Source organism: Pseudoxanthomonas broegbernensis, from assembly GCF_014202435.1.
Taxonomy (GTDB): Bacteria; Pseudomonadota; Gammaproteobacteria; order Xanthomonadales; family Xanthomonadaceae; genus Pseudoxanthomonas; species Pseudoxanthomonas broegbernensis.
Window position 1 is genome coordinate 1 of the sequence record NZ_JACHGU010000008.1, and the last position, 57,335, is coordinate 57,335.

General features: G+C 71.3%; 47 protein-coding genes and 3 pseudogenes (1 of these 50 running past the window's edge). 30 read left to right on the plus strand and 20 right to left on the minus strand.

The genetic code is table 11. From position 1 onward, the window contains the following. The 12 genes and pseudogenes from HNR76_RS15490 to HNR76_RS13350 form a co-directional block, all read right to left on the minus strand. Positions 1-596, minus strand: a pseudogene (locus HNR76_RS15490) (RHS repeat protein); the annotation flags it as partial. 993 nt (positions 597-1,589) lie between these two features. Next, a pseudogene (locus HNR76_RS15775) lies at positions 1,590-2,309 on the minus strand (DUF6531 domain-containing protein); the annotation flags it as partial. Positions 2,310-2,346: 37 nt separating this feature from the next. Further along, positions 2,347-2,826, minus strand: coding sequence for a transposase (locus tag HNR76_RS15695; protein ID WP_343059330.1), 480 nt, complete (start codon positions 2,824-2,826; stop codon positions 2,347-2,349). Positions 2,827-3,181: 355 nt separating this feature from the next. Further along, complete coding sequence (locus HNR76_RS15700) at positions 3,182-3,454, minus strand: transposase (protein ID WP_484573180.1); 273 nt, start codon at positions 3,452-3,454, stop codon at positions 3,182-3,184. A 125-nt stretch (positions 3,455-3,579) separates the two neighbouring features. Beyond that, positions 3,580-4,470 carry a hypothetical protein gene (locus tag HNR76_RS13315; RefSeq protein WP_249065694.1) on the minus strand — a complete coding sequence of 297 codons (891 nt, stop codon included), beginning with the start codon at positions 4,468-4,470 and terminating at the stop codon, positions 3,580-3,582. A 73-nt stretch (positions 4,471-4,543) separates the two neighbouring features. After that, positions 4,544-5,107: an L-threonylcarbamoyladenylate synthase type 1 TsaC gene (gene tsaC / locus HNR76_RS13320; RefSeq protein WP_162311866.1), complete on the minus strand. Its 564-nt coding sequence runs from the start codon at positions 5,105-5,107 to the stop codon at positions 4,544-4,546. A 62-nt stretch (positions 5,108-5,169) separates the two neighbouring features. Beyond that, a complete protein-coding gene (locus tag HNR76_RS13325) occupies positions 5,170-7,650 on the minus strand; it encodes a DNA topoisomerase I (RefSeq protein WP_162311867.1) in 2,481 nt (826 codons plus the stop codon). A 197-nt stretch (positions 7,651-7,847) separates the two neighbouring features. Further along, positions 7,848-8,774 (minus strand): RDD family protein, encoded by a 927-nt coding sequence (locus tag HNR76_RS13330; RefSeq protein ID WP_162311868.1) that lies wholly within the window; start codon positions 8,772-8,774, stop codon positions 7,848-7,850. Between the two features lie 76 nt (positions 8,775-8,850). After that, positions 8,851-9,516, minus strand: a complete 666-nt coding sequence (locus tag HNR76_RS13335; RefSeq protein ID WP_162311869.1) for a GYF domain-containing protein — start codon at positions 9,514-9,516, stop codon at positions 8,851-8,853. Positions 9,517-9,621: 105 nt separating this feature from the next. Further along, on the minus strand, positions 9,622-10,095 hold the full coding sequence (locus tag HNR76_RS13340; RefSeq protein ID WP_162311870.1) for a DUF494 family protein: 474 nt from the start codon (positions 10,093-10,095) through the stop codon (positions 9,622-9,624). A gap of 76 nt (positions 10,096-10,171) precedes the next feature. Next, entirely contained in the window at positions 10,172-11,299 is a 1,128-nt protein-coding gene (dprA, locus tag HNR76_RS13345; RefSeq protein WP_162311871.1) for a DNA-processing protein DprA, read from the minus strand. 75 nt (positions 11,300-11,374) lie between these two features. Further along, entirely contained in the window at positions 11,375-12,487 is a 1,113-nt protein-coding gene (locus tag HNR76_RS13350; protein WP_162311872.1) for a LysM peptidoglycan-binding domain-containing protein, read from the minus strand. 128 nt (positions 12,488-12,615) lie between these two features. Between HNR76_RS13350 and def the strand changes: the two genes are divergently transcribed. The 5 genes from def to HNR76_RS13375 all read left to right on the plus strand — a co-directional run bounded on the left by def (position 12,616) and on the right by HNR76_RS13375 (position 18,641). Beyond that, a complete protein-coding gene (gene def, locus HNR76_RS13355; protein WP_162311873.1) occupies positions 12,616-13,128 on the plus strand; it encodes a peptide deformylase in 513 nt (170 codons plus the stop codon). A gap of 119 nt (positions 13,129-13,247) precedes the next feature. Next, positions 13,248-14,168: a methionyl-tRNA formyltransferase gene (fmt, locus tag HNR76_RS13360; RefSeq protein WP_162311874.1), complete on the plus strand. Its 921-nt coding sequence runs from the start codon at positions 13,248-13,250 to the stop codon at positions 14,166-14,168. 3 nt (positions 14,169-14,171) lie between these two features. Then, on the plus strand, positions 14,172-15,539 hold the full coding sequence (rsmB, locus tag HNR76_RS13365; protein ID WP_162311875.1) for a 16S rRNA (cytosine(967)-C(5))-methyltransferase RsmB: 1,368 nt from the start codon (positions 14,172-14,174) through the stop codon (positions 15,537-15,539). Positions 15,540-15,562: 23 nt separating this feature from the next. Next, on the plus strand, positions 15,563-17,290 hold the full coding sequence (locus tag HNR76_RS13370; RefSeq protein ID WP_162311876.1) for an ArnT family glycosyltransferase: 1,728 nt from the start codon (positions 15,563-15,565) through the stop codon (positions 17,288-17,290). 115 nt (positions 17,291-17,405) lie between these two features. Continuing rightward, a complete protein-coding gene (locus HNR76_RS13375; RefSeq protein WP_183982300.1) occupies positions 17,406-18,641 on the plus strand; it encodes an O-antigen ligase family protein in 1,236 nt (411 codons plus the stop codon). A gap of 322 nt (positions 18,642-18,963) precedes the next feature. On the opposite strand, the gene HNR76_RS13380 is transcribed toward HNR76_RS13375, so the two are convergent. Beyond that, a complete protein-coding gene (locus tag HNR76_RS13380; RefSeq protein WP_246429148.1) occupies positions 18,964-20,625 on the minus strand; it encodes an MFS transporter in 1,662 nt (553 codons plus the stop codon). A gap of 16 nt (positions 20,626-20,641) precedes the next feature. Further along, positions 20,642-22,009 carry a DcaP family trimeric outer membrane transporter gene (locus tag HNR76_RS13385; protein WP_162311878.1) on the minus strand — a complete coding sequence of 456 codons (1,368 nt, stop codon included), beginning with the start codon at positions 22,007-22,009 and terminating at the stop codon, positions 20,642-20,644. 318 nt (positions 22,010-22,327) lie between these two features. On the opposite strand from HNR76_RS13385, the gene acs reads away from it, so the two are divergent. The 7 genes from acs to hemC all read left to right on the plus strand — a co-directional run bounded on the left by acs (position 22,328) and on the right by hemC (position 30,746). Further along, the gene (gene acs / locus HNR76_RS13390; RefSeq protein ID WP_162311879.1) at positions 22,328-24,271 is read left to right on the plus strand and encodes an acetate--CoA ligase; all 1,944 of its coding nucleotides are present in this window, start codon (positions 22,328-22,330) and stop codon (positions 24,269-24,271) included. A gap of 24 nt (positions 24,272-24,295) precedes the next feature. Then, entirely contained in the window at positions 24,296-24,964 is a 669-nt protein-coding gene (locus HNR76_RS13395; RefSeq protein ID WP_162311880.1) for a response regulator transcription factor, read from the plus strand. A 207-nt stretch (positions 24,965-25,171) separates the two neighbouring features. Further along, positions 25,172-27,061, plus strand: a complete 1,890-nt coding sequence (gene mdoH / locus HNR76_RS13400; protein ID WP_162311922.1) for a glucans biosynthesis glucosyltransferase MdoH — start codon at positions 25,172-25,174, stop codon at positions 27,059-27,061. Positions 27,062-27,192: 131 nt separating this feature from the next. Beyond that, the gene (locus tag HNR76_RS13405; protein WP_162311881.1) at positions 27,193-27,858 is read left to right on the plus strand and encodes an alpha/beta hydrolase; all 666 of its coding nucleotides are present in this window, start codon (positions 27,193-27,195) and stop codon (positions 27,856-27,858) included. A gap of 1 nt (position 27,859) precedes the next feature. Beyond that, positions 27,860-28,903 (plus strand): sensor histidine kinase, encoded by a 1,044-nt coding sequence (locus tag HNR76_RS13410; protein WP_162311882.1) that lies wholly within the window; start codon positions 27,860-27,862, stop codon positions 28,901-28,903. Further along, complete coding sequence (locus HNR76_RS13415; protein ID WP_183982306.1) at positions 28,903-29,631, plus strand: LytR/AlgR family response regulator transcription factor; 729 nt, start codon at positions 28,903-28,905, stop codon at positions 29,629-29,631. Before HNR76_RS13410 ends, HNR76_RS13415 begins: the two co-directional genes overlap by 1 nt. Before the next feature lie 209 nt (positions 29,632-29,840). Next, entirely contained in the window at positions 29,841-30,746 is a 906-nt protein-coding gene (hemC, locus tag HNR76_RS13420) for a hydroxymethylbilane synthase (RefSeq protein ID WP_162311883.1), read from the plus strand. A 284-nt stretch (positions 30,747-31,030) separates the two neighbouring features. Here hemC and HNR76_RS13425 read toward each other — a convergent pair whose 3' ends face one another. Beyond that, positions 31,031-31,834: a hypothetical protein gene (locus HNR76_RS13425; protein WP_162311884.1), complete on the minus strand. Its 804-nt coding sequence runs from the start codon at positions 31,832-31,834 to the stop codon at positions 31,031-31,033. 146 nt (positions 31,835-31,980) lie between these two features. Here HNR76_RS13425 and HNR76_RS13430 point away from each other — a divergent pair, with 146 nt between their 5' ends. The 11 genes from HNR76_RS13430 (at position 31,981) to hslU (ending at position 44,573) form a co-directional block, all read left to right on the plus strand. Continuing rightward, entirely contained in the window at positions 31,981-32,949 is a 969-nt protein-coding gene (locus HNR76_RS13430) for a helix-turn-helix transcriptional regulator (protein WP_162311885.1), read from the plus strand. A 634-nt stretch (positions 32,950-33,583) separates the two neighbouring features. Further along, positions 33,584-33,934 carry a hypothetical protein gene (locus tag HNR76_RS13435; protein WP_246429149.1) on the plus strand — a complete coding sequence of 117 codons (351 nt, stop codon included), beginning with the start codon at positions 33,584-33,586 and terminating at the stop codon, positions 33,932-33,934. A 129-nt stretch (positions 33,935-34,063) separates the two neighbouring features. Then, positions 34,064-36,190: a prolyl oligopeptidase family serine peptidase gene (locus HNR76_RS13440; RefSeq protein WP_162311886.1), complete on the plus strand. Its 2,127-nt coding sequence runs from the start codon at positions 34,064-34,066 to the stop codon at positions 36,188-36,190. A 111-nt stretch (positions 36,191-36,301) separates the two neighbouring features. Next, entirely contained in the window at positions 36,302-38,491 is a 2,190-nt protein-coding gene (locus tag HNR76_RS13445; protein WP_425501821.1) for a S9 family peptidase, read from the plus strand. A 289-nt stretch (positions 38,492-38,780) separates the two neighbouring features. Beyond that, complete coding sequence (locus HNR76_RS13450; protein ID WP_162311887.1) at positions 38,781-39,197, plus strand: YbaN family protein; 417 nt, start codon at positions 38,781-38,783, stop codon at positions 39,195-39,197. Between the two features lie 160 nt (positions 39,198-39,357). Then, a complete protein-coding gene (gene lptM / locus HNR76_RS13455; protein WP_162311888.1) occupies positions 39,358-39,543 on the plus strand; it encodes an LPS translocon maturation chaperone LptM in 186 nt (61 codons plus the stop codon). Beyond that, entirely contained in the window at positions 39,536-40,372 is an 837-nt protein-coding gene (dapF, locus tag HNR76_RS13460) for a diaminopimelate epimerase (protein WP_162311889.1), read from the plus strand. Before lptM ends, dapF begins: the two co-directional genes overlap by 8 nt. Further along, positions 40,369-41,043 (plus strand): DUF484 family protein, encoded by a 675-nt coding sequence (locus HNR76_RS13465; protein ID WP_162311890.1) that lies wholly within the window; start codon positions 40,369-40,371, stop codon positions 41,041-41,043. The genes dapF and HNR76_RS13465 overlap by 4 nt, the downstream gene beginning before the upstream one ends. Before the next feature lie 220 nt (positions 41,044-41,263). Beyond that, positions 41,264-42,151 carry a tyrosine recombinase XerC gene (gene xerC / locus HNR76_RS13470; RefSeq protein WP_162311891.1) on the plus strand — a complete coding sequence of 296 codons (888 nt, stop codon included), beginning with the start codon at positions 41,264-41,266 and terminating at the stop codon, positions 42,149-42,151. Between the two features lie 426 nt (positions 42,152-42,577). After that, positions 42,578-43,129 (plus strand): ATP-dependent protease subunit HslV, encoded by a 552-nt coding sequence (gene hslV / locus HNR76_RS13475; RefSeq protein WP_162311892.1) that lies wholly within the window; start codon positions 42,578-42,580, stop codon positions 43,127-43,129. Between the two features lie 79 nt (positions 43,130-43,208). Then, positions 43,209-44,573: an ATP-dependent protease ATPase subunit HslU gene (hslU, locus tag HNR76_RS13480; protein ID WP_162311893.1), complete on the plus strand. Its 1,365-nt coding sequence runs from the start codon at positions 43,209-43,211 to the stop codon at positions 44,571-44,573. Between the two features lie 57 nt (positions 44,574-44,630). Here hslU and HNR76_RS13485 read toward each other — a convergent pair whose 3' ends face one another. The 4 genes from HNR76_RS13485 to HNR76_RS13500 all read right to left on the minus strand — a co-directional run bounded on the left by HNR76_RS13485 (position 44,631) and on the right by HNR76_RS13500 (position 48,746). Next, positions 44,631-45,422, minus strand: coding sequence for a hypothetical protein (locus HNR76_RS13485; protein ID WP_162311894.1), 792 nt, complete (start codon positions 45,420-45,422; stop codon positions 44,631-44,633). A 35-nt stretch (positions 45,423-45,457) separates the two neighbouring features. Further along, positions 45,458-45,910, minus strand: coding sequence for a nucleoside deaminase (locus HNR76_RS13490; RefSeq protein WP_162311895.1), 453 nt, complete (start codon positions 45,908-45,910; stop codon positions 45,458-45,460). A gap of 113 nt (positions 45,911-46,023) precedes the next feature. Continuing rightward, entirely contained in the window at positions 46,024-46,920 is an 897-nt protein-coding gene (locus tag HNR76_RS13495; RefSeq protein WP_162311896.1) for an alpha/beta hydrolase family protein, read from the minus strand. Continuing rightward, a complete protein-coding gene (locus tag HNR76_RS13500) occupies positions 46,920-48,746 on the minus strand; it encodes a hypothetical protein (protein ID WP_162311897.1) in 1,827 nt (608 codons plus the stop codon). The genes HNR76_RS13495 and HNR76_RS13500 overlap by 1 nt, the downstream gene beginning before the upstream one ends. 234 nt (positions 48,747-48,980) lie before the next feature. Here HNR76_RS13500 and ubiE point away from each other — a divergent pair, with 234 nt between their 5' ends. The 3 genes from ubiE (at position 48,981) to HNR76_RS13515 (ending at position 52,541) form a co-directional block, all read left to right on the plus strand. Continuing rightward, positions 48,981-49,742 (plus strand): bifunctional demethylmenaquinone methyltransferase/2-methoxy-6-polyprenyl-1,4-benzoquinol methylase UbiE, encoded by a 762-nt coding sequence (ubiE, locus tag HNR76_RS13505; RefSeq protein ID WP_162311898.1) that lies wholly within the window; start codon positions 48,981-48,983, stop codon positions 49,740-49,742. Between the two features lie 62 nt (positions 49,743-49,804). Further along, the gene (locus HNR76_RS13510; protein ID WP_162311899.1) at positions 49,805-51,748 is read left to right on the plus strand and encodes a M1 family metallopeptidase; all 1,944 of its coding nucleotides are present in this window, start codon (positions 49,805-49,807) and stop codon (positions 51,746-51,748) included. A gap of 49 nt (positions 51,749-51,797) precedes the next feature. Continuing rightward, entirely contained in the window at positions 51,798-52,541 is a 744-nt protein-coding gene (locus HNR76_RS13515; protein WP_162311900.1) for a hypothetical protein, read from the plus strand. Positions 52,542-52,580: 39 nt separating this feature from the next. Here the strand turns inward: HNR76_RS13515 and HNR76_RS13520 are convergent, their stop codons facing one another. Next, complete coding sequence (locus HNR76_RS13520; protein WP_162311901.1) at positions 52,581-53,513, minus strand: carbohydrate kinase family protein; 933 nt, start codon at positions 53,511-53,513, stop codon at positions 52,581-52,583. A gap of 325 nt (positions 53,514-53,838) precedes the next feature. On the opposite strand from HNR76_RS13520, the gene HNR76_RS13525 reads away from it, so the two are divergent. The 4 genes and pseudogenes from HNR76_RS13525 to mrdA all read left to right on the plus strand — a co-directional run. Beyond that, entirely contained in the window at positions 53,839-54,885 is a 1,047-nt protein-coding gene (locus HNR76_RS13525; RefSeq protein WP_162311902.1) for a rod shape-determining protein, read from the plus strand. A gap of 126 nt (positions 54,886-55,011) precedes the next feature. After that, a pseudogene (gene mreC, locus HNR76_RS13530) lies at positions 55,012-56,062 on the plus strand (rod shape-determining protein MreC); the annotation flags it as partial. Then, entirely contained in the window at positions 55,965-56,447 is a 483-nt protein-coding gene (gene mreD, locus HNR76_RS13535; RefSeq protein WP_162311904.1) for a rod shape-determining protein MreD, read from the plus strand. The pseudogene mreC and the gene mreD, both read left to right, overlap by 98 nt. 1 nt (position 56,448) lies before the next feature. Then, a protein-coding gene (mrdA, locus tag HNR76_RS13540) for a penicillin-binding protein 2 (protein ID WP_162311905.1) crosses the window boundary here: on the plus strand, positions 56,449-57,335 show its 5' portion. Its footprint extends 1,129 nt past the window's final position; 887 of the gene's 2,016 nt are visible here — the first part of the coding sequence; its start codon is at positions 56,449-56,451; the stop codon falls past the right edge of the window.

Consider the following 57,335-nt stretch of genomic DNA (forward strand, 5'->3'; position numbering starts at 1 on the left):
ATCACCCGGCTGAGCTCGTCGTAGTCGAAGTAGGACCTGCCGGTCAGCCCCTCCGTGGTCCCGAGCGTCGGGACGGTGGACGATGCGCCGATGCGCTCCACGGTGATGTTCGAGGCCAGGTCCCGGGTCAGCAGGCGATAGGGATACAGGCCGGAGCCATTGACCTCGTACTCGGCCATCAGCCTGCGCGCGGCATCGTAGATGTACTTGTGCTGCACGCCATCGGGAAGGGTGACGGAGTCCAGCAGCCCCGAGGCGGCATACGCATACGTCGTGTCCGCCGCTGAACTTCCATTCGGGAAGGTCCGCACCCGCGTCACGCGCCCACGGGCATCGTAGAGATACTCCGTCACCTCGCCGTTGGCGCCGGTCACCTGGCCCGGCTGGCCCAGGCCATTGAAGTCCTGGTAGGTGGTGGTATGCCCCAGGCGATTGCTGACCGACTGCAGCTCGCCCTTTGCGGTGTAGGTATAGGTCAGCTTGTCGACCGGCCCCTCCACGACCATGGTCTTGACCAGGCCGTTGCCGTGCAGGGTGTAGCTGTAGGTGGTGGTCCTGGTCTGGTTTGTAACACCATTTCCATTGAGGTTCTTCATGGAAACGGATGCGACTCGACCATTTATCGTATACGTATAAGTTCGCTCCCAATAATTTGGAAGAACTTGTTTAACCAGGCGGCCGCCGCTCCAAGTGTTAGTTGTGACACGAAGCATCGGAGTTCCGATACCCTCCGTGATACTTACAACTCGCCTCTCCGAGTTGTAGTTAGTTACCGTGACCTTACCGCGGTTATTCCCTATGCTTAGGTTTTGTCGCGCGGGATCAAGGAAAGACCGAGTGCTCACTGTGGCGTCACAATGAGTGCTGGCGTGACCCTCTATTCGCGTGATCATCCCTGATGCTACGGTGTAGGTCGTTTGCTTTCCCAAAGGATTCGTCTCGACGACCTTAGTGATGTTATTGGATGGACCTGTTTGCGTACGGGTATAAACGTACTCGTACTTGTCGACCCCGCCCGCATGGACCCCACTGAGTGCGTCTCCCCAACCGTTGTAGGTGAAGTTTGAGTATCGAACTCCATTATATGAGATACCGTAAAGTACATGAACCCCTGGCGATTGATCCCCGACGTGATAAGTAACGACCATTGAAGGTGAACCTGGATAAGTCAGGTTGAGTGCTCCTACCGTTTCTGACAGCGCGTACACACTACCCGCAGGATCAGTGACAGATGACAACCGCCCAGACGCCCATGCGAACTGAATCATCCTTCCATTAGTGTGACTCACATTCTGCAAGAATGTCCCGGTGTTATCGTAAGTGTAAGTCCAACGAATTCCTTGAGGATTCGTCTCTTCTGTTATGAACCCATTCCCGGAATACCGTTCCACTGATTCGTTAATCGTTAGCACCCAGCCTGAACTGAAGCTGCCCTGCAAGGTCGCTATGGGTGCTGCTGGATACACCACCCATGCGGCACCATCCGGGCGGAATGCCACCACCTCGGATAGCGTCTTGGCGGTGTTCTGACACACAGCTCCCGGCTGCGTTACACACTCCGAACCGTCTGTAAACCTGAACAGTAGCTTCTTATCGAAGTTGCTTACGAAGTTCTGACCGAAAATGCCGCGCTGTCTGGATTTACCATTCCATGCAAGACGAGCATACAGCCCCATCTCTTCTGGCGTCTCGAACAGGTTGGCAGATTCAATCTTGTTTCCTGTAGAAACCCTTACCGGGTTACCCGTACTCTCTTCACAATTCTCGGCAGATCCTCGAGAGTCCATGCTTGGTACCGGATATTGGCCATAATCTGCCGGATATGTCGGACCATTCTGAGGGGCGCCCGTACTAGGGCGGTACGTGAAGTAGCCGTTGACACCCTCGAAAGTAGGAGGTTTGAAACCTCTAACTTGGACGGTGTTGAGATCGGTGACGTCGGACGCGGCTGCAACGCTGGCACATGTCATGCTAAGTGCCAGAACAACAAGGAAAATCTGTTTTAGCTTGGGCCCCGTTACGGCATAGGAGATTCGCACTTGGGCAGCCCTTACGTTGGATCTGCACGCGCAGGTGCCCGTTGGAAGCAGGCCACTCCTTGCACCGTGAGTGATTGTTGAGCAGTAACAGGGCTCGATCTGCATGCCTAATCCCCCATGGACGGCAGTTCCATTGCTGACGACTTCAAATGCCGACGTTACGTGCTTTGGCCCCAATGAAATGCAGGTACACGACTCAAAGCGTTGTAGGGGAATTCTTACACTCTCTTTTCTAATGCGCTGTGTGGACGCCCAGCATTTCGTAGACATTCGGGAGCCATAATTGGTCGTCCCTGAAGAATTCGTATCAGGGCACCGTCACAAGCTGTTGTGACTGTCGACCTGAACTGGTTCGGATTGCCATCGCCAGCATCCAGGCCCACAAAAACACGATCCACCGCAGCGACCAGCGGAGGTTGTAGCCCGCCGCACAGGCGATCACGTGCAGTGCATCGCCATTTGTACCCTTGAGGTGGCAGTGGTGCAGCCGGCAGTCATCCTTCAGGTGCCCGATCACCGGCTCGATCGCCTGCCGCCGTTTCACCCAGGCCCACTGCCGTGGCGTCAATCGCTTGGGCTTGCCCCGATGCAGGACCTGTACGCCATCGACCTCACGACCGCGGTAGCCCAGGTCGACGATCGCGGTCGTCGGCTTCCGCCCGCCGATGATCGCCACCTGTTCCAGTTGCTCTTCCAGCGTATCGCCATCGTACGGATTGCCCGGGAAGCTGCGTGCGCTGGCGGCGCAGCACTCGACGCATGCGCTTGAACTGCCGCGCGTGCGCATGACGGCCCGCCTTGCGCGCCAGTCCCGGCGCTTCGCACTTGTAGGTCTGCCGAAGCTTGATGCCGTTGCGCCGACTCAGCAGCACCAGCTTCCTCCGGGCCACCTCCAGCAACCGACTGTCGGTCGGGTGCACGGTCGCCTTCTCCTGCGTCGTCGTGTCCACGATCACCCGCGACAGCTCACGCGCATCCACCGCCTTCATCGACCGGGCCGCTGCAATCGTCTGCGCCAGCAGTTCCTCCATGCCTGCCTCGCCCAGCCGCTGCCGCCAGCGCGTCAGCGAGCTGGCGTTGCACGGAAGCTTGGTCTGGAACACCACCTCGCCGGTGAAGAACTGCCAGTACGGGTTCTCCAGTCAACGCACGCACACCTCTTCGTCCGATAGGTCGTAAGCGTGCTTGAGGTACAGCAACCCCGCCATCAGCCGGACTGGCAGCGCAGGTCGACCACCGCGCTCCGGATCTGAGGGCAGCGTCGGCGCCAAGGCATCTTCCAGTTCCGCCCAGGGCATCCGCCGGGCCAGTTGTGCCAGCGGATGGCGCAGATCGATCTGATTCTCCAGGCGGGAACGGAACAGGTCGTCGGCATGGACAGCCGCGCTGTCGGCGGCAACGGGTCGCTGGCGCATCGGATGGCCTGAAACTGCAAGGAAACCGCGGCTAGCTAGCGTAGCGAAATCCTGCAGTCTCAGCACGCCCCTGAAGCACAAAAAACGCTAGAAATCCTGCTTCAAATGAGTTCTTCAGGGACGACTCAGTAGCCGGGGCAGTCGTTGCCCATGCGCGCGTCGATCTGGCGTTGCTCGCGATCCAGCGCATGACGCTGGCTGGGCATGGCGGCGTGGTAGAGGCGCAGGATCTCGTAGCGGCGATCGGACAGGTGCGTGCAGATCTCGTCCTGCGACAGCCGCACGCAGGCATCGCGGATCCAGGCGCCGCCGGCGGGCGCGACCACGGCATGTCCCGGATGCGGCGGTCCTCCCGGACGATGGCCCCCGGGCGCAACGCCGGGAGGGGGTCCGGGAGGGTGGACGCCCGGCCCGGTGTCCGGCGGTCGCGGCCCGGGTCTGGCGGGGTAGCCGTAGCCCAGGGTCCAGAACGGCACCCAGCGCGGGTGTCCCTGGCCGTCTTCGCTGGTGTAGCGCTCGCCCTCGGGCGTGGTGCATTCGTACATCGGCTGCGGCGGCTGCACCGCGATCACGCGGACCTCGCGCGGCGGCGGCAATGGCGACGCGGCGGCCGGTTCCGGGGGGGCAGGCCGCGGCGGCGGATCCTGCGGCCGCTGCATCTGCAGCACTTCCTGGCGTTCGCCGGGCAGGCACGGCGAATCGCGCAGCGCGACCAGTTGGCCGCGGCTGTCGGCGCAGCGGTAGATGGTGACGCCGGTGGGCGCTGCCGGTTCCGCGGCCCGGGCATGGCTCGGCAGCGACGACAGCGCCGGCAGGAGCAGCAATACCGGCAGGAGCCGCGGCAGCACGCCGCTGGCGGCATGGACGAAGGACGCCGGCAGGCCCGTGGGGCGGGCGCGACCGTGCGCTGGTGCGTGGGACGGGCGCACGGTGGTGGCCGCCCCGAGGGTTCGGGCGACCGGATGCGGCGTCCCCGCGATGGTGCCGCCGGGGCGGGAGGACAGTGCGTTCGTCACGGCGGACTCCTCAGGCCATGCGGCCATCCTAGCGCGCCGGCACGGGCGCCATGCCGCGCCGCCGAGGAGAGGTTCAGTCGCGCAGCACGCGTCCGTCCAGCGCCACCCGGATCGGCGTGGGCTGGTCCAGCCCGCCGGTTTCGCCCGGGAGCAGGCCGTCCACGTCGGCCACCAGGCCCGGGTCCAGTGCCGCCCGGGACCTGGCCGGAGGCATGCCGGCGCGGTTGGCGCTGGTGGAAACCAGCGGGCCGCCGAAGGCGCGGCACAGGGCGGCCACGTCCGGATGCGCGCTGACGCGCACGGCGATGCCGTCGTGGCGGCCGGTGATCCAGCGCGGTGCGCGTGCAGAGGCGGGCATCACCCAGGTGTGGGGCCCGGGCCAGTCGCGCCGGACCGCGGCCAGCCGTTCCGGCGGCAGCGCGGACAGGTCCAGCCAGGGACGCAGGGCATCGAAGTGCGCGGCCACCAGGATCAGTCCCTTGTCCACCGGCCGCTGCTTGGCCGCCAGCAGGCGCATCACCGCGGCCTCGTCGTCGGGGTCGCAGCCCAGGCCCCAGACCGCCTCGGTCGGGTAGGCGACCACGCCGCCATGCCTGAGCAGCACGGCGGCGGCGGCGGGCGTGAGCGGGGCGGGCATGGCCGCCATGGTAGCCGCAACCGGCCGCCCCGGCACGGGGCGCCGATGATGCACCGGGCCTCTCAGAACGGCGGTGCGTCGTCGGCCGCTCCGGCGCCGCCGGCCTTGCCGGTGGCCTTCTTCGGTGCGCGCTTGGCCACGGCCTTCTTGGCGGTCGCCTTTTTCGTGGCCGCCTTCTTGGCCGGCGCCTTCGTGGCGGTCGTCTTCGCGGCGGTCTTCTTGGTGGCGGCCTTTTTCGCGCCGAAGCCGCGGCGGGCCGGCTTGCCGGTCTGGGCCAGCAGTTCCTGCACTTCGGCCAGGGTCAGCGAGGCCGGCTCGCGGTCCTTGGGGATCTTGCCGTTGAGCTTGCCGTCGCTGATGTAGGGGCCGAAGCGGCCGTTGAGCACCTGGATGTCGCTGCCCGGGAATTCCTTGATGATCCGGTTGCGCGCGATCTCTTCCTTCTCCTCGATCAGGAAGACGGCGCGGGCCAGGTCGATCTTGTACGGGTCGTCCTCCTTCTTCAGCGAAGCGTAGGTGCTGCCGCGCTTGGCGAACGGACCGAAGCGGCCGATGCCCACGCTCACCGCCTCGCCGTTGTGCTCGCCCAGCATGCGCGGCATGTCGAACAGCTTCAGCGCCTCCTCCATCGAGATGGAATAGATGCTCTGGCCCGGCTGCAGCGAGGCGAAGCGCGGCTTCTCCTCGTCCTCCACCGTGCCGATCTGCACCAGCGGGCCGAACTTGCCGATCCGCGCGCTGACCTGGCGGCCGGACGCGGGGTCGGCGCCGAGCACGCGCACGCTGCCGGCGTCGGTCTTGTCCAGCGACTGCTTCTTGTCCTCGACCAGTTGCTTGAACGGGCCCCAGAACTTCTCCATCAGCGGCACCCACGCCTCTTCGCCGCGGGAGACCGCGTCCAGCTCGTCTTCCAGCTTGGCGGTGAAGTCGTAGTCCACGTAGCGGGCGAAGTGGCCGGACAGGAACTTGCTCACCGCCCGGCCCACATCGGTGGGCCGGAACGCGCGGCCTTCCATCTCCGTGTACTTGCGGAACAGCAGGGTCTGGATGATCGAGGCGTAGGTGGAGGGACGGCCGATGCCGTATTCCTCCAGCGCCTTGACCAGGGCCGCCTCGGTGAAGCGCGGCGGCGGCTGGGTGAAGTGCTGGTCGGCGTGGATGCGCTCCAGCGGCACGCGGTCGCCGGTCTTCATCGGCGGCAGCTTGCGGCCTTCGTCGTCGTCCTCGGCCGACTTGCTGTCCTTGCCCTCCTCGTACACGGCAAGGAAGCCGGGGAACACCACCGTGGTGCCGCTGGCGCGGAACGCGTGCGCGCTGCCGGCGGCCAGGTCGACCGAGACGGTATTGAGCGTGGCCGGCACCATCTGGCTGGCCACCGCGCGCTTCCACACCAGTTCGTAGAGCTTGCGCTCGTCGTCGGTGAGGAAGCGGCCGACCTGAGAGGGGGTGCGCAGCGCCGAGGTCGGGCGGATCGCCTCGTGCGCTTCCTGCGCGTTCTTGGACTTGGTCTGGTAGACGTTGGGCTTGTCCGGCACCGAGGCGGTGCCGAAGTCGCGCGCGATCACGTCGCGCATCTCGGCCAGGGCCTCCTGCGACAGGCTTACCGAGTCGGTACGCATGTAGCTGATCAGGCCGACCGTGCCTTCCTCGCCCAGGGCCACGCCCTCGTACAGCTTCTGCGCCACCTGCATGGTCTTGCGGGTGGTGAAGCCGAGCTTGCGCGAGGCCTCCTGCTGCAGGGTGGAGGTGGTGAACGGCGGCGCCGGGCGGCGCTTGCGTTCCTTGCTGACCACGTCGGTGACGTGCAGGGCGCCGGCGGCGGCCTGCTGGATGCGCAGGCGCGCGGCCTCGGCGCTTTCCCCGTCGGTGATGGTGAACTGCTCGAACTTCTGCCCGTCCAGCTTGACCAGCTTGGCCCCGAACGGCTGCGAGGCGTGCGCCAGATCGGCGCCGATGCTCCAGTATTCGCGTGCCCTGAATGCCTCGATCTCCTCCTCGCGCTCGACGATCATGCGCAGCGCCGGCGACTGCACGCGGCCGGCCGACAGGCCCGGCTGCACCTTGCGCCACAGCACCGGGGAGAGATTGAAGCCGACCAGGTAGTCCAGTGCCCGGCGCGCCTGCTGGGCGTCGACCAGCTCGGCGGCGATCCGGCGCGGCTGGGTCATCGCCTCCTTGATCGCGCGCGGGGTGATCTCGGTGAACACCACCCGGTGCAGCGGCTTGCCCTCCAGCAGGCCGCGTTCCTTGAGGATCTCGGCGATGTGCCAACTGATCGCCTCGCCCTCGCGGTCCGGGTCGGTCGCCAGCCAGATGTCCTCGGCGGCGCGCGCGGCCTTGGCGATGGCGTCGACGTGCTTCTCGTTCTTCTCGATCAGGTCGTAGCGCATGGCGAAGTTGCGCTCCGTGTCCACCGCCCCTTCCTTCGGCACCAGATCGCGCACGTGGCCGTAGGAGGCCAGGACGGTGAAGTCCTTGCCTAGATATTTGTTGATCGTCTTGGCCTTGGCGGGCGACTCGACGATGAGCAGGTGCTTGGACATGGTGTGTACGGCGACCAGTGGGGCGACGGTCCATCCGGGACCGGAACGGGCGGCCAGGCGCGCTCGCGCGGCTGCCAGAGATGCCGACGCCCGGGGGGAGGTCCCCCGGGCGCGCGGCAACTTTACCTTATATATACGTGAATCACGCCCCGCCCGGCCCTGTCAAGCCGGCATGGCGCCCTGGCCGGCGCCGCGGATCACCAGTGCATCGAGGACAACACCCCGATCAAGGCCACGAGGGCGATGCCCATCATCGCCAGCAGCAGGCCCCAGATCACCAGCACGGCGATGGTCACCCCGCCCAGTTCGCGGCGCTGCCATTCCGGGCGGTCGGTGTAGGCCCACTTGTCCACCACAAGGGTGTCGCAGAGCATGTCGTGCAGGGCTTGCTTGCGCTCGGTGAAGGCGGCCATCAGGAAGCCGATGCCCAGGATCAGGCCGCTGAGCAGCATGGCGAAATAGCGCCCGAAGCCCCGGGCCAGGCCGATCCGGCTGCCGTCGCCGCGCACCACCTTGATGCCGATGGCCATCTTGCCCAGCGTGGCCTGCGAGTTGGAGGCGTGGAAATAGGCGTAGTAGGCCGCGGTGATGGCGATGGAGATCAACTGGATCACGATCTGCACGCCGATCAGGGCAAAGCCGGTGTTGTCGCCGGCCACCGCCGCCAGCGGCACCGCCACCATGCCCAGCACCATGCCGATCGCGCCGCCGATCACGCCGATGACCAGGCTGTCGAGCAGGTTGGCGGCCGCCCGCTTCCAGAACCCGGCCATCACCACCTCGCCGCCGAGGACCGGGCCGGCATCGACCGATGCCAGTGGCGCCGATGGCGCGGCATAGGGGCTGTAGGCGGCCTCGCCGGCGGCAGGCGCCGCATAGGCGGCCTCGGCGGGCGTCGCCTCGGTGGCGGGCGCGGCCGGCAAGGTGCGGAAATCCAGGGTCGGCGCCGCCTCCAGTCCCAGTTCCTCGCGAAGGCCGGACAGGGGCCGCCATTCGGGCAGGCCGTCGCGCCAGACCAGGGTGGCCGCGTCGACCTGCCCGGACTGGAACAGCCGCGCCAGCTCGGCGGCGGCCACGGGCCCCTGCTGTTGGCGCTGGCGATCGGCGTAGTACCACTCTGTCATGCGTCGTTTCCTTGAAGAATGCGGCCGTGGGTGGGTCGCGGCCTGGGGTTCGGGTGAGGTGAGGGTGGCGGAGCCGCTAGCCGCGGCAGGTCACCGGCAGGTGCTTGTCGGCCGCGTTCGACGAACATTGCCAAAGGCCGGTGTCCGGGTCGTGCTCGAGCCATATCGCCTTGCCGTCCAGCGCACCCTTGCCCGGGGCGGCGATGATCGCTTCCAGGCCGCAGCGTTCGCCGCCGTCGAAGTTGCCGAAGGCGATCGAGGCCAGGTGCGTGCCGGCATAGTCGCCGGCGTCGCCGAAGCCCTCGTCGCCGTTCTCCGGGCAGCGCCCGTGCCCGGCGGCGAAGGCGGCCACCGCCGGTTGCTGCGCCTGCGCCTGGGCAAAGGCCTGGGCGGCGTGCGCTCGCAGGGTGTAGTCGTGGTAGGCCGGCAACGCGACCGCCGCCAGGATGCCGACGACCGGGACCAGCACCAGCAGGGCCACGCCCACCAGCACCGCGATCACGCAGCCGGACATGCCCTGGCGTGGCGGCTGCGATACCGCGGCGGCCGGCAATGGCGGCGGCAGGCCGTCCAGGCCGAGTTCGGCATGGAAGGCGTGCAGCGGCTGCCACTGTCCCAGGCCCTCGCGCCAGACCAGGGTACGCGGGCCGATCGTGCCCGCGGCGGCCAGGGCGCGCAGGTTTTCGGCCGGCAACGGGCCGTGCCGCTGCCCGTCGGCAGTAGCGTAGTACCAAGTGTGCATTCGATTCCCCAGGCGTGCCCGCCCAAGGTAACCCATGGCCCCGCCCGCGCGAAAGCCGGCCAGGGCGGCCGGCGTCCAGGAAAGGCGCGGGACCGGCCGGCCGGGTCAGTGGACCGGTTCGGGTTCCTCGCCGAACATCTGGGTTTCCATCCAGGCGTAGGCGGCTTCGGCGCCGGGCTGGGTGAACAGCACCATCAGCACCACCCACTTCAGGTCGTCCAGGTCCAGCTCGTCCTGGTCCAGGGCCATGGCCCGGTCCAGGACCAGCTCGCGCTGGTGCGCGTCGAGTACCCCATGCTGCTCCAGGAACAGCAGGAAGCCGCGGCACTCCACGTCCAGCTTGTCCAGCTCGGGCCCATGGAACACCCGCACCGGGCCGTCCACCCGCGTTTCGCTGCCGGCCGGGCGCTGTTCGGCCAGGCCGTCGAGCCAGTCGAAGGCCTTGGCGATCTCGCTGGGGCTGAAGCCGGCCTCGATCAGGCCCTGTTGCAGGGGGGCGCGGTCGTGGAGCGTGTCCGCGTCATCGGCGATGTAGTGTTCGAACAGATAGAGCAGGACATCCAGGATGCTTTCTTTCATTGCCCTCGGCCTGCGCCCGTGACGGGCGCCGTGGGGTGGGGAACCACGGGCGTGGCGCCTTCGTCACGAATCGCCGTCAGGCGACCGTGCCGCCGCCGGTGGACCGGCGTGCGTAGCGGCCATGTTCGACCGCGACTCGCCCGTCCAGTTCCATGCCCAGCAGCATGGAGGACAGGGCTGCGGGCGTCAATCCGGTGCGCTCGACCAGCACATCCATGGGGATGGGGTCGTGGCCGAGGGCGCGCCACAACCTGTAGTGGCCGGTGCGGACTTGATCGGCCGCCCCGGCCCCGGACTCGGACTCGGCGCTGGGCGGCGCCGATGCGGACAGTTCGGCCGCCAGGCGCCCTGCCAGCGAGGCGATCCCGGAGAGGACCTCGTCCGGGGCCTCCACCAGTTGCGCGCCGTCGCGGATCAGGCGGTGGCAGCCGCGGGCCAGGGGCTGGTGGATCGAGCCGGGCAGGGCGAACACCTCGCGCCCGGCCTCGGCGGCCAGCCGGGCGGTGATCAGCGCGCCCGAGCGCAGCGCCGCCTCGATCACCACCGTGCCCAGCGACAGGCCGGCGATGATCCGGTTGCGGCCGGGGAAGTGGCCCGGCCTCGGCGGCGTGCCGGGCGGGTGTTCGCTGACCGCCGCGCCGTGTTCGGCCACCTGTTCCAGCAGCCGGGCATGCGCCTGCGGGTAGGCGCGGTCGGGGCCGGTGCCGAGCACGGCCACGGTCGTGCCGCCGCATTCCAGGGCGGCGGCGTGCGCGGCCGCGTCGATGCCGGCGGCCAGGCCACTGGTCACCGCCAGCCCGGCGCGGCAGAAGCGGCGCGCGAAGTGGCGGGCGTTGTCGCGGCCGCCGGCGCTGGCGCCACGGCTGCCGACCACGGCCAGCGCCGGCCGCCACAGGTGCTCCGGGTCGCCGGCGACGAACAGCCCCGGCGGCGGCTGCGGAAGCTGGCGCAGCAGCGGTGGATAGCGCGGGTCGTTCCAGCCCACGACGTGGTGCCGGGGCCGGGCCAGCCAGGCCAGGCAGCGGTCGAGCTCGCGCGCGGGCACGCGTGCCATGCGCGCGGCCAGCAGCGGGTCGGGTGCGCCGGGTCCGGGTTCGACGCCAGCCGGCCGCTGCAGCCAGACGCGGCGCGGTTCGGTGGGGCCGCCGGCCAACAGCAGGCGCAGCAGCGGCAGCGGGTCGACGGGTGCGGAAGCGGGCGGCATGCGCCAATCCTGGCCCGGAAACGGCGACGGCGCCCTCGGGCGCCGTCGCATGCGGGTGTAGGAATGTTCCGGCGCCTACTGCGCGTCCGGGTGCAGCGCCTCGTAGCCCACGCGCACCGGCTTGACCCCGTCCATCACCAGCGCGTAGCTCACCTTGTCGAAGGTGCGGAACACCATGGCGTGGGCCGCGTACTCGTCCGGCAGGATCTCGCCGCCGCCGCTGAAGCGGTCGTTCTGGCGCGAGGTGCTGCCGCGGCGGAGGGGGTTGTTGATGTGGCTGCCATCGCGCCACAGCGAGAACACCGCGCCGTTGTCCACGCCGTCCACGCGGCCGGCGGACAGGGCGACCACGTCGCGCGGGCCGCCGGCGCTGAAGGAATCGGCCACCGCCAGCACGCGCACGCCGGCCGGCACCGAGGCCATGGCATGCGGGAAGAACTGCAGGTCGTACGGCTGTGCTTCCACCGGGATCAGGCGGTCGCCGGCGCGCACCTCGTGCCCGCCGTCCTCCAGGTGCAGGGTCGCCACGGTGGCGCCGTTGCCGGCCAGGCGGGTGACCGTGCCGATGTTGACCTGGGCCAGCTCGTGGCCGAGGAACGCGTTGCGCTCGCTCGGCGGCACGTACTGCTTCCACAGGTTGCCGTCGCCGGGGGTGGGCCGGCCGTTGGCGTTCAGGTCGCGGAAGGTCCGTGGCAGGGCGTAGCGCACCGTCGGGCGCACCACGGCGTAGCGCTGGCCGGCCTGCGCGCCGTCCAGGTCCTTCACGTAGGCGGCCAGGCCGGAGCTGCCGCGCAGGCGGTTGTCCTCGAAGCCGACCACGTAGGGCAGGTGGCCGAAGTCGTCGACCACCCGCAGGTTCTTCAGGAACGGCTCGATCTCCGACAGCGGGATCGCGCCGATCGGCGCGTCCTCGCGTGGGCCGGCCCGCACCCCGACCCGATCCATGTAGGCCAGGCTGAGCACGTCGCCCGGATAGATCAGGTGCGGGTTGGCGACCTGCGGGTTGGCCTGCCAGATTTCCGGCCACAGCCACGGCTTGTTCAGGAACCGCGCGGCGATGTCCCAGAGTGTGTCGCCCTTGCGGACCACATAGGTGTCCGGGTGGCTGCCGGCCGGTTCGACGGCCACGGCATAGGTGGCGACGGTCAGCATGGCGACGGCAAGGACCGTCCGAAGACGCGTGAGCATGGTTGCGATCCGCCTGATTCCCCAACAGGTTCGCGACTATAGTCCAGAATCCGGGCCATTGCGCAAGCATCCGCGCTAGAATTGCGACAGCCGGCGGGTTTGCCCCGGCCGTTCCAGAGAGTTTCGCCATGGCCCTGCTGCCCATCCTCGAATTCCCCGATCCGCGCCTGCGCACCAAGGCCGCGCAGGTCGACCCTGCGCAGGTGGCCACGCCCGGGTTCCAGCGCCTGCTCGACGACATGTTCGAGACCATGTACGCCGCCCCCGGCATCGGCCTGGCCGCCACCCAGGTGGACCGGCACCTGCGCTTCATGGTGATCGACGTGAGCGAGGGCAAGGACGCGCCCATGGTGTTCGTCAACCCGCAGATCACCGCCCGCGACGGCGAGCAGGTCTACCAGGAAGGCTGCCTGTCGGTGCCCGGCATCTTCGCCGACGTCGCCCGCGCCGGCACCATCACCGTGTGTTTCCTGGACCGCGAGGGCCGCGAGCGGGAACTGACCACCGACGGCCTGCTGGCGGTATGCATCCAGCACGAGATCGACCACCTGGAAGGCAAGCTGTTCGTGGACTATCTCTCGCCGCTCAAGCGCGAGATGGTGCGCAAGAAGCTGGCCAAGCAGCGCAAGCACGCGGCGTGAGCCGCGCGGCGCGCGCCCGTTCCCCCGCTTGTGTTCCCGTTCCCGCGCCGTCGCCGGCCGCGCCGGCGTGAGGCCGTACCGCCGCCCGCCGCCGCGCGCCGGCTGGAGTCGATGACCCGATGAGGATTGTGTTCGCCGGCACCCCGGACTTCGCCGTGCCTTCGCTGCGTGCCGCCGCGCAGCGCGGCGAGGTGGTCGCCGCCTATACCCAGCCCGACCGTCCGGCCGGCCGCGGCCGCGGCCTGGCCGCCTCGCCGGTCAAGCTGGAAGCGGTCGCCCGTGGCATCCCGGTGCGCCAGCCCGAGAGCCTGCGCGATGCGCAGGCGCAGGCCGCGCTGCGCGACCTGGCCCCGGACCTGCTGGTGGTGGTGGCCTACGGCCTGATCCTGCCGCAGGCGGTGCTGGACATCCCCCGCTTCGGCTGCTGGAACGTGCATGCCTCGCTGCTGCCGCGCTGGCGCGGCGCCGCGCCGATCCAGCGTGCGATCCAGGCCGGCGATGCGGAAACCGGCGTATGCCTGATGCAGATGGAGGCCGGCCTGGACACCGGCCCGGTGCTGCTGGAGCAGCGCACTCCCATCGCCGAGGACGAGACCGGCGGCCGGTTGCACGACCGCCTGGCCGAACTGGGCGCGCAGGTGCTGGCCGACGGGCTGGGCCTGCTGCGCGCCGGCATCCGCCCGGTACCGCGGCCGCAGCCGGAGCAGGGCGCCACCTATGCGCGCAAGCTGGACAAGGCCGAGGCGCGGCTGGACTGGAGCCGGCCGGCGGAGGAACTGGCCCGCACCGTGCGCGCGTTCAACCCCTGGCCGGTGGCCGAGGCCACGGTGGCCGGCGAGCGCCTGCGCATCCACGGCGCCGTGGCCCTGCCGCTGGCCCACCATGCCGCGCCGGGCACGCCGCTGGCCGCAGGCCGCGACGGGCTGGACGTGGCCTGCGGGCAGGACGCGCTGCGCCTGCGCGTGGTCCAGCGCGACGGCGGCCGGGCGATTACCGCGGCCGACTGGCTCAACGCGCGCCGCGACCTGTCCTTCGGCTGACCAATGCAGACTCCGCGCCCGCCCGCCCGGCGCCCGCTCCCTGCGCGTCCCGACCGCCCCCTGGCGCCGGGCGTGGAAGTGCGCGTGCATGCGGCGCAGGTGCTCGACGCGGTGGTCCATCGTGGACGTTCGCTGAAGTCGGAACTGGCCCCGGTGCTGCCGCGCCTGCCCGATCCGCGCGACCGTGCGCTGCTGGAGGCGATCGTGTTCGCCGCCCTGCGCGGCCGCCACCGTTATGTCCCCGCGCTGCGCGGCTGGCTGCAGAAGCCGCCGGGCGCGGGCGATGGCCCGTTGATGGCGCTGCTGCTGGCCGGTTGCGCCCAGCTCGATGCACTGCAATTGGCGGCGCATGCCGCGCTGGACGCCACCGTGGAGGCGGCGCGCGCGCTGGGCCGGCCACACCAGGCCGGGCTGGTCAATGCCTTGCTGCGCCGGGCCCAGCGCGAGGGCTTCCCCTCCGCCGATCCGGCCGCGGCCTGGCCGGACTGGCTGCGAACCCGGGTGGCCGCGGCCTGGCCGGCGCAGGCCGCGCAGGTATTCGCCGCCAGTGCGCAGCCGGCGCCGCTGTGGCTGCGGGTCAACCGCCGCCGCATCGGCCGCGACGACTACCGTGCGCTGCTGGACGCGGCCGGGATCGCCAGTGCCGTCGACCCGCGCCTGGCCGACGCCCTGCGCCTGGATGCGCCCGTGCCGGTGGCCGGCCTGCCCGGTTTCGACGCAGGGCTGGCCGCGGTGCAGGACGGTTCGGCGCAGCAGGCCGTGGACGCGCTGGCCGCCGAACCGGGCGCGCGCGTGCTCGACGCCTGCGCCGCACCGGGCGGCAAGGCCGCGCACCTGCTCGAACGCGACCCCACCCTGGAACTGCTGGCGCTGGACGCCGACCCGCGCCGGCTGGCCCGGGTGGAGGACAACCTGCGCCGCTCCGGCGTGGCCCCGGAGAGCGCGTCCGGCCGGGTGCAGGTGCGCGCCGGCGACGCCACCGTGCCGGCGCAGTGGTGGGACGGCTTCACCTTCGACGCGGTGCTGCTGGATGCGCCGTGCTCGGCCACCGGCGTGGTCCGGCGCCAGCCGGACATCCTGCTGCACCGCCGCGCGCAGGACATCGACGCCCTGGTCCAGGCCCAGGCCCGGTTGCTGGATGCGGTGTGGCCGGTGCTGCGCCCGGGCGGCGTGCTGCTGTACGCCACCTGCTCGATCCTGCCGGAAGAGAACGCCGGGCAGATCGCCGCTTTCCTGGCGCGCACCCCGGACGCATCCGCCACCGCGTTGGGCGAGGCGTTCGGCCATGCCGCCGGCGCTGGCCGCCAGCGCCTGACCGGCGAGGACGGCCTGGACGGCTTCTTCTACGCGCGCCTGCGCAAGGCCTGCTGAGCGCCCGGTACCATCCTCCCCCGATGCGACTGCCGATCCCGCGTTCCGCGCCTGTGCGCGATGCCCTGCTGCTGTGGCTGACCGCCCTGCTCGTGCTTGGAGCGGGCCTGGGCCTGCGCGATCCATGGCCGGCCGACGAGCCGCGCTTCGCCCTGGTTGCCCGGCAGATGGTGGAGAGCGGCAACTGGCTGTTCCCGCATCGCGGCATCGAGCTGTATTCGGACAAGCCGCCGATGCTGATGTGGCTGCAGGCCGCGTTCCACACGCTTACCGGCAGTTGGCGGGTGGCCTTCCTGCTGCCCTCGCTGCTGGCCGCGCTGGGCACGCTGTGGTGCGTGCAGGACCTGGGCCGGCGGCTGTGGACGCGCAAGGTCGGGCTATACGCGGCCTGGGCGCTGCTGTTCGCCTTCCAGTTCACCTGGCAGGCGAAGAAGGCGCAGATCGACCCGCTGGTCACCTTCTTCATCACCCTGGCCAATTACGGGCTGCTGCGCCACCTGCTGCTGGGGCCGGACTGGCGCGGGTGGGCGCTGGGGTGGTTCGCCGCCGGCATCGGCACCATCACCAAGGGCGTGGGCGTGCTGGCGCTGCTGATGCTGGTGCCGGCGGCGCTGGCTTGCTGGCGCGGCTGGCCGGGCGTGCGGGCGCATGCGCGCGACCCCCGCTTCTGGCTGGGGCCGCTGGCATTCATGGCGGCGGTATCGCTGTGGCTGGCACCGGTACTGGCGGCGGCGCTGTCCAGCGGCCTGCCCGAGCACCGCGCCTACCTGGACGACATCCTGTTCCGGCAGACCGCCGAGCGCTATTCCCGCTCCTGGGACCATCACCAGCCGCCGTGGTACCACCTGAGGGTGATGGCCACGATGTGGATCCCGCCGGCGCTGGCCCTGCCCTGGGCGCTGCCGGCATGGTGGCGGCGACTGCGCCGGCGCGATCCGCGCTACCTGCTGCCGCTGGCGTGGTGGGGGCTGGTGGTGGTGTTCTTCTCGCTGTCGCCCGGCAAGCGCGACGTCTACGTGATGCCGGCTCTGCCGATGATGTGCCTGGTGCTGGCGCCGCTGTTGCCGGGGCTGCTGCGGCGCGGCTGGGCGCGGGCGCTGGTGCTGCTGCTGGCGCTGGGCGTGGCGGTGGCGTTCGCCGCCGCCGGCTTGTCGGTGCTGGAGGGCGGCGGTTCGCTGGCCGGGCGCCTGCGCGAGGAGCGCGGGCTGGATGCGGCCAGCATCCGCGCCGCCGGCTGGATGCTGTTGGGCATCGGTGCGTGGGGGCTGGGCTGCGCGCTGCTCCTGCGCCGCCGTGCGACGGCGGCGCTGCTGGCCGGGCTGGCCGGGGTGTGGGTGGTCTTCGGCCTGGTCGGCTACCGGCTGCTCAACGACGCCAGCTCCGCGCGCGGGTTGATGGCCGCCGTCGGCCAGCGCATCGGCCCGGAGGCCGAGCTGGGCCTGGTGGCGTGGAAGGAGCAGAACCTGCTGATGGCCGACCGCCCGGCAACGAACTTCGGCTTCAAGCGCAGTTGGGACGCGCAACTGCGCCTGGGCTTGGAGTGGCAGGCGCAGGCCCCGGGCCGCTGGCTGCTGCTGCAGGAGGACGCTTTGGAAGGCTGCATCGACCGGCAGCGGATCGAGCTGGCCGGAGTCGCCAACCGCCGGCGCTGGTGGCTGGTGCCCGCCGGCGCGGCCGGCGGCCGCTGCCTGCCGACCGCGGCCGAGCGCGCGGCCGCGGCGCGGCGCCAGACCGAGGACGTGGACGAATAGACGGCAAGAGTACCGGGCCGGCGGCGTTGCCGGCTCAGGCGATGTTCGGGCGGGAGGACGGAGTATCCACCGTCCGGCGAAGGACGGGAGCGGTAATGGCGTGAATGGCGGCGACGTGAACGACAGGGGCGAGACCCGCTTGCGGTGGGCGCAGGCCGGCGCGTCCGCGGCGCTGTGGTGCCTGCCGGCGCTGGTGCTGACCCTGCCCAAGGGCGTGCTGCCCTTCGGCCTGCTGCTGCTCGCCTCCACCTTGCTGGTGCCCGGCCGGCTGCTGGCCGGCGCCAGGCAGATCGGCCGGCCGCTGGCGCTGGCCGCGTTCGCGGGGCTGTTCGCGCTGGGCGTGGCGTTCGCGTCCAGTTGGACGCTCAGCGCCGCGCCGGGCCAGGTCGACAGCATGGACCGGCTGCTGGGGCTGCCCTGGGTGATGGCCTGGGCCTACGTGCTGGGTCCTTCGCGCGGCCAGCTCTGGCGCGGCGCGCTGTTCGGGCTGGTCGCGGCCGCGGTGCTGGCCGGCTACCAGGTGCTGGCCGGTGCCGAGCGTGCTTCCGGCTGGGGCAACGCGATCGTCTTCGCCGACGTGGTCCTGGCGCTGATGGTGCTGGTGGTGTTCTGCCGGCCGCCGCGGCGCTGGCGCTGGGCCACCGTGGGGCTGGCCTGCGGCACCGTGGCGATCCTGCTCAGCGGCACCCGCGGCGCCTGGCCGGGGTTGCTGCTGGTGCTGGTGGTGCTGGTGCTGGGCAGCGGCTGGCAGAGCCGGCGCAGCCGCATCCTGCTGCTGGGCGCGGCGGTGGCGGTGGTGGCCGCCCTGGTGGGCACCGTGCCGGGGCTGACCGAGCGCATGCGCCTGTCGGAGCTGCAGCAGGACATCGTCCGCATCGACCGTGGCGACCACGATTCCTCGGCCGGCGCGCGCCTGGAGCGTTTGCAGGTGGCGGCACGGGCCTTCGCCGCGCAGCCCTGGAGCGGGGTGGGCTTCGCCCATTTCGACCGGGCCATGCGCCAGCGCCTGTCCGACTGCCGCCGCCTCGCCCCGGCCCTGCGCTGCGACCTGGGCCATGCGCACAACGACCTGGCCGAATGGGCCGCGACCATGGGCGTGCCGGGCGTCGCGGCGCTGGCATGCCTGTACGGCATCCCGCTGTGGCTGTTCCTGAGGCTGCGGCGGTCGGCCGTGGCCGACCCCCTGCGCGGCGCGGCCGCGGCCGGGGCGATGGTGGTGGCGGTATACGTGCTGTGCGGGCTGACCCAGTCGATGTTCGCCCACCAGACCACCACCAGCCTGTATGCGGCCCTGACCGGCATCCTGCTGGGGCTGGCGCTGCGGGAGGCGCGGGTAGCGGCGCCCTCGTAGGAACGGGGCACAACCAGTGGCCCGGCGTGCGGGTGCGCGGGCGTTCCCGGCTCCGGGGGGAGATCGCCGACTGACGTCGGTCCCTACGCCGCAGGGCGGTGGCGTGCCCACGCGCGTAGCAGCCGGGTAGGGCGGGCGACCGTGGTGCAGGCGTGCCGTCGTTTCCCGCCCGAGGCCATGTCGCCACTGACGTCGGCTCCTGACAAGGGCCAGGGACTGCGCCTGTGTCCTACGGTACCGGGGAAGCACAAAAAAGAGCCGGCCCAGGAGTAAGGGCCGGCGCATGCAAGGCCGGCCCGGGGGCCGGCATCGGGGGATGCCGCTACTGGGTGATGTCCACGTCCTTGGTCTCGTGCAGGAACAGCACCCCGATCACCAGCGTCATCACCGCCACGCCGATCGGGTACCACAGGCCGTAGTACATGTTGCCGGTGCCCGCGACCAGGGCGAAGGAGATCGCCGGCAGGAAGCCGCCGAACCAGCCGTTGCCGATGTGGTAGGGCAGGGACATGGAGGTGTAGCGGATCCGGGTCGGGAACAGTTCGACCAGGTAGGCGGCGATGGGGCCGTAGACCATGGTCACGTAGATCACCAGCAGCCACAGCAGGAACAGCGTGCCCGCCTTGTTGATGCGCGCCGGGTCGGCCTTTTCCGGATGCCCGGCCGCGGTCAGCGCAGCCTTCAGCGAGGTGCCCAGTTCGGCGCCCCTGGCCTTGGCCTCGTCCTTGGACAGGCCGGCGCCCTCGTAGGAGTCGACCGTGATCCCGCCCACTTCCACCTGCGCCAGCGAGCCGGCCGGGGCCGCCTGCACCGTGTACGGCACGCCGGACTTGGTCAGCGCGGCGGTGGCGATGTCGCAGGAACTGGTGAACTTGCGCACGCCGGCCGGATCGAACTGGAAGCTGCAGGTGGTGGGATCGGCGATCACGTGCGCCGGTGCGTTCTGGCGCGCCTCCTCGACCGCCGGGTTGGCGAAGTGGGTGAGGCCCTTGAAGATCGGGAAGTAGGTCAGCGCGGCCAGCAGGCAGCCGGCCAGGATGATCTTCTTGCGCCCGATCTTGTCCGACAGCCAGCCGAAGAACACGAAGAACGGCGTGGCCAGCGCGAGCGCGGCGGCGATGAACAGGTTGGCGGTGGTGCCGTCGACCTTGAGCGACTGGGTCAGGAAGAACAGCGAGTAGAACTGGCCGCCGTACCAGACCACCGCCTGGCCGGCGGTGGCGCCCAGCAGCACCAGCAGCATCAGCTTCAGGTTGCCGCCCTTCATCGAGTCGCGGAACGGCTTCTTCGAGCCCTTGCCCTCGGCCTTCATCTGCTGGAACAGCGGCGATTCGCTCAGTTGCAGGCGGATCCACACCGAGATGCCGAGCAGCACGATGGACACCAGGAACGGGATGCGCCAGCCCCAGGCCTCGAACGCCTCGGTGCCCAGCGACAGGCGGCAGCCCAGGATCACCAGCAGCGACAGGAACAGGCCCAGCGTGGCCGTGGTCTGGATGAAGCTGGTGTACAGGCCGCGCTTGCCCTGCGGCGCATGCTCGGCCACGTAGGTGGCCGCGCCGCCGTACTCGCCGCCCAGCGCCAGGCCCTGGGCCAGGCGCAGCAGGATCAGGATGACCGGCGCGGCCAGGCCGATGCTGGCGTAGGACGGCAGGATGCCGACGATGAAGGTCGACGTGCCCATGATCACGATGGTGACCAGGAACGTGTACTTGCGGCCGATGCGGTCGCCCAGGCTGCCGAAGAAGGCCGCGCCGAACGGGCGCACCGCGAAGCCGGCGGCGAAGGCCAGCAGGGCGAAGATGAAGCCGGTGGTCTCGTTGACCCCGCTGAAGAACTGCCTGGCGATGATCGCCGCCAGCGAGCCGTACAGGTAGAAGTCGTACCACTCGAAGACCGTGCCCAGGCTCGAGGCGAAGATGACCCGCTTGTGGCCGGTGCTGAGCTTGGCCGGCGGTGCGTTGTTCATGGTGGTCGAACTCATATGGAATCCCCCTTCCTCAGAAGCTGTATTTGATGTGGGTGTGCAGGCGCTTCAGGTCGCCCTCGCGGTCGTCCTCCAGCGAGCGTTGGCCGTAGATCAGCTCGGCGCCGACGTCCAGCTTCGGAAGCGGCGAATAGATCAGGTTCGCGTGGAAGGACTGGGTGCGCTCGGTAACTCCCCAGCCGGTGATGGATGCGTCGTTGTCGAAGTGCGATGCCGCATACATCAGGTTGCCGCGCAGCTTCGGGCCGAAGGCGTGGCGCCAGGCGACGAAGCCGCCGTAGCCGTCCAGTGCCTGGATGTCCCCTCCGGCATCGGTGACCACGTCGCTGCCAATGCCGAAGCCCAGGTAGCGGCCGATGCCGCTGCCGGCATTGGCTGCATAGCGGATGTCGTCGCTGGCGCCCAGATTGTATTTGCCCGACACGCTCACCGCCATGCCGCCGTCGGTGCGGTCGCCGGCCTTGAACTGGCGCAGCAGGCCGGCCACCGAGAAGTGGCCCCAGCCGCCCTTGGCCTGCCAGCGCGCGGTCACGTCGGGCAGCGCGTTGTCGCCGCTGTTGGAGCGCGCGGCGCCCAGGTAGGAGGTCACCGTGGTCTGCGGGTTCTCGATCGACACCGACCACGGCCCCCGGGTGTAGCGCAACTGGGCCTGGCGCACGAACACGGTGCCGTCGGTGGGGCCGACGAAGTCCACCGCGTCCGGCAGCGCGGCCACGTCCATGAAGTTGGACCAGGTCTGGCCGGCCAGCCAGTTGTTCCAGCTCACGTAGGCCTGGCGCAGGGTGACCGCATAGGTGTTGGTGGCCGTCTCGTTGCCGGCCAGCGTGTTGCTGCCGCCGCCGAAGAAGTCCATCTCCACGTAGCCCTTGAGCGTGTCGCCGGCGTCGGTGACGTGGTCGGCGCTGAGCCAGAAGCGCGAGAACTGGGCGTGGAAGTCGGCGTACGGGTCGCCGCCGTCGCCGGCCACCGGGATGGTGCTGGGCACGTAGAACAGGCGCCCGGACGAACCGTCGGCGATGCGGCCGTCGCTGGTGTCGGTGGCCATCGCGTCCATCTTGATGAAGCCGCCATAGGAGAACGTGGTGCCGGCGCTGGCGCCGGGGGTGATCGTGGTGGCCTGGATCGGCTGCTTGCCGGCCGGCGCCGCCGGCGCGGCGGCGGCCTGGACCTGGGTCACCTGCTCCTGGGTGGCGGCGATCTGGGTCTGCTGCTGTTGCTGCGCCGACAGCAGCATCTGGACCTGGCGTTCGAGGTCCGCGACGCGGGCCTCCAGCGCCTTCTCGCGTTCGCTCTGCGCCAGCGCGCTTCCGGGCGCCGCCAGCGCGAGCAGCAGCGCCGCGGCAAGCGGCGCCCGCGCCCGCATGGATGGATGCTTGCTCATTGCCCCTCCTCTTCGTCGGTGCGACGGGATGCCCGTGAGACGAGCGGCCAGGTGCTGCGCGGCCGGCATCGCAGCCTGCGCATGAGGGGCGGCGGGCGCCTATACGCCATTAGTCGAAAGCCGTCGGCCACCCGGCCGCAGGCCCCGCCGCTGCGTGCTCGCGGCGGCGCGGTACCGCTACCGCGCAAGCCGTTTTACGACCAAGGTCGTACGCCGGCTGTTGCAATGCGTCACAGTAGATGGGTCAAACTGCAGCTTCCGTCCGCCGCCCGTTCGCGGCGGACAGCCACGGCATCTTGGAGGAGGAAAGAAGACGCCATGTCCGACCTGTATCCCGTCAAGCCCGAATTCGCCGCACGCGCCCGCATCGGCAAGGACGACTACCCGCGCCTGTACCGCGAATCGGTGCAAGATCCGGAGGGCTTCTGGCGCAAGGCCGCCGAGCGCCTGGACTGGTTCCGCAAGCCCACCGTCATCAAGGACGTCAGCTTCGACCTGGACGATTTCCGCATCCGCTGGTTCGCCGACGGCGAGCTCAACGCCAGCGTCAACTGCCTGGACCGCCAGCTCGCCGCCCGCGGCGACAAGACCGCGATCGTGTTCGAGCCCGACAGCCCGGACGCGCCGGCGCAGAGGATCAGCTACCGCGACCTGTACGAGCGCGTGTGCCGGCTGGGCAACGCGCTGCGTCACCTGGGCGTGGGCAAGGGCGACCGGGTCACCATCTACCTGCCGATGATTCCCGACGCGGTGGTGGCGATGCTGGCCTGCGCGCGCATCGGCGCGGTGCATTCGGTGGTGTTCGGCGGGTTCGCCGCCAACTCCATCGCCGACCGCGTGGCCGACTGCGGCAGCAAGCTGGTGATCACCGCCGACGAGGGCCTGCGCGGCTCCAGGAAGATCCCGCTCAAGGCCAACGTCGACGCCGCGCTGAAGATGCCGGGCACCCACACCGTGGAGACCGTGCTGGTGGTGCGCCACACCGGCGGCGCGGTGGACATGCAGGCCCCGCGCGACCGCTGGTTCCACGACGTGGTCGACGGCCAGCCGGCGCAGTGCGAGCCGGAGCGGATGAACGCCGAGGACCCGCTGTTCATCCTCTACACCTCCGGCTCCACCGGCAAGCCCAAGGGCGTGCTGCACACCACCGCCGGCTACCTGCTGTTCTGCGCCTATACCCACGAGGCGGTGTTCGACCTGCGCGAGGACGACGTCTACTGGTGCACCGCCGACGTGGGCTGGGTCACCGGCCACAGCTACATCGTCTACGGGCCGCTGGCCAACGGCGCCACCTCGGTGGTGTTCGAGGGCGTGCCCAACTACCCCAGCATGTCGCGCTTCTGGGAGGTGATCGACAAGCACCGGGTCACCATCTTCTACACCGCGCCCACCGCCATCCGCGCGCTGATGCGCGAGGGCGAGGCGCCGGTGAAGAAGACCTCGCGCAAGAGCCTGCGCCTGCTGGGCAGCGTCGGCGAGCCGATCAACCCCGAGGCCTGGCGCTGGTACTACGACACCGTGGGCGACGGCCGCTGCCCGGTGGTGGACACCTGGTGGCAGACCGAGACCGGCGGCATCCTGATCTCGCCGCTGCCCGGCGCCATCGACCAGAAGCCCGGGTCGGCCACGCTGCCGTTCTTCGGCGTGCAGCCGGCCCTGGTCAGCGCCGAGGGCGAGCGCCTGGAGGGCGTGGCCGAGGGCAACCTGGTGCTGCTGGACTCCTGGCCCGGGCAGATGCGCACGGTCCACGGCGACCACCAGCGCTTCATCGACACCTACTTCCGCACCTACCCGGGCACCTATTTCAGCGGCGACGGCTGCCGCCGCGACGCCGACGGCTACTACTGGATCACCGGGCGGGTGGACGACGTGATCAACGTCTCCGGCCACCGCATCGGCACCGCCGAGGTGGAGAGCGCGCTGGTCCTGCATCCGAAGGTGGCCGAGGCGGCGGTGGTTGGCTTCCCGCACGACATCAAGGGCCAGGGCATCTATGCCTACGTCACCCTCAAGGCCGGCCAGGAGCCCAGCGACGCGCTGCAGAAGGAACTGGTGGCCTGGGTGCGCAAGGAGATCGGCCCGATCGCCACCCCCGACCACCTGCAGTGGGCGCCGGGCCTGCCCAAGACCCGCTCGGGCAAGATCATGCGCCGGATCCTGCGCAAGATCGCCGAGAACGCGCCGGACCAGCTCGGCGATACCTCGACCCTGGCCGACCCGGGCGTGGTCGAGTCGCTGGTCAACGAGCGCAAGGTGAAATGACCGCCTGTTGAAAGGCGCGGACGCATGTCCATCATCCTCATCGCCGACGACCATCCGCTGTTCCGCGAAGCCCTGCGCGGCGCGGTGCAGCGGATCCTCCCGCAGGCGCGGCTGCACGAGGCCGACAGCGTCGAGGCGCTGTACGGGCTGGTCGAGGCGCATGCCGATGCCGACCTGCTGCTGATGGACCTGAACATGCCCGGCGCGCACGGTTTCAGCGCGCTGGTGCACCTGCGCGCCCACCACCCGCAGTTGCCGGTGGTGGTGGTGTCCGCGCGCGAGGAGCCGGGGGTGATGCGCCGCGCCCTGGATCACGGCGCGCTGGGCTTCATCCCCAAGTCGGCCGACTCGGACACCATCGGCGAGGCGGTGGAGCGGGTGCTGGACGGGGAGCGCTGGGCGCCGGCCGCGGCCGCGGCGGCGCCCGCGGTGGGCCGCGACGAGCACGACGTGGCCCAGCGCCTGCGCGAGCTCACCCCGCAGCAGTTCCGGGTGCTGCAATCGCTGGGCGAAGGCCGGCTCAACAAGCAGATCGCCTACGACCTGGGCGTGTCCGAGGCCACGATCAAGGCGCACGTCACCGCGGTGCTGCGCAAGCTGGGGGTCAACAACCGCACCCAGGCGGTGCTGATGGCCGGGCGCCTGGCGGTGGACCCGGAGGGGGTCAAGGTCCCGCCGGAGGGGCTGGGCTGACCGCGCCTACGCATCGCGGCGGTGCACGCGCTCCCTTCGCGCGATGTGAACGCTGCTGAACGGACCATGGAGCCGCCTCTTGCGGCCGAGGTGGTGTTGCGCCGCACAATTGCGTGGAGGCGACCGGCGCCATGCCGCACGGTCGTCGCGTCCCTTGGGAGAGTGTGGGTGTCCCCAGTTTCCGATCTTCCCGCCTCGGCGCGGGGCATGGCGGCCGGCGCGCAGGCCCCCGCCCCCGCCTGGCTGCCGCCGACCGAGTCCCCGCTGCCGATGCCGGGCCAGTCCCTGCGCGAGGGGCGGCTGGCCCCGCAGCGCCCGGCCACTTCGCCGCGGCGCATCGCCGCGCGCCGCGCGCTGGTGGTCGGCACCACCGCGCTGCTGACCGCCGCGGCGGCCATGGGCATGCTGCAGGTGCTGCGGATCGGCGGGCTGAGCCTGCTCGACGGGGTGCTGCTGGTCCTGTTCGTGCTGCTGTTCGCCTGGATCGCGCTGTCGTGCGTGAGCGCGGTGGTCGGTTTCTTCGTCCTGCTGGGCGGGCGGGGCGACGCGCTGGGCATCGAACGCGACGGCCCGCTGCCGGCACTGGGCGCGCGCACCGCCTTGCTGATGCCGACCTACCACGAGGACCCGGCGCGGATCATGGCCGGGCTGCAGGCGGTGTACGAGTCGGTGGCCACCACCGGCCAGCTCCACGCCTTCGACTTCTTCGTGCTCAGCGACAGCCGGCGCGAGGACATCGCCGCGGCCGAGGTCGCCGAGTTCGCCGCGCTGCTGGCGCGCACCGGCGGCCATGGCCGCCTGTTCTACCGCCGCCGCACCGACAACCGCGGGCGCAAGGCCGGCAACATCGGCGAGTGGGTGCAGCGCTTCGGCGGCGCCTATCCGCAGATGCTGATCCTGGACGCGGACAGCGTGATGAGCGGCGCCACCCTGGTGCGGCTGGCCGCGGCGCTGGAGCGCAACCCCGGCGTGGGCGCGATCCAGACGTTGCCGCGGGTGGTCAACGGCCAGACCCTGTTCGCGCGCATGCAGCAGTTCGGCGGGCACGTGTACGGCCCGGTGATCGCGCGCGGGGTGACCTGGTGGCACGGCAGCGAAGGCAACTACTGGGGCCACAACGCGATGCTGCGCACCCGTGCCTTCGCCGCGCATGCCGGCCTGCCCGAGCTGCCCGGTCGCCAGCCCTTCGGCGGGCACGTGCTCAGCCACGATTTCGTGGAAGCGGCGCTGATGCGCCGCGGCGGCTGGGCCATCCACCTGGTGCCGGACCTGGACGGCAGCTATGAAGAAGGCCCGCCCTCGCTCACCGACCTGCTGGTGCGCGACCGCCGCTGGTGCCAGGGCAACCTGCAGCACGGCAAGGTGGTGGGCAGCGCGGGCCTGCACTGGGTCAGCCGCACGCACATGCTGGTCGGCATCGGCCATTACTTCACCGCGCCGATGTGGGCGATGTTGATGCTGGTCGGCCTGGCCATCCCGCTGTACCACGCCGCCCCGGCCTGGGACGGCTTCCGCCTGCCCGGCTTCTCGCCGCTGGCCTACTGGCGCGCGGCCGATGCGCAGCGGGTGGCCTGGCTGTTCGCCGCGACCATGGGCGTGCTGTTCCTGCCCAAGGTACTGGGCTACCTGGCCATGCTCGCCGACCCGGCGGCGCGGCGCGGCGCCGGCGGTGCCGTGCGCGCCTTCGCCGGGGTGCTGATCGAAAGCGTGCTGGCCGCGCTGATGGCGCCGATCGTGATGTACCGGCAGTCGCGCGGCGTGGCCGAGGTGCTGGCCGGGCGCGACTCGGGCTGGGAGGCGCAGCGCCGCGACGACGGCAGCGTGCCGCTGTCCGGCCTGGTGCGCAGCTATGCGGGGCTGAGCCTGTTCGGCGTGTTCATGGGCGCGCTGGCCTGGGCGGTGTCGCCCGGGCTGGCCCTGTGGATGCTGCCGGTGGTGGCCGGCATGGTGCTGGCGATCCCCACGGTGTGGATCACCTCGGCGCGCACGCCGGGCCGCTGGCTGCGCCGGCACCGCATCCTGTGCATCCCGGAGGAACTGGATCCGCCGCCGGTGCTGGGCCGCGCGGCCGAACTGCGCGCGCAGCAGGCCGGCTGACCGTCTCCCCCGCACCGCGGCGACGCATGCGCCGGCGCGCCGTCCCTCGCGCGCGCGCCGCACCGGCCGCGGCGCGGCGTGCCTGCGCGAGCGGGCATACTGTGGCGGTCTTGGCCGGGGAAGCTTCTCGCATGCTGTTGCAGACCGTCGAACAGGAAACCGGCGCCGAGCCGCAGTGGACCGTGCTCTGGCTGCACGGCCTGGGCGCCGACGGCCACGACTTCGCGCCCATCGTGCCCGAGCTGCTGCGCCCGCACTGGCCGGCGCTGCGCTTCGTGTTCCCGCATGCGCCGGTGCGCCCGGTGACGATCAACAACGGCGTGCCCATGCGCGCCTGGTACGACATCGTCGGCATGGACTTCGCCAGCCGCGCCGAGGCCGCGGGCATCGCCGAATCGGTGGAGCAGGTCGAGGCGCTGATCGCGCGCGAGGCCGAGCGCGGCATCCCGGCCTCGCGCCTGGTGCTGGCCGGCTTCTCGCAGGGCGGGGCGATCGCGCTGGCCACCGGGTTGCGCCGGCACGCGCCGCTGGCCGGGCTGGTGGCATTGTCCACCTACCTGCCCGGGGGGCAGGCGGTGGCCGCGCAACGGCATCCCAACGCGGTGGCCCAGCCGGTGTTCTTCGCCCATGGCGACGGCGACCCGGTGATCCCGGTGCAGCATGGGCTGGCCAGCGCGCAGGCGCTGGAGCGGGTGGGCTTCGAGGTGGCCTGGCACCGCTACCCGATGGCGCACCAGGTCTGTGCGCAGGAGATCGCCGACCTGGGCCAGTGGCTGGACCGGCGCCTGGCCGGCTGAGATGCGCGACCCGCGCCGCGACGCCCCATGGCTGCCGGACCTGTGCCGGCTGCCGCGCCTGGCCGCGCTGCTGGGCCTGGCCGAGCTGGTGGTGGTGGTGCTGGTGCTGGCGCCCGATGGCGCCGATGCATGGACGCCGATGCGGTTCCTGTCGGCCAGCGGCTTCGCGCTGTGGCTGGCGCTGGCCGTGGCCGTGCTGCTGTGCAAGCTGCGCGTGCCGATCTCGCACCTGCCGCAGCGGCTGGGCGCGCTGGCGGCGGTGGCCCTGGCCGCGGCGGTGGCGCTGTCCGGCGCCGGGGTGATGCACGCCCTGTACAGCACGCTGGGCACCCAGCCGCTGGGGCTGGGCTTCTGGCGCTTCGCCGGTGGCGCCGCCGCGGTGACCGCGCTGATCGCCGCGCTGGCGTTGCGTTACTTCTACGTCGGCGACCGCTGGGCCGCGCAGACCCAGGCCAACGCGCGGGCCGAGGCCGATGCGCTGCAGGCGCGCATCCGCCCGCACTTCCTGTTCAACAGCATGAACCTGATCGCCGGGCTGCTGCGCCGCGACCCGGCGGTGGCCGAGCGTGCGGTGCTGGACCTGTCGGACCTGTTCCGCGCCGCCCTCGGCGCCGGCGAGGGCGACTCCACCCTGGCCGCCGAGTGCGAGCTGGCCGCGCAGTACCTGTCGATCGAATCGCTGCGCCTGGGCCAGCGCCTGCAGGTGGAGTGGGACAAGCGCGAACCGCTGCCCTGGCAGTTGCCGTTGCCGCGGCTGACCCTGCAGCCGCTGGTGGAGAACGCGGTACTGCACGGCATCTCGCACCTGCCGCAGGGCGGGACCGTGAGCATCGCGCTGTGGAGCCGGGAGCAGACCCTGCACCTGCGCGTGCGCAACCCCGCGCCGCCGCCGGGCGCGGCGGTCGCCTCGCTGCACCGCGGCGCCGGCCATGCCCAGCGCAGCATCGCCCACCGCCTGGCCTGGCGCTTCGGCCCGCAGGCGCGGGTGACGGCCGGCTGGGACGGCGGCTACTATGCCTGCGAGGTCATGCTGCCGCTGCCATGATGTCGAATCTGAAGCTGGTGATCGCCGACGACGAACCGCTGGCGCGCGAGCGCCTGCGGATGCTGCTGGCCGACGAACCCGGCGTGGAGGTGGTGGCCGAGGCCGGCGACGGCCAGCAGGTGCTCGACGCCTGCGTCCTGCACGACCCGCACGTGGTGCTGCTGGACATCGCCATGCCCGGCATCGACGGCCTGGAGGCCGCACGCCTGCTGGCCCGGGCCGATCCGCCCACCGCCGTGGTGTTCTGCACCGCCTACGACGCCCACGCGCTGTCCGCGTTCGAGGCGGCCGCGCTCGACTACCTGGTCAAGCCGGTGCGCCCGGAGCGCTTGTCCGCGGCGCTGGAGCGCGTGCGCACCTTCCTCGCCGGGCGCCCGCCCACGGATGCGCCGCAGCGCCGCACCCGGCTGTGCGCGCGCCTGCGCGGCAGCCTGCGGGTGATCCCGCTGGACGAGGTGCGCTACCTGCAGGCCGAGGAGAAGTACGTGGTGGTCCACCACGCGCGCGGGCAGGACCTGATCGAGGAATCGCTCAAGTCGCTGGAGGACGAGTTCGGCGACCTGTTCGTGCGCATCCACCGCAACTGTCTGGTCGCCCGCCAGGAACTGGTGGAGCTGCGCCGGAGCATGGACGGGCAGGTGCACGCGGTGCTGCGCCATGGCGGTCCCTCGCTGGAAGTCAGCCGCCGCTGCGTGCCGCAACTGCGGCAGACCTTGCGCCATCTGTAGCCTGCCGCCGTCCTGCAGGAGCCCCGTGGGCGCGATGCCGTCCGCACGATGCCGGGGAAAGCCCATCGCGCCCAAGGGCGCTCCTACGGAAGCATTGTGCTGTCCCGGATGCCGTAAGCGCGGCGGTCCGGCGCGGTCGGCCCGGACGGCATCGCGTCCAAGAGCGCACCCCATGCGAAAGGTCGCTGCGCATCGCCGATAATGCGCGCATGGACACCCTGCGCATCGCCACCCGCAAGAGCCCGCTCGCCCTCTGGCAGAGCGAACACGTCGCCGCCCGCCTGCGCGCGGCCCATCCCGGCCTGGAGGTGGCGCTGGTGCCGCTGAGCACGCGCGGCGACGAAGTGCTGGACCGCTCGCTGGCGGCCATCGGCGGCAAGGGCTTGTTCCTCAAGGAACTGGAGCTGGCGATGGAACGCGGCGAAGCGGACTGCGCCGTGCATTCGCTCAAGGACGTGCCGATGGAGCTGGAGCCGGGCTTCGTCCTGCCGGCGGTGCTGGAGCGCGCCGACCCGGCCGACGCCTTCGTCAGCGACCGCTACGAAGGCCTGGACGCGCTGCCGCAAGGCGCGCGCGTGGGCACCTCCTCGCTGCGGCGGCAGGCGCAGTTGCGCGCCCGGCGCGCGGACCTGGAACTGCGCGACCTGCGCGGCAACGTCAACACCCGCCTGGCCAAGCTCGATGCCGGTGAATACGACGCCATCGTCCTGGCCTGCGCCGGCCTGGAGCGGCTGGGCCTGGGCGCCCGCATCCGCGCCCGCCTGGCGCCGCCGGACTGGCTGCCGGCCCCCGCGCAGGCGGTGGTGGCCGCCGAGTGCCGCGCCGGCGACGCCCGCAGCATCGCCCTGCTGGCGGTGCTGGAACACGCGCCGACCCGCACCGTGATCGAGGCCGAGCGCGCCCTGAACCTGGCCCTGCACGGCAGTTGTCACGTGCCCGTGGCCGCCTATGCCGAGCTGGACGGGCCGCTGCTGTCGCTGCAGGGACTGGTCGGCTCGGCCGCCGACGGCCGCGCCGTGCGCGCCGCCGGCACCGGCGCGGCCACCGACCCGGCCGCGCTCGGCCGCAAACTGGCCGCCGAATTGCTCGACCGCGGCGCTGGCGAGTTCCTCTGACCCCGCATCACTCGGCGCAACGGCCCCGTTCCTGGCTGCCCGGTACCCGGCGCCCACGCCCCTGAGAGCGCTGCTATCGGGCGCGACGACTCCGTACCGCCGCCAGCCCCACGGGCATGCCGGAACCACGGGTCGCTTTCGCCTTCAAGCCCGCCCATGCGCGGGCATCCGGGACGATGCGCCGCTCCGCGCCTTGCCCCCTCATCCGCAACATGCCGCACGCCCATGTCCGCGATGCCTGATGCCGGCCGAGCTTGCTGTCCCGCTTCGCGCCGCCCGCGGCTTCAGCCGGCCGCCATTCCCCCCTGCCTCTGCTCCAGCAGCGCGCCGGCCAGCACCGAAGCGGCGACCAGGGGCCACACCGTCGTCGCCCAGCCCGGCACGGCATAGAGCAGCAGGGCCAGCAGCCAGGGCAACGGCGCCAGCAGTACCAACGCCAGCCATCGCCGTCCCCGGCGCAGGCCGCCATCGCCGTGCCAGGCGGCCAGCAGCAGGGCGCCGGCCGCCGCGCCCAGCAACAGCAGCGAGGGCACCGGGCCGGTCCCGACGCCCGCACCGGGCCAGCGCAGCGCGATCAGCGCGAACAGCACCGCCGCGCCGGCGAGCAGGGCCAGGGCCAGCCGCGTGGGCAGGCGCAACGGGGCCGCGGTACCGCCGCCGTGACCGGTCAGCGCCAACCCGGCCACGGCGGCCAGCGCGCACAGGCAGGTGGCCAGTGCCACCAGCAGCGTCCAGCCCGGCAGCGGGCGAAGCTGCAGGCCCAGCATCGTGGTCCCGGCGAGCAGGGCCAGGCCCCAGGCGATCAGGGCGCGACCGCGCCATGGGTCGGGCCGGGACGGCCGCCGCAGCAAGGCCGGCAGGGCCAGCGCGGCGAGTGCCAGGGCCAGGCCCAGGGCGCCCACCCGCAGCGAGGCCACCGCCTGCAACTGGCCGCCGGGCGCGGGCAACAGCACGTTGCTGACCGACAGCCAGACCAGCAGCCCGGCCCCGGTGCCGCCCAGCACCCGCGCGGCGGCCAGCGGCCAGGCCGGCGGCGAAGGCAGGGCCGTGCCTGTGCCGTGCGGCGCCGAGCGATCGCTTGGAGGCATAGGGTTTTCCCCGGATGGCGGCGGCAGGCGCCGTCGATCCCCTGAGCGGCGATTCTGCCACCGTCCCGGCCGCCGCCGCGCCTCGCCGGTCGGCCCGTCGCTCCGCCCGTCGACGCGCCGCCGCCGCAAACCGCCATAATCCAGCCATGGACCGCTACGAACGCATCAACACTCTGCACCGCATCCTCAAGGCCGCGCGCTATCCGGTGACGGTGCCGCGGCTGCAGGACGAACTGGGCTGCTCGCGCGCCACCGTATACCGCGACCTGGCCTTCCTGCGCGACGCGCTGATGGCGCCGGTGGAAGGCGACGGCGAGGCCGGCTTCCGCTACGCGGCCGGGGAGAGCGAGCGCTTCGAACTGCCCGGCCTGTGGCTCAGTTCCGAGGAGCTGTACGCACTGCTGGCCTCGCAGCAGTTGCTGCGCCGTACCGGCGCGGGCGTGCTGTCGAGCGTGCTGGCGCCGCTGCAGCAGCGCATCGAGGGCCTGCTCGCCGCCCAGGCCGGGACCAGTCGCTGGCCAGTGGAACGGGTGCGGGTGATCCCGCATCGCGGCCGGCGCCTGGACGAGGCCGGCTTCCGCACCGTCGCCTCGGCGGTGCTGGAGCGCAAGCGGCTGGCGTTCGAATACCGCGCCCGCTCCACCGACGAGACCACCCGGCGCAAGGTCTCGCCGCAACGCATCACCCACTACCGCGACAACTGGTACCTGGACGCCTGGGACCACGACCGTGAGGCGCTGCGCAGCTTTGCCGTGGACCGCATCGTCCAGGCGCGGCCGCTGGACGAGCCGGCGCAGGACGTGGAGGAAGCCGTGCTGGACCAGCACCTGGCCTCCAGCTACGGCATCTTCTCCGGCGAGCCCAAGGGCTGGGCGACCATCGTCTTCAGTCCCAAGGTGGCGCGCTGGGTGGCCGACGAGCACTGGCATTCCAAGCAGGAAGGCCGGTTCCTGCCCGACGGCCGCTACGAGCTGAAGCTGCCCTACAGCGTGTCGCGCGAGCTGTTGATGGACGTGCTGCACTATGGCGCCGACGCGGAAATCATCGAGCCGGCGTCGCTGCGCGAGCAGGCCAAGTCGCTGCTGTCGCTGGCGTTGTCGCAATACGACCGTTGAGACGAGGCTGTGCCGGCAACGGCAACGGCAACGGCAACGGCAGTATCGACAACAGCGTTCGGATGGATGGGGCCGCGGCAGGCGGAAAAGCGTTCTCGATGGCTTTCGGACCTGGCCAGCCGTGGCGACGGCCCGGCGCTGCGGGAGCGGGCGGGTTCTGCATGGCGCCGCCGCTGCCGCAACACCTCCGGCCCGCCGCGTTTGAACGGGCTTTTGGGCAACCGCTTCTCTCGCCGCGTTCTTCGGCCGCCGGGCCGTATGCAGCGGAGTGCCCGGCGATTTCGGCGATGCGCCGAACGCACTTTCCCTGGCGCATGTGCCAGTTCGGCAACCGGCCAAGACAGTGCTGAAGGCAGGGGGGGATGTGCCGGGGAGGAATGCTTTTGCTCCTGCCCTTTCGACCGACGTCATGCCGTGGAAGCCGCGAGGACGGCGGCCCCGCCCGGAGCCGCGCTTTCGCGCCGAGCAATGTTCCTCTCGACCGGTGAATCCGCATCAGGAACCGGCGTCCCTGTCGTTGGGCTTCCATCCGGTCTTTCACCATCGCGATCCAGGCATTCGCGGGTTCCGGCCTGATCGCAGCCTGTGAGAGGAAGCCTGCGCACCCTGCGGCTCCCAGCCCGAGGAGCCCGCCATGACGACCTGGTCGCCCACCCCCGCCGTCTTCGCTGTCGCCGCCGGCCGAGCCGGCACTGCCGGCCGGGCCGGACCCGATCCGTCGCTGGAACGGGCGCTGCGCCGCTGGCTGGCGCTGGGCCTGCTGGGGGTGCTGCTGGTGCCGGCCCTGCGCGGGTCCAGCGAATGGCTGGGCTGGTGGCCGCTGTGGCTGGTCGGCATGCCACTGGCCGCATGGTGGGCGCTGCATCGGTTCCGCCTGCCGCCGGCCATGCCCACGATCCGGGCGCTGCGGCGTCTGCGGCCGCGCCGGCAGGCACGGCGGCGCGGGCTTCCCGGCATGGCGGTGCGCGCGCGGCGCGCGACCTGAGTCGCGCGGGCGATCGCGGCGCGGGTGCCAGGGTCGGGCCGATCCCAGCGGCGGCCTGACCATCGGCAGGGGGAGAAGACGGGCGGGCTGTGCTAGCGTCAGCGGTGGTTCCGGTTTCAGGAGTAACCGATGTCGCATTTCGCCCAGGCCTGCCTGTTCGCCGGCCTCATCGCCGCCAGCGCGGCCCATGCCCAGGAGCCGGCCGTGGCCGACGACCCGTACCAGTGGCTGGAAGACGTCACCGGCGACAAGCCGCTGGACTGGGTCCGCGCGCAGAACGCCAGGACCGATGCGGCGCTGGCCGCCACTGGGGAATTCAAGGCGATGGAAGCCGGCATCCGCGAGGTGCTCGATTCGGACGCCAAGATCCCCGGCGTGCAGAAGATCGGCGACTGGTACTACAACTTCTGGAAGGACCGCAGCCACGAGCGCGGCATCTGGCGGCGGACCACGCTGGAGGAATACCGCAAGCCGGCCCCGGCCTGGGAGACGATCCTGGACCTGGACGCGCTGAACAAGGCCGAGGACGAGAACTGGGTCTGGCACGGCGCCGAGTGCCTGCGCCCGGACTACGAGCGCTGCCTGATCGCGCTGTCGCGCGGCGGCGCCGACGCCGACGTCACCCGCGAGTTCGACCTGGCGAAGAAGGCCTGGGTGGAGGACGGCTTCTTCCGCCCCGAGGCCAAGGGCGCGCTGGGCTGGATCGACCGGGACACGGTGTACGTCTACACCGACTTCGGCCCCGGCTCGCTGACCGAGTCCGGGTATCCGCGCGTGGTCAAGCGCTGGAAGCGCGGCACCCCGCTGGCGTCGGCGCAGGTGGTGTACGAAGGCACGGCCGACGACATGTACATCGCCGCCTTCCACGACGACACGCCCGGCTTCGAGCGCGACTTCGTCAGCCGCACCCTGGCCTTCTACAACGACGAGCTGTACCTGGTCGGCGCCGACGGGAAGCAGGTCAAGGTCGATGCGCCCAACTCGGCCAACAAGTCGGTCAAGCGCCAGTGGCTGACCGTGGAACTGCGCGAGCCATGGACCGTGGGCGGCAGGACCCATGCGGCTGGCGCGCTGCTGGCGGCCAGGTTCGACGACTTCATGGCCGGCAAGCGCGAGTTCGAGGTGCTGTTCGAGCCCACCGAGCGCAGTTCGCTGGCCAGCTTCGGTTGGACGAAATCGCACCTGGTGCTCAACGTGCTGGAGGACGTGAAGAACCGGCTGAGCGTGCTCACGCCGGGCGAGGACGGCTGGACCCGCAGCGCCTTCGCCGGCGCGCCGGCGTTCGGCACCCTGGGCGTGTCGGCGGTGGACGACGACGCATCCGATGCGGTCTGGCTGACCGCCACCGACTACCTCACCCCGACCACGCTGTCGCTGGCGCAGATCGGGCGCGCGCCCGAGCAGCTCAAGGCGATGCCGGCGTTCTTCGACGGCTCCAGGGACGCGATCGAGCAGCACTTCGCCACCAGCAAGGACGGCACCCGGGTGCCGTACTTCCTGGTGCGGCCCAAGGACCTGAAGGCCGACGGCAGGAATCCGACCCTGCTGTACGGCTACGGCGGCTTCGAGATCTCGCTGACCCCGGGCTATTCCGGCGGCCTGGGCCGCGCCTGGCTGGGCAATGCCCACGGCGGCCGGCGCGGCGTGTACGCGGTGGCCAACATCCGCGGCGGCGGCGAGTACGGCCCGCGCTGGCACCAGGCCGCGCTCAAGGCCAACCGCCACCGCGCCTACGAGGACATGGCGGCGGTCGCCAGGGACCTGATCGACCGCGGCATCACCTCGCCGGCGCACCTGGGCGTGCAGGGCGGCAGCAACGGCGGCCTGCTCACCGGCAACATGCTCACCCAGTACCCGGAACTGTTCGGCGCGGTGGTGGTGCAGGTGCCGCTGCTGGACATGAAGCGCTACAACAAGCTGCTGGCCGGCGCCTCGTGGATGGCCGAGTACGGCAACCCGGACACCGCCGACTGGGAGTTCATCAAGACCTTCTCGCCCTACCACCTGTTCGATCCGGCGAAGAACTACCCGCCGGTGATCTTCCTCACCTCCACCCGCGACGACCGCGTCCACCCGGGCCATGCGCGCAAGATGGCGGCCAGGATGATCGAAGCCGGCAAGGACGTGACCTACTACGAGAACATCGAGGGCGGCCACGGCGGCGCGGCCAACAACGCCCAGGCCGCGCACATGCAGGCGCTGGCCTACGCCTTCCTCTGGCAGCGGCTGGCCGGCGACGGCCAGGCCGCGAAGTAGCCTCCCAGCGCCCCCGGCATCGCCGGGGGCGCTGCTTTCCCGCGCATGCGCATCCCGGTACGGCATCGATCCCGCCTCCCGGCTTGGATTTCCACCGACGGAACCCCATCGATGAAACTCCCCTTCCCGCTCGCTCTCGCCCTGCTGATGACCATGACCCCTGCGTCCCTGCCCGCCGCCGCTCCGGCTCCGGCCCCCCCCGACGTGGCGCGCAAGCCGCACGCGGTGACCGCGCCCTTCGGCGCCAGCCGCCAGGACGACTACTACTGGCTGCGCGACGACGAGCGCGGCGACCGGGCCATGCTGGCCTACCTCGAAGCGGAGAATGCGTACGCCGACGCGCTGATGGCGCCGCTCAAGCCGCTGCAGGACAAGCTCTACGAAGAGATCGTCGGCCGGATCAAGCAGGACGACAGCTCGGTGCCGTACCGCGAGCACGGCTGGTGGTACTACTCGCGCTACGAGACCGGCAAGGACTACCCGGTGCACGCGCGGCGCAAGGACGGCCCCGGCGTGGACGCGCTCTCGATCCAGGCCGCCAACGCGCGCGGCGACTTCGCCGGAGAGCAGGTGCTGCTGGACGTCAACGCGATGGCCGAAGGCAAGGGCTACTTCAGCGTCGGCGACTACGAGGTCAGTCCCGACAACCGGCTCCTGGCCTGGGCCGAGGACGACGTCGGCCGCCGCCAGTACGTCATCCGCTTCCGCGACCTGGACACGGGCCGGGTGTATCCGGAGACCATCGCCGGGGTCTCGCCCAACCTCGTCTGGGCCGACGACAACAAGACCCTGTTCTACGTCGAGAACGACCCGGAGACCCTGCTCACCGTGCGGGTGAAGAAGCACGTGCTCGGCACGCCGGCGGCGCAGGACGCGCTGGTGTACGAGGAACGCGACGACAGCTTCTACATGGGCATCGGCCGCACCCGCGACGAGCGCTACATCACCATCGAGGTCGAGAGCACGGTGTCTTCCGAGCTGCGCTACGCGGCCGCCGCCGATCCGGGCGAGTTCGCCGTGCTGGCGCCGCGCCAGCGCGATGTGGAGTACGACGCCGACCACCTGGGCGGCCGCTGGGTGATCCGCACCAACGCCCCGGGCGCCGACGGCAAGCCGGCCACCAACTTCAAGCTGGTCACCGCGCCCAGCGACGCCACCTCGCGCGCGCAGTGGCGCGACTGGCTGGCCCACGACCCGGACGTGTTCATCGAGGACTTCGCGCTGTTCGAGGGCTTCAGCGCCGTCGCCGAGCGCTCCGGCGGGCTGGAGCGCATCCGCCTGCTCAAGCCCGACGGCAGCCAGGAATACGTGGCCGCCGACGAGCCGGCCTACTCGATGGGCCTTGCGGCCAACGCCGAGCCGGATACCGCGTGGCTGCGCTACGGCTACACCTCGCTGGCCACGCCGGCCACCACCTACGAGCTCAACGTGGCCACCGGCGAGCGCCGGCTGCTCAAGCAGCAGCCGGTCCCGGGCTACGACCGGTCGAAGTACGCGACCGAGCGGGTGTGGATCGATGCGCGCGACGGGGTGAAGATCCCGGTCTCGCTGGTCTACCGCAAGGGCCTGGCGAAGGACGGCACCGCGCCGCTGTTCCAGTACGCCTACGGCAGCTACGGCATCTCGATGGACCCGGGCTTCAACGGCCCGGTGGTGAGCCTGCTGGACCGCGGCGTGGTCTATGCCATCGCCCACATCCGCGGCGGCCAGGAGATGGGCCGGCGGTGGTACGAGGACGGCAAGCTGCTGCGCAAGCAGAACACCTTCAACGACTTCGTCGACGTCACCCGCGGGCTGGTGGCGCTGGGCTACGCCGCGCCGGGCCGCGTGGCCGCTTCCGGCGGCAGCGCCGGCGGCCTGCTGATGGGCGCGGTGGCCAACCAGGCCCCGGGCGACTACCGGGCGATGGTGGCGCAGGTCCCGTTCGTGGACGTGGTCACCACCATGCTCGACACCTCCATCCCGTTGACCACCAACGAGTACGACGAGTGGGGCAACCCGGAGCAGAAGCCGTTCTACGACTACATGCTTTCCTATTCGCCCTACGACAACGTCGCCGCGCAGGACTACCCGGCGCTGTTCGTCGGCACCGGCCTGTGGGACTCGCAGGTGCAGTACTGGGAGCCGGCCAAGTGGGTGGCCAAGCTGCGCGACCTGAACACCGGCGCCCGTCCCATCGTGTTCCGCACCAACATGGAGGCCGGCCACGGCGGCAAGTCCGGCCGCTTCCGCCGCTTCCGCGAGCAGGCCGAGTACTACGCCTTCGTGCTCGACCAACTGGGCGTGCGCCAGGCGCCGTAGACGCCGCCGTCCGGTCGGCGGCCGTGCCGGGGGCGGGGATGGCCGGCGTCCCGGCATGGCGGCCGCCGGCTGTGCCCGGCTCCCGCAAACGGCCGGCCCTGGCCGCTTCTCGTTAGGGGCCGGCTTCAGTCGGCGACCGCCTCCGGCGCCGTAGATGGCCGGCGCAGGGGCCCGCCGAACCCGGCTCCCGTTTGCAACGGATGCACGCATGCCGCCTCGCCGCATGCGCCCGGCGAACCGGTACCCCATCGCGCGCGCCACCGGCCCGCCGCGCCTATGATGGGCGCCGATGGGCAACCGGATCCGTTTCCGCTGGGCGTGGTGGCTGCTGGCCTATGCCAGCCTGGGCGTGGGCATCGTCGGCATCTTCGTGCCCGGGCTGCCGACCACGGTGTTCGTGCTGGTCGCGGCCTGGGCCGCGGCGCGCGGCTCGGAGCGCCTGGAAAAGCGCCTGCTGGCGCATCCCTACTTCGGCCCGATGATCCATGCCTGGCGCCAGCACCGGGCGGTGCCGCGGCGGGCGAAATGGGCGGCCACCTGGACCATGCTCGGATGCGCCATCGTGCTGGTGGCGGTGATGCGGGTGGTGCCCTCGCACCGCGGCTGGATGGTGGCGTTGCCGATCGCCTGCATGGCCGTGGTGGGCGCGTGGCTGTGGCTGCGCCCGGAACCGCCGCCGCCGGGCCCTCCTTCGCCCTCGCCGTAGAGCCGGGGATAACCGGCGACCGCCATGCCTTCACGCGGGCCATTCCTGGCTCCTGAACCTGTCGCCGATTGAAGTCGGTGCCTGCAGGAAGTAGCGGCGGGCGGGCGTTCGCGGGCACCCCTCGCCGCGGGCCAGTCGGCGCCTCGTTATACTGCCGCGCATGAACGCCAAGCTCCGTCTTTCCGCCGCCGCCGCCACGCTGTTGCTGGCCGCTTGCGGCAACAAGGGTCCGCTGGTGATGCCGCAGAAGCCGGTGCCGGTGACCCTTCCCACCCCGGCACCGCCCGCGTCGGCCGAACCGGCGCCGGCGGATGCCGCCCCGGCGGACGGGGACACGGATGGCTGAGCCGCTGCGCTTCAGCAAGATGCATGGCGCGGGCAACGATTTCGTCGTGCTCGACCTGCGCGATGGCGCGCGGCCGCCCGATGCGATGCTGGCCATGCGCCTGGCCGACCGCCACATGGGCGTGGGCTGCGACCAGATCCTGACCATCGAGCCGCCGCGCAGCGCCGGCGCGGTGGCCGCCTACGGCATCTGGAACGCCGACGGCAGCCCCTCGGGCCAGTGCGGCAACGGCGCGCGCTGCGTCGCCGCCTGGCTGGTGCGCGACGGCGCCGCTTCCGGCCGGCGCTTCGTGGTCGACAGCCCGGCCGCCGCCCACGAGGTGGAGGACCTGGGCGAGGGCCGCTTCTCCATCGGCATGGGCGTGCCGCGCTTCGCCCCGGCCGACGTGCCGCTGGCCGGCTTCGGCGAGCAGGCCGAATACGCGCTGGAACTGGCGGGCCGGCGCATCGCGTTCGGCGCGGTGTCGATGGGCAACCCGCACGCGGTGATCGAGGTGGCCGATGCCGCCGCCGCCGAGGTGGCCATCGTCGGCCCGGCGCTGCAGCGCTCGGCCGCGTTCCCGCAGTCGTGCAACGTCGGTTTCGCCCAGGTGCTGGCGCCGGACCGCATCCGCCTGCGCGTGTACGAGCGCGGCACCGGCGAGACCCTGGCCTGCGGCAGCGGCGCTTGCGCGGCCGTGGCCTCGCTGGCGCGGCGCGGCCGCATCGGGCGCCAGGCCACGGTGTCGCTGCCGGGCGGCGACCTGAGCATCCATTGGCCGGACGATGGCGGCGAGGTGATCATGGCCGGACCGGCCGCATTCGTATTCGAAGGGGAATGGCGGGCATGAGCGAGCACCAGGACAAGCATGGCGCGCACGAGATCGCGGCCTGGCTGCGCCGCCATCCCGGTTTCCTCAAGCAGTTCCCGGACCTGGCGCTGAGCCTGGTGATGCCGCGCGACGACGGCCGCACCGCCTCGCTGGCCAGCTACCAGTTGGAAGTGCTGCGCGACAAGAACCGCGAGCTGTCGCGGCGCCTGGCCGAACTGTCGGCCAACGCCCAGGTCAACGAGCGGCTGGCGGTGCGCACCCACCAGCTCACCCTGTCGCTGATGCGCCAGGACAGCCACGCCGGCACCTTGCGGGCGATGGCCGCTTCGCTGGCCGAGGACTTCGACGGCGACCTGGTGCGGATCGTCTCGTTCCGCCCGGTGGCCGGGCTGGACGATGCCGAGTGGCTGCAGGTCCGCGCCGAGGACGCGCCGGAGCTGCAGCCGTTCCGCGATGCGCTGGGCGACGGCGAGCCGCTGTGCGGGCGCCTGCAGGCGGAAAAGAACGCCTTGCTGTACGCCGAGCGCCGGGACGAGATTCAGTCCAGTGCGCTGCTGCCGCTGGCCGGGATGGGCCTGGTCGCGGTGGGCAGCCACGACCCGAACCGCTTCTACCCGGGCATGGGCACGCTGTTCCTGCGGATGATGGGCGAGGCGCTGGCGACGGCGGTGCGGCGCTTCGACGAGTGAAAGCACGCAGCCGCGCCCTGTCCTGCAGGGGCCGGCTTCGGTCGGCGGCCGGGTTCCGGACCGGGATCGACCGCACTCCGGCATGGCGGTTGCCGGCTGAAGCCGGCTCCCGCAAGGGCGATGCGCGGGAGGGATGCATCCGCCACGGCCTGTTCGGTCGCAGACAGCGCGGTTTGCGCGCATCATCGGCGACCATGGTCGGCATCCTTTCCCCGGGACGATGAGCGGCATCGAAGACTTCCTCCTGCACCTGCGCGTGGAACGCGCGATGTCCACGCACACGCTCGATGCCTACCGCCGCGATCTGGAAGCGCTGCAGGGCTGGGCGCAGGCCCGAGGTGCCGCCGATGTCGCCGCACTGGACGGCTCGCGGCTGCGCGAGTTCGTCGCCGCCGAGCACCGCCGCGGCCTGGCGCCCAAGAGCCTGCAGCGGCGCCTGTCGGCCTGCCGCAGCTACTACGCCTGGCTGCTGAAGAACGGGGCCATCCCCGCCAGCCCGGCCGCCGGCCTGCGCGCGCCCAGGGCGCCGCGCCGGTTGCCGCAGGTACTGGACGTGGACGAGGCGGTGCGGCTGGTGGAGGTGCCCACCGACACGCCGCTGGGCCTGCGCGACCGCGCCCTGCTGGAGCTGTTCTATTCCTCCGGCCTGCGCCTGAGCGAATTGTGCGCGCTGCGCTGGCGCGACCTGCACCTGGAGGAAGGGCTGGTGACGGTGCTGGGCAAGGGCGGCAAGCAGCGCAGCGTGCCGGTGGGCTCGCATGCGCGCCGCGCGCTGGCGCAATGGCGCGCCACCACCGGTGCCGGCACCGACGATCCGGTCTTCCCCGGCCGTGGCGGCGGGCCGATCGGCCCGCGCGCCGTGCAGGTCCGCATCCGCCACCTGGCCGCGCGCCAGGGCCTGTTCAAGCACGTGCATCCGCACATGCTGCGCCACAGCTTCGCCAGCCACGTGCTCGAATCCTCCGGCGACCTGCGCGGGGTGCAGGAACTGCTCGGCCACGCCGACATCGCCACCACCCAGATCTACACCCACCTGGACTTCCAGCACCTGGCGAAGGTCTACGACGCCGCGCATCCACGGGCGAAGCGGAAGAAAGGCGCCGGCTGACGCGCGGCGGCGTCCAAGCGTGGGCAGCGGCCTCGCTGCGGATGCGGCGTGGCCCGGTTCCCCGCAATGGCAGTAGCGCGACCATGGCCGTGCCCCACGCCCATGGGAAGCCGACGGTCGACCGAGCGCGTGCTCCCGCTTTTCCTGGAATGGCCATTCATCCCGAAGCACCCCCGGCACGATGCCTGCCGACGGGAAGTAAAGGAGGAGGCTTCGGCCGCAGGCCGGAGCCGGGGGACATGAGCGGCGGCAGACATCGTGCCGGGCGCCGCGGCCAGGTATCCCACTCGATCCCGGAGCCAGGAGGCCACGGGGTCCCGGCCTGCGCCGGGACGATGGATGCGGATCGGCCGTTGGGCGGGCGGGACCGGGCTTGATCGCCCGCTGTTGCGTCCCCACGTCGTGGGAACAGCTTCCGGAGGCCGCATGGACCCCAGCCAGAACCCCAACGTGTTTCACGCCACCACCATCGTCTGCGTGCGCCGCGGCGACCGGGTGGCCATCGCCGGCGACGGCCAGGTGACCTTGGGGCACACGGTGATGAAGGGCAACGCGCGCAAGGTGCGCCGCCTGGGCCGCGAAGGCCAGGTACTGGCCGGCTTCGCCGGCGCGGCGGCCGACGCCTTCACCCTGTTCGAGCTGTTCGAGGCCAAGCTGGAGAAGCACGGCCAGCTCACCCGCGCGGCGGTGGAACTGGCCAAGGACTGGCGCACCGAGCGTCGGCTGGGCAAGCTCGAGGCGCTGCTGGCGGTGGCCGACCGCGAGACCTCGCTGGTCATCAGCGGCACCGGCGACGTGATCGAGCCGGAGGACGGCATCATCGCCATCGGCTCCGGCGGCAGCTACGCGCTGGCGGCCGCGCGCGCGCTGCTGGCGCATACCCCGCTGGATGCGAGGGCCATCGCCACCGAGGCCATCGGCATCGCCGGCGACATCTGCATCTACACCAACCGCAACATCGCCGTCGAGGAACTCTGACGACGCACGTCCCCGCCGCACGCGGCGGCGATGCCGGCGCGCGCCCCGGCGGCGCGCCACGAATCGATACGAAAAGGCCATGACCGACTACACCTCATCCACCATGACCCCGCGCGAGATCGTGCAGGAACTGGATCGCCACATCGTCGGCCAGCACCCGGCCAAGCGCGCGGTGGCCATCGCCCTGCGCAATCGCTGGCGGCGCATGCAACTCGCCCCGGAGCTGCGCAACGAGGTGATGCCCAAGAACATCCTCATGATCGGCCCCACCGGCGTGGGCAAGACCGAGATCGCGCGGCGCCTGGCCACGCTGGCCAACGCACCGTTCGTGAAGGTGGAGGCCACCCGCTTCACCGAGGTCGGCTACGTCGGCAAGGACGTGGAGCAGATCGTGCGCGACCTGGCCGACACCGCGGTCAAGATGTATCGCGAGCAGGCCAAGGCCCGCGTGCGGCTGCAGGCCGAGGAGCGTGCCGAGGAGCGCATCCTCGACGCCTTGCTGCCGCGGCGCGCGCAGCCGATGGGGTTCGATACCGGCTCGGCCGAGGTGCAGGTCTCAGGGCCGGAGGATTCCACCCGCGCCAAGTTCCGCAAGATGCTGCGCGCCGGCGAACTGGACGAGCGCGAGATCGAGCTGGAGCTTTCCACCAGTGTGGGCGTCGACATCATGACCCCGCCGGGCATGGAGGAGATGGGCCAGCAGTTGCGGCAGATGTTCTCCAGCCTGGGCGGCGGCAAGACCCAGAAGCGTTCGCTCGCGATCAAGGCCGCGCGGCCGCAGTTGATCGAGGAGGAGGCGGGCCGGCTGGTCAACGAGGACGAGATCCGCGCCGAGGCGGTGGAGGCCTGCGAGCAGCACGGCATCGTCTTCATCGACGAGATCGACAAGGTGGCCAAGCGCGGCGACAACGTGGGCGGGGGCGACGTCTCGCGCGAAGGCGTGCAGCGCGACCTGCTGCCGCTGGTCGAAGGCTCCACCGTCTCCACCAAGTACGGCACGGTCAAGACCGACCACATCCTGTTCATCGCCTCCGGCGCCTTCCACCTGGCCAAGCCCTCGGACCTGATCCCGGAACTGCAGGGCCGCTTTCCGATCCGGGTCGAGCTGACCGCGCTGAGCAAGGACGATTTCGTCCGCATCCTCACCGAGCCCAAGGCCGCGCTCAGCCGCCAGTACGTGGAGCTGATGGCCACCGAGGGCGTGAAGCTGGAGTTCTCCGCCGAGGCCATCGAGCGCCTGGCCGAGATCGCCGCTCTGGTCAACGAGCGCCAGGAGAACATCGGCGCCCGCCGCCTGCACACCGTGCTCGAGCGCCTGCTGGACACGCTCAGCTACGAGGCGCCGGACCGCGACGGCCAATCGGTGGCCATCGACCGCGGCTACGTCGACGCGCACCTGGGCGAACTGGTGCAGGACCCGGACCTGAGCCGCTACATCCTGTGAGCGGCCCTCCCGCCGCGGGGAGGCGGGTCGGCACGCGGGACGTGCCCGCTGCAGGGGCTAGCGCACGGCGGCCTTGCACTCGTCCAGCTTCTCGACCAGCCCGTCCAGGGTGAATTCGGCGTTGACGCTGTAGTCGTAGGGCCATTCGTAGCCGGCGATGAGCAGCCGGCTGCCGCCGGCACGGATCTGCGCGATCAGTTGCTGGGCGCGTGCGCCGGAGAGCCCCTCGGTCTCCGAGATCGCCTTGTTGCGGTCGACCCGGAACGCCTCCGGGCGCCCCGGGAAGTCGGCGCCGACGATCGTGGCCGAGACGCCGCGGCGCGAATGGTAGAGGAACAGGGGCTGGATGCCGCGCGCGGTGGTGGTGACCGTGCACGACTTCTCGTCGGTCATCGGGTCGACCTCGGGCCGGGCGCGCCATGCGTTGGTGCCGCGGGTGGCGGCCAACTGCGCGTCGCTGGGCTCGGCGACGAACTCGAAGCCGTAGAGGATGGCGTCCAGCCGCTTGACCTGGCCCTCGCCCATGCCCTTCATGTAGACGATCCGGCAGTCCGCGAGCACCGCGCGGTGCCACCACGGCGTCATGAAGTCCCCCGCCTCCGACGGCAGCAGGCGCGCGCTCCGGCCCGCCAGCTCGGAGAAGGGCGCGCTTCGCGATGCCTTGTCGAAGGCGACCATGCTGAAGCCGTGCTTGTGCTTCTCGTCGTCCGGGAAGCGTATCTCCGGGCCGGGCGCGGCCAGGTAGGCGTCGCACGGCGGCGCCTCCTGGGTCTCCTGGGCCGCGGCGGGCCAGGCGGCCGCCAGCGCGGCCGAGGCCAGGGCCAGCCACGCGGCGGCGCTCTTCGACATGTCCATGAATCCTCCTGGGGCGGTGGAACGGGCGTTCAATCCTGGCCGATGTCCTCGTGCCACACCTGCGGGTGGGCGGCGATCCAGTCGCCCAGCATCGCGATGCACTCGGCGTCGCCCAGGTCCACCACCTCCACGCCGTGCGCGCGCAGCCAGTCGTGGCCGCCATGGAAGTTGGCCGATTCGCCCATCACCACCGTGCCGATGCCGAACTGGCGCACCAGCCCGCTGCAGTACCAGCACGGGGACAGGGTGGTGACCATGAGGGTGTCGCGATAGGAGCGCTGGCGGCCGGCCTTGCGGAAGGCGTCGGTCTCGCCGTGCGCGGAGGGGTCGTTCTCCTGCACGCGGCGGTTGCGGCCGCGGCCCAGCAGGGTGCCGTCGCGGGCGAACAAGGCCGCGCCGATGGGGATGCCGCCCTCGGCCAGGCCCAGGCGGGCTTCCTCGACGGCGACGGCGAGCATGGCGCGGTAGTCGGGCGGGGACATGGCGGCCTTCGGGGGAGCGGGGCTCCAGTCTGCCCGCGCTCCGGCGAGGGCGCCATCGGCGGACACGCCGCGGTGGAACCGTGCGCATGGTTCCGCCGCGGCGCATCCCGCGGCTAGGCGACCAGCGCGTCGTGGATGGCCCGGGCGACCAGCGCGTCGTCCAGGTAGCCGGAGATCCCGTGGCGGTTGGAAGTCTTGTTGCGCACGTGGGTCAGGTTCTCGATCCGGAAATCCTGGGGATGGATCGGGAAGTGGCGGGCGGTCAGCGGATACAGCGCCACCACGTCGCGCTCGTCCATGGCGTTGATCCAGCGGCCGACGCATTCGGGCCGCGCGATGGGCTTGCCCAGGGAGTCGCGGATGCGGGTGACGGCCAGCGGCGAACCCACGGTGACGAGGGTGGGGACCTTCCACCCCTGCGCGGCGCCGATGTGCCTCAGCACGTTGAACGCCACCACCGTGCCCAACGAGTGGGCCACCACCACCGTCTCCACGCCCGGGTCGAACGCACTGGCCACGCCGGTGTCGATGACGTGGCGGATCGCGTCGTTCTTCAGGTAGTGGTACACGTCGCGGGTGGCCAGGGCGATGCTGGCGCCGCTGCCGTGGGGCACGTGGCGGTCGATGGCCTTGAGCACGGCCTGCAGCCATTCCCAGTTGAGCGGGCCGCGGTCGATCACCTCCGCGCCGGCGGCCTGCGCGATCTGCGCCTCGCTCAGGCCCGCCTGCTGGCCGACCTCGGCGATCACCGCGCGCACGAAGGCCTGTTCCTCCGCGTCGGCGCCGGCGCCGCGGACGATGACCTCGGCCGCCTGCCCCGGGGGCACCTGCCGGGAAAGCTGGTAGAGGGTGTCGCCGTAGTAGGGGAAGCGGATGCGTTCCCGGGGCACGGGCAGTTCCAGGCCGTTCTTCTCCAGCCCTTCCTCCAGCGCCTCGATCCATTCCTCCTTCAGCGTGGCCGCAACCTTTTCCTCCTGCGCGCGGCCGTGCACGAATACCAGTTGCTTCATCACCTGACCTCCCTTGTCGACAGTGCCTGCTTGATACGGTCCACGCCCCGGGGGTCGTACAGCGACCACAGGGATTGGCGGACGGTGGATTCCAGCCCCTCCAGCGCCGGGTGCGGCTTGACGCCGTGCGCGCGCAACAGCGTCCAGCCCTGCGAGAGCAGCGGCACGGGCGGGACGATCATGTCGGTCGGGACGACGCGGCGCCCGCGCAACTGCCGCGACAGCAGCGCCAGGTCGAAGAAGCTGGCATCGATGTCCTCGCACAGCAGGCGCGACATCCGGCCGATCCGCTCGGCCGGGTCCAGGTCGGCCTCGTGGTAGGCGTAGGCGGCGTACAGCGCCAGCGCCGGGTCCAGGCTCTTCATGTACCGCATGTCCCGGCCCACGGTATCGGCGCTGGAGACGTCCAGCCGGAAGCGCCCGTTGCGCGATGCGGACGCGGCCAAGGCGCGCAGCGCGCGCAACTCATCCTTGCGCGCGGCGTAGGCGTCCCAGCGCGGGTGGTTGGTCGAAGGCTCCCAGGCCAGGTCGACCAGCTCCCCCTCCTCGAAGGTGAGGGAGGCGACGTAGCCGCGGATCGCCGGCACCAGGGTGCCGGTCCCGTCCGCGAACTGCAGCAGCACGCTGGCGGCCGGCCCATCGATGGCGTCGACCCGGATCAGCGGCAGCGGGCCTTCCAGCCGGCGCACGTCCGCATAGGCGGACATCGCCAGGGCCACCGGAATGCCGCGCACCTTGATGCCGCATTGCGACTCGAAGCGGTCGGGGCCGAAGGGCGCGGCGATGCGCTTGAGCACGGACAGGCGCAGGTCGGGATCGTGCAGCCCGGGCATGGCGGCCATTCCCGGCAGCACCACGGGCCGGGCGGGCGGGTGCCGGGCGACGATGTCCGCCAGGCGGTCCCCGGAGGGGGCCAGGATGCTCTTGGTGTAGGTCACCGGGCCGGGGGAAGCGCGCCGCGCCTGGTGCCGGCGTACGCGCGGGGCAGGGGCGGGCGCCGCGCCCTGGGTGTCCTGCGCGCCGGCCGGGGCCGGTGGCGCCTCGATGCGCGCCAGCCACAGTGCGTCGGAGGTGATGATGGCGTCGGGGACCTGGTTGACCCGGGCGATCAGCTTGCGTTCGGCGACGATGCGCGGGATGGCCGCTTCCAGGTGCCGGGCCAGGCGCCGCGGATAGAGGTAGTGCGCCGGGTCGGCGGCGTCGGCGCCCGCGTCCAGCAGCTCCCGGTAGCGGCCCTGCAGCGCATGCAGCAGTTCCTCGGTGTACAGCGCGGTGTAGCTGCCGGCCGCCTCCCCGGGGTCGAGGATCTCGGCCGCGGTGCGGCCCAGGCGGCAGGCGAAGAGCTGGTCCACCGGGTGGCTGCGGTCGCTGGCGGCGTTGTTGGGGAACACGTCCTGGCCGACCACGTTCTGCGCCTGGATGCCTTCCGGGGCGACCCGGCACGCGTCGGAGATCACCACCACGTGCGGGATGCCGCAATAGCGCGCCAGATCGACGCTGCCGCGCACGTTCACCGCCGCGGAGGTCCGCTCGGGGGCGTCGGACAGCAGCCAGACCTCGCTGCGGTTGATGTTCACCCCGTGCCCGGCGAAGTAGAGGATCAACTGGTCCACGCCGGGGCCGTTGACGATCCTGCCGATGGCCTCGTAGATGTGGTCCGGGTGCACCGGGCCGCTGGCGTCGGTGATGAGCTTGGCGTTGCCCGGGTCGATCATGCCGGCCCCGATCGCCCAGTCGTGCATGCGCCGGGCGCCGCTGGCGGCATCGTGCAATTGCTGCAACTGGCCGGTGCGGTCCACGCCGACGAAGATGCCTGCTCGGATCATCCGTCTCCTTCCTGAGCCTCGATCCCGGGGTGGGCGGCCGGCGAGCCGGTGGCCACGTCGCGGCACGATATCAGCCGCGCCGCGTCCCGGACGACGGCCCCGTATGGTGGACGCGGCCGCCCGGCGGGGAGCGCGGCGCACCGGCCGCGGCGCGGAGGACGCGGGCGGCCCCGGGGCCGTCACCGCGGGCGCGTCGGCCGGCGCGGGGATCGCCGCCGGTGCCATAATCGGCGCATGAGCCAGCCCCCCCACCGCAGCGGCACCACCCATTTCGGGTTCCGCGACGTCCCCGCCGGCGAGAAGCAGAAGCTGGTCGGCCAGGTGTTCACATCCGTCGCGCGCAGGTACGACCTGATGAACGACCTGATGAGCCTGGGCATCCACCGTGCCTGGAAGCGCTATTTCACCGCGACCTGCCAGGTCAAGCCGGGCGACCGGGTGCTGGACCTGGCCGGCGGCACCGGCGACATCGCCGCCCTGCTGCGGCCGCGGGTGGGCGATGCCGGAACCATCGTGCTGGGCGACATCAACGCCGGCATGCTCTCGGTGGGCCGCGACCGGCTCACCGACCGCGGCCTGGTGGCCGGGCTGGAATACGTGCAGTGCAATGCCGAGAAGCTGCCGTTCCCGGACGCCAGCTTCGACCTGGTGACCATGGCCTTCGGCCTGCGCAACGTGACCGACAAGGACGCGGCCCTGGGCGAGATTGCGCGGGTGCTGCGGGTGGGCGGGCAGGCGCGGGTGCTGGAGTTCTCCGAGGTCCGGGCCGACTGGTTCAAGCCGGTCTACGACTTCCATTCGTTCAAGGTGCTGCCCAGGCTGGGCAGGCTGTTCGCCGGCGACGCCGACAGCTACCGGTACCTGGCCGAAAGCATCCGCAAGCATCCGCCGCAGGAGGAACTGCGCACGATGATGGAGGCGGCCGGGCTGTCGCGCTGCGGCTACGTCGACCTCAACGGCGGCATCGTCGCGGTGCATACCGGCTACCGGGTGTAGCGCCGGCCAGCCGCGGCGACCGGGTTACACTTGCAACTTCCCCCGATCCCGTTCCAGCCCGCATGCGCCTTCCCGTCCTGCTGTTCTCCCTTGCCATGATCGCTACCGCCAGCGGCTGCTCCGGCGACAGCGCCGACCCGGCGCAATCGCAGCCCGCCGCCAGGCCGGCGCCCAAGGCCGCCGTGGCCGCCTCGGCGCGGCGCCACGACGAAAGCTCCTACGCCCAGCCGGACAAGGTCCGCATCGCCGACCTGGCCCTGGACCTGAAGCTGGACTTCGATGCGAAGCAGTTGGCCGGCACCGCCACCTACACCCTGGACTGGGCCGATCCCGAAGCCGCGCACCTGGTGCTGGACACCCGCGAGCTGACGATCGAGAAGGTCGAGGGCGAGGCCGACGGTGCCTGGGCGCCGCTGCAGTACGCGCTGGCCGACGCCGACCCGGTGTTCGGCAGCAAGCTGACCATCGAGGCGCCGCAGCGCAACGTCAGGGTGCGCGTCGCCTACCGCACCGCGCCGACCGCCTCGGGCCTGCAGTGGCTGGAGCCGTCGATGACCGAGGGCAGGCAACTGCCCTTCATGTTCAGCCAGTCGCAGGCGATCCATGCGCGCAGTTGGGTGCCGCTGCAGGACACCCCGGGCGTGCGCTTCACCTATAGCGCGCGCGTGGCCTCGCGGCCGGACGTGATGGTGCTGATGAGCGCCGACAACGACCCGGCCGCGCCGCGCGACGGCGACTACGCCTTCGAGATGCCGCAGCCAATCCCCTCCTACCTGCTGGCCATCGCCGCCGGCGACCTGGTGTTCGAGCCGGTCTCCGCGCGCAGCGGGGTGTGGGCCGAGCCGGCGATGGTGCAGCGCGCCGCAGCCGAGTTCGAGGATGCCGAGAAGATGATCGCCGCCACCGAGGCCCTGTACGGACCGTACCGGTGGGAGCGCTACGACATGCTGGTGCTGCCGCCGTCGTTCCCGTTCGGCGGCATGGAGAACCCGCGCCTGACCTTCGTCACCCCCACGGTGATCGTGGGCGACAAGTCGCTGGTCTCGCTGATCGCCCACGAGCTGGCGCACAGTTGGTCGGGAAACCTGGTGACCAACGCGAGCTGGAAGGACATCTGGCTCAACGAGGGCTTCACCACCTACGTCCAGGGCCGCATCACCGAGGCGGTGTACGGCGAGGAGATGGCGCAGATGGAGCGCCAGATCGACCAGGACGGGGTGAAGGCCGACATGGCGCGGATGAGCCCGGCCGACCAGGCCCTGGCCCTGCCGCCGCTGGCCCGGCGCGACCCGGACGAGGCGCTGAGCGAGGTGGCCTACGTCAAGGGCGCCTGGTTCCTGCAGTTCCTGGAGCAGCGTTTCGGCCGCGAGGCGTTCGATCCGTTCCTGCGCGGCTGGTTCGACGACCACGCCTTCCAGAGCGCCGACACCGACCAGTTCGTCGCCTACCTGAAGCAGCACCTGCTCCCCAAGAGCCCCGACGTGGTGCGCCCGGAAGAGCTGGACGCCTGGCTGAACCAGCCGGGCATCCCGGCCTTCGCGCCGCCGGCGCAGTCGCGCACCTTCGCCAACGTCGACACCGCGCGCATCGCCTGGCGCGGCAGCGGCATGCTGCCCAACCGCCAGATCGCCGACGACTGGGGCACCCAGGCCTGGGTGCGGTTCCTGGAGGGCATGGGCGCCACCCTCAAGCCCGAACAACTGGCGCAACTGGACCAGGCCTACCACTTCACCGGCACCGCCAACGGCGAGATCGCCATGCGCTGGTACCCGCTGGCGATCCGCAGCGGCTACCTCGATGCGCGCCCGGCCGCCGGCGAATTCATCCAGCGCGTCGGCCGGCGCAAGTTGGTCCTGCCCATCTACGAGGAACTGGCCAAGACGCCCGATGGGCTGGCCTTCGCCCGCGAGGCGTTCGAGCGCGCGCGGCCGGGCTACCACCCGATCACCACCGCCTCGGTGCAGGCCCTGCTGGACAAGGCCGGCGCGCCGGCGGCCCAGCGCTAGGCGGCGGCCCATGCGCGCGCTTTCCCCTCCCTCGCCAGGAGCGCAGCCGATGAACCGTCCCCTCCCGCGCCTGTCCGTGGCCCTGCTGCTGGCCGCCGCCCTGCTTGCCGCCGCCACCGCCTGCACCGACCGCGAGGCCCAGCGCCAAGCGCAAGCGGCGGCGCAGGCGCAGGCGCGCGAGCAGGCCGCCGCGCAATTGCAGCGCGACTACGACGCGGCGGTGGCCGCCAACAACTGGGAGCTGGCCCGCGTGCACGGCGCCGCGCTGCTGGCCCAGTACCCGGGCACGCCGGCCGCGGCGGCGGTCGAGCCGGCACTGGCCGAGGTCGCCGCCCGGGCCGAGGCCGTGCGCGAGCGGCGGCGCCTGGCCGCCCTGTGGGACTACGCGCGGGTGGCCGCCGGGAAGGGCGAGCAGCGCTCGGCGGCGATCCTGAGCATGGCGCCGGTGGACACCGGCGGCGCCGGGCCGGCCGCGGTGCAACTGGTCCTGCGCGACCACCCGCAATGGAAGCGCAGCGCCTACCTGGTGCTGCAGGGCGGCGACTTCGACTGCTACGGCGGCTGCAAGGTCAAGGTCCGGTTCGACGACGCGGCGCCGAAGGCGATGTCGGCCTGGCGGCCGAGGACCGACGAGGCCATCGCCTTGTTCATCGAAGACCATCGCGGTCTGTGGCGGCAGTTGCGCAAGGCCGGGCGCGTGGAGATCGAGTTCCCGGTGAAGGCCGGCGGCGCCCGTGCCGCCGCGTTCGAGGCCGGCGGCCTGGACGGCGGCCAGATGCCGGGCTGGGATTGAGGCCGCGCCCGCTGGGCGCCTTTCGGCGAAAGGGCGGCGCTACAGCGCGTAGCCGAACTGCTGCTTGAACTGGTCGTTGAACTCGTCGAAGTCGAAGCGCTGGTTCTGGGTGCCCGGGTGCTCCACCTTCAGCGCGCCCATCAGGTTCCCCAGACGGCCGATGGTCAGCCAGTCGCAGCCGCGCTGGATGCCGAAGATCAGCCCGGCGCGGAAGGCGTCGCCGCAGCCGGTCGGGTCGGTGACCCGGCGTTCGTGCGCCGGCGGGATGTCGTAGGTCTTCTCCGGGGTATGCACCAGCGCGCCCTTCGGCCCCTGGGTGGCCACGTAGGCCTTCACCCGCTGCACGATCTCCTTCTCGTTCCAGCCGGTGCGTTCCTGCAGCAGGTTGGACTCGTAGTCGTTGACGGTGACGTAGTCGGCCAGCTCGATGAAGTCGCGCAGTTCCTGGCCGTTGAACAGCGGCATGGCCTGGCCGGGATCGAAGATGAAGGGGATGCCGGCCTCGGCGAACTGGCGCGCGTTCTGCAGCATGCCCTCGCGCCCGTCCGGGCTGACGATGCCGAAGTCGACGCCCGGCACGTCCCTCACCTGGTTCTCGTAGCTGCGCATCATCGCCCCGGGGTGGAAGGCGGTGATCTGGTTGTTGTCGTGGTCGGTGGTGATGAACGCCTGCGGGGTGAACAGCCCGTCGATCACCTTGACCTGGTCCAGGCGGATGCCCTGCTGCTCGAACCACTCCCGGTACGGGCCGAAGTCCTGGCCCACCGTGGCCATCGGCACCGGGTCGCCGCCCAGCAGCTTGAGGTTGTAGGCGATGTTGCCCGCGCATCCGCCGAACTCGCGGCGCATCCGCGGCACCAGGAACGATACGTTCAGGATGTGCACCTTGTCCGGCAGGATGTGGTTCTTGAACTGGTCCGGAAACACCATGATGGTGTCGTAGGCGAGGGAACCACAGATCAGGGTGGACATCGGCTGGCTGCTCGGCAGGCCCATGGGGCGGGCGAAGGGGGCGTCGGCGCGGCGGGGCCTGCGCCGCCGCGCAAAGGGTAACGGCTGCATCCGGGTGCGGCCAGTCCGGCGCGGCCTCCGCGGCGGCGGCGAGATCGCGCAAATGCCCGCCGCGGCGCCGAATCTTCCTTGCCGGCGACCGGTCCCGTTGCTAGGCTAACCGGCCGGTTTCCGCCCGGATTTCCGCTATCGGCGCGCATCCGGCGCCGCGGGCCGGGCCGCCTTCCACCGGTCGCCTCATCGCCTCCGCATCCCTGTTCCCGAGCCCCCAGGATCGCCTCCCACGATGTTCAAGAAGCTCCGCGGCATGTTCTCCAACGACCTGTCCATCGACCTGGGCACGGCCAACACCCTGATCTACGTGCGCGGCCAGGGCATCGTGCTGAACGAACCGTCGGTGGTGGCGGTGCGCCAGGACCGCACCATCGGCGGCACCCGCACGGTGGCGGCGGTGGGCGCGGAGGCCAAGCAGATGCTCGGCCGCACCCCGGGCAACATCACCACCATCCGGCCGATGAAGGACGGGGTGATCGCCGACTTCACCTACACCGAGGCCATGCTCAAGCACTTCATCAAGAAGGTGCACAAGGCCCGGGTGCTGCGCCCCAGCCCGCGGGTGCTGGTGTGCGTGCCGGCCGGCTCCACCCAGGTCGAGCGCCGCGCGATCAAGGAATCGGCCGAAGAGGCCGGCGCCCGCGACGTCTACCTGATCGAGGAGCCCATGGCCGCGGCCATCGGCGCCGGCATGCCGGTGTCCGAGGCGCGCGGCTCGATGGTCATCGACATCGGCGGCGGCACCACCGAGGTGGCGGTGATCTCGCTCAACGGCATCGTCTACTCGGCCTCGGTGCGCATCGGCGGCGACCGCTTCGACGAGTCCATCACCAACTACGTGCGCCGCAACCACGGCATGCTGATCGGCGAGGTGACCGCCGAGCGGATCAAGGTCGAGCTGGGCTGCGCCTACCCGCAGGCCGAGAACAGGGAACTGGAGATCACCGGCCGCAACCTCGCCGAGGGCGTGCCGAAGATGATCAAGATCAACTCCAACGAGGTGCTGGAGGCGCTGCACGAGCCGCTGGCGGGCATCGTCTCGGCGGTCAAGCTGGCGCTGGAGCAGACCCCGCCGGAACTGGGCGCGGACGTGGCCGAGCGCGGCATCGTGCTGACCGGCGGCGGCGCCCTGCTCAGCGACCTGGACAAGCTGATCTCCGAGGAGACCGGCCTGCACGTGCAGGTCGCCGACGACCCGCTGACCTGCGTGGCCCGCGGCGGCGGCCGCGCGCTGGAGCTGGTGGACATGCACGGCAACGAATTCTTCACCCCTGACTGAGGCCGGCGGCGGCGGCGCGGATGGGAGCGCCGTCCGCAGTCGCGCTTCTGCCTTGCCGGCCCGCCCCCGTCCCGCCGCGGCATCCGTTTCGACCCCGAATCCACGATCCCGAGTCCCGGCCCCAACGTGTCCTACGCTGGTTTCCCTCCCGCCGCCCGACCCGGTGAAACCGCCGGCACCCTGCGGTTGCTGGCCTACCTGGCGCTGGCCGTCGCGCTGCTGGTGCTGGACCGGCGCGGCGACTGGCTGGAGCGCGCGCGCGAGCAGGCGACCGTGCTGGTGCAGCCGCTGTGGGCGCTGGCGGGCCTGCCCGGCCGCGCGGGCAATGCGATGAAGGACGGCCTGGCCGCGCGCCAGGCGCTGCTGGAGGAGAACCGCCGGCTGCGCAACGAGCTGCTGGTCGCCGACGCGCGCCTGACCCGGCTGCGCAACGCCGCCGTCGACAACGCCCAGTTGCGCGAACTGCTGGGCGTGGCCGAGCGCACCGGCCTGGACGTGCAACTGGTCCCGATCCTGGACATCGACCTGGCGCCCTCGCGGCAGCGGCTGGTGCTGGGCGCCGGCAGCCGCCAGGGCGTATATCGCGGGCAGGCGGTGATCGACGCCGGCGGCCTGCTCGGCCAGGTGGTCGCGGTGACCCCGGCCAACGCCACCGTGCTGCTGCTGACCGACCCGGACCACGCGGTGCCGGTGATGGTGGCGCGCAACGGCGTGCGCCTGATCGTGTACGGCCGCGGCGACCGCCTGGAGCTGCGCGACGTGGCCCTGAACCAGGACGTGCAGGTGGGCGACGACCTGGTCACCTCCGGCCTGGGCGGGCGCTTCCCTCCCGGCTTCCCGGTGGCCACCATCGCCGGCCTGCATCCGGACGAGGGCCAGGCGTTCCTGGTCGGCGAACTGAAGCCGGCCGCGCAATTGGACCGTGGCCGCGACGTACTGCTGCTGCGCGGCCGCGAGCCGGACGAAGCCCTGCCCGGCGCGGACCCGGACGCCGCCGCGGGTGCCGTGGATCGCGCTTCCGGTGCCTCGACGACCGCCCCGGCGCCGCAAGCCGCGCCGGCCGCGCCGGAGCCGGCCCGGTGAGCCGCCTGCGCGGCGCGGCCTGGGTATTGCCGACCAGCCTGTTCCTGGCCGTGCTGCTGGGCCTGGTCCCGCTGCACGAGGCGTTGCAGCCGCTGCGCCCGTACTGGCTGGCGCTGGTGCTGGCCTACTGGGTGATCGAGACGCCCTCGCGGGTGGGCCTGGGCCTGGCGTTCTGCTGCGGCGTGGTCGCCGACCTGGCCTACGGCGGCCTGCTCGGCGAGCAGGCCCTGCGGCTGGTGATCATGGCCTTCATCCTGCAGCGCTTCCGCGCGCGCCTGCGTTTCTTCCCGCTGTCGCAGCAGGCGCTGGCCATCGGCGCGCTGTTGGTCAACGACCGCATCGTCGACGCCGCCATCCACCTGGCCCTGGGCGAACCGGCCCTGCCCTGGCACTACTGGTGGGCGCCGCTGCTGGGCCTGTTGCTGTGGCCGCCGCTGTTCCTGCTGCTGGACGCGCTGCGCCTGGGCCGGCGCGACTGAGATGCACGGCCGCCGCCCGACCAAGAACCCGCACGCCGAGGCCGAGCAGTTCCGCCGCCGCGCGGCGCTGGGCTTCGTGGTGGTGGTGCTGTCGCTGGCGGGCCTGGCGGCGTGGTACTTCAAGCTGCAGGTGCTGGACCATGCCGACTACGCCACCCGCTCGGAGGCCAACCGCATCCGCCCGCGGCCGGTGGTGCCGGCGCGCGGGATGATCTACGACCGCCAGGGCCGGCTGCTGGCCGAGAACCTGCCCGCGTTCCGCCTGGACATCACCCCGGACAAGGCCGGCGACACCGAGAGGCTGCTGGCCGAGCTGGGCGCGCTGATCCCGCTGAGCGAGGACGAGATCGAGCATTTCCGCAACGAGCGCCGCGCCGGCCGCGGGTTCCGCCCGATCACCCTCAAGCTGCGCCTGAGCGACGAGGAGATGGCGGTCTTCGCGGTCAACCGCTGGCGCTTCCCCGGGGTGGAGATGGAGCCGTACCTGACCCGGCACTACCCCTACGGCGACCTGTTCGCGCACGTGATCGGCTACGTGGGCCGCATCGACGAGCAGGACCTGGAACAACTGGGGCAGGGCGGCAGCGCGCTGACCCACATCGGCAAGACCGGCGTGGAGCGCGCCTACGAGGAACTGCTGCGCGGCAAGGTCGGCTACGAGCGGGTGGAGACCAACGTGCAGGGCCGCGCGCTGCGCACCCTGGGCCGGGTGCCGGCGGTGCCCGGCGCGGACCTGCGCCTGTCCATCGACGCCGAGCTGCAGCGCGCCACCGTGGCCGCGTTCGGCGAGCTGGAGGGCACGGCGGTGGCGATGGACCCGCGCAGCGGGCAGATCCTGGCCCTGGTCAGCCTGCCGTCCTACGACGCCAACCTGTTCGTCAACGGCAT

Coding starts and splice junctions, on each gene's coding strand:
- HNR76_RS13500 (WP_162311897.1), bottom strand. CDS start 48,746: ATGATCCGAGCAGGCATCTTCGTCGGCGTGGACCGCACCGGCCAGTTG.
- HNR76_RS13370 (WP_162311876.1), top strand. CDS start 15,563: ATGCGACTGCCGATCCCGCGTTCCGCGCCTGTGCGCGATGCCCTGCTG.
- HNR76_RS15695 (WP_343059330.1), bottom strand. CDS start 2,826: ATGCGCACGCGCGGCAGTTCAAGCGCATGCGTCGAGTGCTGCGCCGCC.
- HNR76_RS13340 (WP_162311870.1), bottom strand. CDS start 10,095: ATGAAAGAAAGCATCCTGGATGTCCTGCTCTATCTGTTCGAACACTAC.
- HNR76_RS13330 (WP_162311868.1), bottom strand. CDS start 8,774: ATGACAGAGTGGTACTACGCCGATCGCCAGCGCCAACAGCAGGGGCCC.
- HNR76_RS13510 (WP_162311899.1), top strand. CDS start 49,805: ATGCGCCTTCCCGTCCTGCTGTTCTCCCTTGCCATGATCGCTACCGCC.
- acs (WP_162311879.1), top strand. CDS start 22,328: ATGTCCGACCTGTATCCCGTCAAGCCCGAATTCGCCGCACGCGCCCGC.
- ubiE (WP_162311898.1), top strand. CDS start 48,981: ATGAGCCAGCCCCCCCACCGCAGCGGCACCACCCATTTCGGGTTCCGC.
- HNR76_RS13435 (WP_246429149.1), top strand. CDS start 33,584: ATGACGACCTGGTCGCCCACCCCCGCCGTCTTCGCTGTCGCCGCCGGC.
- HNR76_RS13405 (WP_162311881.1), top strand. CDS start 27,193: ATGCTGTTGCAGACCGTCGAACAGGAAACCGGCGCCGAGCCGCAGTGG.
- hslV (WP_162311892.1), top strand. CDS start 42,578: ATGGACCCCAGCCAGAACCCCAACGTGTTTCACGCCACCACCATCGTC.
- HNR76_RS13520 (WP_162311901.1), bottom strand. CDS start 53,513: ATGTCCACCCTGATCTGTGGTTCCCTCGCCTACGACACCATCATGGTG.
- HNR76_RS13430 (WP_162311885.1), top strand. CDS start 31,981: ATGGACCGCTACGAACGCATCAACACTCTGCACCGCATCCTCAAGGCC.
- dprA (WP_162311871.1), bottom strand. CDS start 11,299: ATGCCGCCCGCTTCCGCACCCGTCGACCCGCTGCCGCTGCTGCGCCTG.
- HNR76_RS13525 (WP_162311902.1), top strand. CDS start 53,839: ATGTTCAAGAAGCTCCGCGGCATGTTCTCCAACGACCTGTCCATCGAC.
- HNR76_RS13335 (WP_162311869.1), bottom strand. CDS start 9,516: ATGCACACTTGGTACTACGCTACTGCCGACGGGCAGCGGCACGGCCCG.
- tsaC (WP_162311866.1), bottom strand. CDS start 5,107: ATGCCCGCCCCGCTCACGCCCGCCGCCGCCGCCGTGCTGCTCAGGCAT.
- rsmB (WP_162311875.1), top strand. CDS start 14,172: ATGCAGACTCCGCGCCCGCCCGCCCGGCGCCCGCTCCCTGCGCGTCCC.
- HNR76_RS13350 (WP_162311872.1), bottom strand. CDS start 12,487: ATGCTCACGCGTCTTCGGACGGTCCTTGCCGTCGCCATGCTGACCGTC.
- hemC (WP_162311883.1), top strand. CDS start 29,841: ATGGACACCCTGCGCATCGCCACCCGCAAGAGCCCGCTCGCCCTCTGG.
- HNR76_RS15700 (WP_484573180.1), bottom strand. CDS start 3,454: ATGCGCCAGCGACCCGTTGCCGCCGACAGCGCGGCTGTCCATGCCGAC.
- fmt (WP_162311874.1), top strand. CDS start 13,248: ATGAGGATTGTGTTCGCCGGCACCCCGGACTTCGCCGTGCCTTCGCTG.
- HNR76_RS13385 (WP_162311878.1), bottom strand. CDS start 22,009: ATGAGCAAGCATCCATCCATGCGGGCGCGGGCGCCGCTTGCCGCGGCG.
- HNR76_RS13485 (WP_162311894.1), bottom strand. CDS start 45,422: ATGTCGAAGAGCGCCGCCGCGTGGCTGGCCCTGGCCTCGGCCGCGCTG.
- HNR76_RS13515 (WP_162311900.1), top strand. CDS start 51,798: ATGAACCGTCCCCTCCCGCGCCTGTCCGTGGCCCTGCTGCTGGCCGCC.
- dapF (WP_162311889.1), top strand. CDS start 39,536: ATGGCTGAGCCGCTGCGCTTCAGCAAGATGCATGGCGCGGGCAACGAT.
- HNR76_RS13445 (WP_425501821.1), top strand. CDS start 36,302: ATGAAACTCCCCTTCCCGCTCGCTCTCGCCCTGCTGATGACCATGACC.
- HNR76_RS13415 (WP_183982306.1), top strand. CDS start 28,903: ATGTCGAATCTGAAGCTGGTGATCGCCGACGACGAACCGCTGGCGCGC.
- HNR76_RS13380 (WP_246429148.1), bottom strand. CDS start 20,625: ATGAGTTCGACCACCATGAACAACGCACCGCCGGCCAAGCTCAGCACC.
- HNR76_RS13450 (WP_162311887.1), top strand. CDS start 38,781: ATGGGCAACCGGATCCGTTTCCGCTGGGCGTGGTGGCTGCTGGCCTAT.
- HNR76_RS13425 (WP_162311884.1), bottom strand. CDS start 31,834: ATGCCTCCAAGCGATCGCTCGGCGCCGCACGGCACAGGCACGGCCCTG.
- HNR76_RS13490 (WP_162311895.1), bottom strand. CDS start 45,910: ATGTCCCCGCCCGACTACCGCGCCATGCTCGCCGTCGCCGTCGAGGAA.
- HNR76_RS13465 (WP_162311890.1), top strand. CDS start 40,369: ATGAGCGAGCACCAGGACAAGCATGGCGCGCACGAGATCGCGGCCTGG.
- HNR76_RS13495 (WP_162311896.1), bottom strand. CDS start 46,920: ATGAAGCAACTGGTATTCGTGCACGGCCGCGCGCAGGAGGAAAAGGTT.
- lptM (WP_162311888.1), top strand. CDS start 39,358: ATGAACGCCAAGCTCCGTCTTTCCGCCGCCGCCGCCACGCTGTTGCTG.
- xerC (WP_162311891.1), top strand. CDS start 41,264: ATGAGCGGCATCGAAGACTTCCTCCTGCACCTGCGCGTGGAACGCGCG.
- HNR76_RS13410 (WP_162311882.1), top strand. CDS start 27,860: ATGCGCGACCCGCGCCGCGACGCCCCATGGCTGCCGGACCTGTGCCGG.
- HNR76_RS13395 (WP_162311880.1), top strand. CDS start 24,296: ATGTCCATCATCCTCATCGCCGACGACCATCCGCTGTTCCGCGAAGCC.
- def (WP_162311873.1), top strand. CDS start 12,616: ATGGCCCTGCTGCCCATCCTCGAATTCCCCGATCCGCGCCTGCGCACC.
- mdoH (WP_162311922.1), top strand. CDS start 25,172: ATGGCGGCCGGCGCGCAGGCCCCCGCCCCCGCCTGGCTGCCGCCGACC.
- HNR76_RS13325 (WP_162311867.1), bottom strand. CDS start 7,650: ATGTCCAAGCACCTGCTCATCGTCGAGTCGCCCGCCAAGGCCAAGACG.
- HNR76_RS13440 (WP_162311886.1), top strand. CDS start 34,064: ATGTCGCATTTCGCCCAGGCCTGCCTGTTCGCCGGCCTCATCGCCGCC.
- hslU (WP_162311893.1), top strand. CDS start 43,209: ATGACCGACTACACCTCATCCACCATGACCCCGCGCGAGATCGTGCAG.